The sequence below is a fragment of the Pseudomonas fulva NBRC 16637 = DSM 17717 genome (assembly GCF_000730565.1).
Lineage (GTDB): Bacteria > Pseudomonadota > Gammaproteobacteria > Pseudomonadales > Pseudomonadaceae > Aquipseudomonas > Aquipseudomonas fulva.
The window spans coordinates 1-57,671 of the sequence record NZ_BBIQ01000016.1; the positions used below are offsets into that span (position 1 = coordinate 1).

Sequence of the window (57,671 nt, forward strand, 5' to 3'; positions counted from 1 at the left end):
TCAAGATCAAGATCAAGATCAAGATCAAGATCAAGATCAAGATCAAGATCAAGATCAAGATCAAGATCAAGATCAAGATCAAGATCAAGATCAAGATCAAGATTAAGATCAAGATCAAAGGCAAGAGCGTTGGGGTGCTTCGTGGGTGCGAGTTATGAAAGATTCAGAAAGTTAATATATGAGCTCGCGTTATACCGGTTTTATATCAGGGGTATGCTGTTTGGCACAGTGCTCGCTGTTAAACACATCTCAATAAGCAGCAGCGTATCCCTAAGCAGTACGCACGCGCGTAGAAGCGGTCTTGCCGGGACGCCAGACCGGCCCCGACAATGTGGGCCGCGAAGCTAAATCCTGCAGTCCCCATCTTCCCCCAACCATTCAATCGGGCTCAAGCACCGTGTCTCTGGCCTCGCCAAGCATCGCCGGATAATCCAACGTGTAATGCAACCCCCGGCTCTCCTTGCGCTGCATCGCCGAGCGAATCATCAACTCCGCCACCTGCGCCAGATTGCGCAACTCGATCAAATCCCGACTGACCTTGTAGTTGCTGTAGAACTCGTCGATTTCATCGAGCAACAACCGCACGCGATGCTGCGCCCGCTGCAACCGCTTGCTGGTTCGCACGATCCCCACGTAATCCCACATGAAGCGCCGTAGCTCATCCCAGTTATGCGCAATGATCACATCCTCGTCCGAGTCCGTGACCTGGCTGGCATCCCACCCAGGCAAGGCCATTGGCATGCCGACATTCTCGAGGTTCGCCTGGATGTCGGCCGCCGCAGCCCGACCGTAGACGAAGCACTCCAGCAGCGAGTTGCTGGCCATGCGATTGGCGCCATGCAGCCCCGTGAAGCTGGTTTCACCAATCGCATACAGCCCCGGTACATCCGTGTGCCCCCGGTCGTCCACCATGACGCCACCACAGGTGTAGTGCGCTGCCGGCACCACAGGTATCGGCTGGCGGGTGATGTCGATGCCAAAGCCCAGGCACCGCTCGTAAACGGTAGGGAAATGGTTCTTGATGAACTCGACAGGCTTGTGCGAGATGTCCAGGTAGACGCAGTCCACCCCCAGACGCTTCATTTCATGGTCGATCGCCCGCGCCACGATGTCGCGCGGGGCAAGCTCCTCGCGTGGGTCGAAGCGGGGCATGAAGCGCTCCCCGTTGGGCAGGCGAAGCAGGGCGCCTTCGCCACGCAAGGCCTCGGTGATCAAAAAGCTCTTGGCCTGCGGGTGATAAAGGCACGTAGGGTGGAACTGGTTGAACTCAAGGTTCGCGACCCTGCAGCCAGCCCGCCAGGCCATGGCGATACCATCGCCGCACGCGCCATCTGGGTTGCTGGTGTACAAGTACACTTTCGCCGCCCCACCCGTGGCCAACACCGTGAACCGCGCGCCGAACGTGTCCACTTGGCCCGTGTTGCGGTCCAGCACGTAGGCACCCAGGCAGCGCTCGCCGTCCAGGCCCAGGCGCCGCTCGGTGATCAGGTCCACCGCCACACGCTGCTCCAGCAGCTCGATGTTCTGGCGCTGCCTGGCCTGGGCCAGCAAGGTGTTGAAGATGGCCGCGCCCGTGGCGTCGGCGGCATGGATGATGCGCCGGTGGCTATGGCCGCCTTCACGTGTCAGGTGAAATTCGAAGCCTGCGTCGACCACGCCGTTGGGCTCATCCCGGGTAAACGGCACGCCTTGCTCGATCAGCCACTCGATGGCTTCGCGGCTGTGCTCCACGGTAAAGCGAACAGCGTCTTCGTGGCACAGGCCACCGCCGGCATTGAGGGTGTCCTCCACGTGGGACTGAATCGTATCGGCGCCGTCCAGTACGGCCGCTACGCCCCCTTGGGCCCAGTAGGTCGAACCGCTGGCCAGGTCACCCTTGCTCAGCACCGCAATGCGCAGATTCGCAGGCAGGTTCAGGGCCAGGCTCAGGCCCGCTGCGCCGCTGCCGATAACCAGGACATCATGTTGGAATTGTTGGCTCATGTCAGGACACTAGTAATCTTCGGAGGGGGCACGGCACAATAGTCATGCGTCGATGGCATTGTGAAACTATCGTTTAATGGCCGGGTGGCCTTTATAGCAGCCTCGGGTGGCCCTTTTCCATGCCGCTCGCCCGGTAACGGCAGGCATTGTGGGAACTTTCCAGCGTGGCTGGAAATCCTATGAAGGCTGCCCGCACGCCAACAATTTGCCGCGGCGACGCAGGGTGGTAGCTCGACATTGGGCTCACCTGCGTATTCGTAACCTGATTATCGACGTTGTCGGCTGCTGCCGTGCCGCGTCTTCCGTGCACGCCGCTCAAGGTCTGCAGGAAACTTGCTTGGAGGGGAGAACTTTTGCGCAAAGCCCGAGTCTATGGTTGCAAGCCTGAGCGATGGCTGCTGCAACGCTCCTTCGAGATCACCGAGGAGTGTTCATGCTAACCCAGGAAGAAGATCAGCAACTGGTCGAGCGCGTACAACGCGGCGACAGGCGAGCTTTCGATCTATTGGTGCTGAAGTACCAGCACAAGATTCTCGGGTTGATCGTGCGGTTTGTCCATGACACCCACGAAGCCCAGGACGTTGCACAAGAAGCGTTCATCAAGGCGTACCGTGCGCTTGGCAATTTCCGCGGTGACAGTGCGTTTTATACGTGGCTGTACCGCATCGCCATCAACACGGCGAAGAACTACCTGGTGTCCCGTGGAAGACGGCCGCCAGACAGCGATGTGAGCTCCGAGGATGCGGAGTTTTACGACGGCGATCATGGCCTCAAGGATCTTGAGTCTCCAGAGCGCTCCTTGTTGCGGGATGAGATCGAAGGCACTGTCCATCGCACCATTCAGCAACTGCCAGAAGACTTGCGTACGGCGCTGACCCTGCGAGAGTTCGATGGCCTGAGTTACGAAGACATTGCCAGCGTCATGCAATGTCCAGTGGGTACCGTGCGCTCTCGTATCTTCCGCGCTCGGGAGGCCATTGACAAAGCCTTGCAGCCTTTGCTGCAGGAAACCTGAGACAGCGGCTACAGCCAAGAGAGGAACCGCCATGAGTCGTGAAGCTTTGCAGGAATCGCTGTCCGCGGTAATGGATAACGAAGCGGACCAACTGGAATTGCGTCGGGTGTTGAATGCCGTCGACGATGCCGAAACCCGTGCTACCTGGTCCCGTTACCAGGTAGCCCGTGCAGCCATGCACAAGGAGCTGCTGCTGCCTAACCTGGACATCGCCTCGGCGGTATCCGCAGCGCTGGCCGATGAGGCCGTGCCTGCCAAGGCCAAGCAAGGCCCATGGCGCACCGTAAGCCGCGTGGCTGTTGCCGCGTCGGTGACCCTCGCCGTACTGGCAGGTGTGCGCCTGTACAACCAGGATGATATTACCGGTGCCCAGCTTGCGGCCCAGCAGCCTGTTCAGCAGGGTGTGACCGTGCCGCAGGCCCAAGGCCCTGCCGTGCTGGCCGGCTACAGCGAAAGCAGCGATCAGCCGACTGGCCCGATGGCCAACGGTGTTTTGCAGAACCAGGCTGGCTGGGACCAGCGTCTGCCAGGTTACCTGCGCCAACATGCCCAGGAGTCCGCTCTGAAGGGTTCTGAAACCGCACTGCCTTACGCTCGCGCCGCCAGCCTGGAAAACCGCTAATTAGGGAGGCTCATGCGCGCGCTACCTCTCCTGTCGCTGCTGCTCGGCAGCTGCATGACGGTGCCAGCGTTGGCAGCCAATTCTTCGCCCGAGGCGAACGAGTGGCTGAACAAGCTGGCACAGGCCGAGGAACGACAGAGCTACCTGGGCTCCTTCGTTTACGAACGTAACGGCAGCTTTTCAACCCACGATATCTGGCACCGTGTCCAAGAGGGCAAGGTCAGCGAGCGGCTGCTGCAGCTCGATGGCGTCGCCCAGGAAATCGTGCGCGTCGATGGCAAGGTACAATGCGTCAGTGGCAAGCTTGCCGAAGGTATTTCGGCGCCGCCCGATAGCGCGCCACGCCGCCTTGACCCCCTCAAACTCATGAGTTGGTACGACCTGTCCGTGTCCGGCAAGTCTCGCGTTGCAGGCCGGGACGCGGTGGTCGTGTCACTTTCACCGCGTGATCAGCACCGTTACGGTTACGAGCTGCATCTGGACCGTGCAACGGGCTTACCGCTGCGCTCGCTGATGCTCAACGAGAAAGGTCAACTGCTTGAGCGGTTCCAGATGACCCGGCTTGAAGCACGCATGCCTACCGACGAAGACCTGCGCCCCAGTTCGGCCTGCAAGCCCGTGGTGGCAGCGGCGCCTGCCGGTGGGGCTGTCTCTGGGTGGCGCTCCGATTGGCTACCGTCAGGGTTCGAAGTGGTCAATAGCGCCATCCGCCGCGAACCTGGGCAGGGCAGCCCGGTCAGCACCTTGATGTATGACGACGGTCTGGCGCGTTTCTCTGTCTTCATCGAGCCTGTGAAGGGCGAGGCTGGCGCTGATGTGCGTACCCAGTTGGGCCCGACATCGGCAGTATCGCGGCGCCTGAGTACGCCAAAGGGCCAGATGATGGTGACCGTCGTTGGCGAGATTCCGCTAGGCACGGCCGAACGCGTTGCCTTGTCGATGCGTCCTCAAGACGCTCAGGCGGGCCAGTGAGCAAAGGCTAATGGCGAGCGGTCCCGCTCAGGGCGTGGCTTTTTGAAATGAAATTAAAGCATTGTCATTTGCAATCTGACGGCAAATTTTCTATAGGTCAGGCTTCTGGGAGCCTGGCCATTGCTGCGTTGTGCAGGGTCGTTTCTTAATTACCGCTCGTTGTGACGGGAGCCGTATGTCAATACCTCGTTTGAAACCCTATCTATCGTTCTTCGCGGCCGTGCTGATGCTCGGGCAAGTGCTGACGGTCCAGGCTGAAGAAGCCCTGCCGGATTTCACGACGCTGGTCGAGCAAGCCTCGCCGGCGGTCGTCAACATCAGTACCAAGCAGAAGCTTCCGGACCGTCGCATCGCCGCAGGTCAAATGCCGGATCTCGAAGGCCTGCCGCCAATGTTCCGCGAATTCTTCGAGCGCAACCTTCCGCAGCAACCGCGTGCACCGCGTGGTGACCGTCAGCGTGAGGCGCAGTCACTGGGCTCGGGCTTCATCATCTCCAGCGACGGCTATGTACTGACCAATAACCATGTCATCGCCGATGCCGACGAAATCATCGTGCGCTTGTCCGACCGCAGCGAGTTGCAAGCCAAGCTGGTCGGTACCGACCCGCGCACCGACGTCGCACTGCTGAAGGTGGAGGGTAAGAACCTGCCTACCGTCAAGCTGGGGGATTCTGAAAAGCTCAAGGTCGGCGAATGGGTATTGGCCATCGGCTCGCCGTTCGGCTTTGACCATTCGGTGACCAAAGGTATCGTCAGCGCCAAGGGTCGCACCCTGCCCAACGACACCTATGTGCCGTTCATCCAGACCGACGTTGCGATCAACCCGGGCAACTCGGGTGGGCCGCTGTTCAACATGAACGGCGAGGTGGTGGGGATCAACTCGCAGATCTTCACGCGCTCCGGTGGCTTCATGGGCCTGTCGTTCGCGATCCCTATCGACGTGGCCATCGATGTCTCGAATCAGCTGAAGAAGGACGGCAAGGTCAGCCGTGGCTGGCTGGGCGTCGTCATCCAGGAGGTCAACAAGGACCTGGCTGAATCCTTCGGTCTGGACAAGCCTGCCGGTGCGCTGGTCGCTCAGGTGCTGGAAAACGGCCCGGCTGCCAAAGGGGGCCTGCAGGTCGGTGATGTCATCCTGAGCATGAATGGCCAGCCGATCGTCATGTCTGCCGACCTGCCGCATCTGGTAGGTGGCTTGAAGGATGGTGCCAAGGCCAAGCTGGACATCATTCGCAACGGCAAGCGCCAGACCCTTGATGTCAGTGTTGGCGCACTGCCAGATGACGATGCCGACATCGGCGCCGGTGCCGGCGACAGCAATGTCGAGCGCAGCAGCAATCGCCTGGGCGTTTCGGTGGCCGATCTTACTGCCGAGCAGAAGAAATCCCTGGAGCTCAAGGGCGGCGTGGTCATCAAGGAAGTGCAGGATGGTCCGGCCGCGCTGATCGGCCTGCGTCCGGGTGACGTCATCAGTCACCTGAACAACCAGGCCATCGGTTCGGCCAAGGAATTCACGCAAATCGCCAAGGAGCTGCCGAAGAACCGCTCCGTGTCCATGCGCGTGTTGCGCCAGGGGCGCGCCAGCTTCATCACCTTCAAGCTCGCCGAGTAAGCGCGGCGAATACGGGAGGAGGGCAGCGACAGCTGCCCTTTTTCATGTGCAGTGACATTTCAATGCCAAGCTGCAGGTGACGGCCGGGCAGAGGAATCTCCCACATCCTGGCAGCTTCAGGTACAATTGCCGGCTATTTTTCGGCGGGCGTCCGGCTCGCAGCCTTTTCCGAGTGTTGACCCGTGAGTGATTTGAGTCATATCCGCAATTTCTCCATCATCGCCCACATCGACCATGGCAAGTCGACGCTGGCCGACCGTTTCATTCAAATGTGCGGTGGCCTGACTGCGCGCGAAATGGAAGCCCAGGTGCTCGACTCCATGGACCTGGAGCGCGAACGCGGGATCACCATCAAGGCCCACAGCGTCACGCTCAACTACAAGGCCCAGGACGGCAAGGTCTACCAGCTCAACTTCATCGATACCCCCGGCCACGTCGACTTCACCTATGAAGTCTCGCGCTCGCTGGCGGCGTGCGAAGGGGCGTTGCTGGTGGTCGATGCCGGCCAGGGTGTCGAGGCCCAGTCCGTCGCCAACTGCTACACGGCCATCGAGCAAGGCCTGGAAGTCATGCCGGTTCTGAACAAGATGGACCTGCCACAGGCCGATCCCGATCGCGTCAAGGACGAAATCGAGAAGATCATCGGCATCGATGCCACTGATGCCGTGGCCTGCAGTGCCAAGAGCGGCATGGGGGTGGACGAGGTGCTCGAACGCCTGGTGCACACCATTCCCGCACCGACCGGCGATATCGACGCGCCACTGCAAGCCCTGATCATCGACTCCTGGTTCGACAACTACCTGGGCGTGGTCTCGCTGGTGCGCGTGCGCCATGGTCGCGTCAAGAAAGGCGACAAGATCCTGGTCAAGTCCACCGGCAAGCTGCACCTGGTCGACAGCGTGGGCGTCTTCACGCCCAAGCACACCCAAACCGCCGACCTCAAAGCCGGCGAAGTGGGCTTCATCATCGCCAGCATCAAGGACATCCACGGTGCCCCGGTCGGCGATACCCTGACCCTGTCTTCCACCCCGGAAGTCGAAGTGCTGCCTGGGTTCAAGAAGATCCAGCCGCAGGTATACGCCGGTCTGTTCCCGGTCAGTTCCGATGACTTCGAAGACTTCCGCGATGCCTTGCAGAAGCTGACGCTCAACGATTCGTCCCTGCAATACATGCCCGAAAGCTCCGACGCCCTGGGCTTTGGCTTCCGCTGCGGGTTCCTGGGCATGCTGCACATGGAGATCATCCAGGAGCGCCTGGAGCGCGAGTACGACCTGGACCTGATCACCACCGCGCCCAGCGTGATCTACGAGCTGGAACTCAAGACCGGTGAAACCATCGTCGTCGACAACCCGTCGAAGCTCCCAGACGTCTCGTCGGTCACCGACTTCCGCGAGCCCATCGTGACCGCGACCATCCTGGTGCCACAAGAACACCTGGGCAACGTGATCACCTTGTGTATCGAGAAGCGTGGCGTTCAGCGCGACATGCAGTTCCTGGGCAGCCAGGTGCAAGTGCGTTACGACATGCCGATGAACGAAGTGGTACTGGACTTCTTCGACCGCTTGAAGTCCACCAGCCGTGGCTATGCTTCGCTGGACTATCACTTCGATCGTTACCAGTCGGCCAACCTGGTCAAGCTGGACGTGTTGATTAACGGTGACAAGGTCGATGCCCTGGCATTGATCGTGCACCGCGACAACGCTGCGTACAAAGGCCGCGCGTTGACCGAGAAGATGAAGGAACTGATCCCGCGGCAGATGTTCGATGTGGCGATCCAGGCAGCCATTGGTGGCCAGATCATCGCGCGTACCACTGTCAAGGCGCTCAGAAAGAACGTACTGGCCAAATGTTATGGCGGCGACGTCAGCCGTAAGAAGAAGCTGCTTGAGAAGCAGAAGGCCGGTAAGAAACGCATGAAACAGGTGGGCAACGTGGAAATTCCACAAGAAGCCTTCCTCGCCGTGCTCAGGTTGGATAGTTAGGTCCTATGTCGCTAAATTTCCCGCTGTTGCTCGTCATTGCCGTGTTCGTGTGCGGTCTGTTGGGCCTGATCGACCTTCTGTTCCTGGCGCCGCGCCGACGTGCGGCGATCGCCACTTACCAGGGCAGTGTCAGCCAGCCGGAACCGGCGGTGGTCGAGCGCCTGAACAAGGAACCCTTGCTGGTCGAATACGGCAAGTCGTTCTTCCCGGTGCTGTTCATCGTGCTGGTGCTGCGCTCGTTCCTGGTCGAACCTTTCCAGATTCCGTCGGGGTCGATGAAACCCACGCTGGAAGTGGGTGACTTCATCCTGGTGAACAAGTTCTCCTATGGCATCCGCTTGCCGGTGATCGACAAGAAGGTCATCGAGGTGGGCGACCCACAGCGCGGCGATGTGATGGTGTTCCGCTACCCCAGCGACCCGAACGTCAACTACATCAAGCGGGTCGTTGGCTTGCCCGGTGACCAGATCCGCTACACCAACGACAAGCAGTTGTTCGTCAACGGTCAGCGGGTCGCCGAGCAACTGGTGGGTACCGAGCCTGGGACGCTGGGCAGCGCCCAGCTGTACAAGGAAAAGCTCGGTGCTGCCGAGCACCTGATCCGCAAGGAGATGAGCCGTTACCGTATGCCGCCGGACCAGCAATGGACGGTGCCAGCCGGCCATTACTTCATGATGGGCGACAACCGCGACAACTCCAACGACAGCCGCTACTGGGATGACCCCAACATTCCCAAGGAACTGCACGGCATGGTTCCGGACCGCAACATCGTTGGCAAGGCTTTCGCAGTATGGATGAGCTGGCCTGAGCCAAAACTCAGCCACCTGCCCAACTTGTCGCGGGTCGGACTGATCCATTGATACCCTTCGGCGCTGTCCATACAGCGCCGAATGCTTTTCTGACATAGGCTGTGTCTCAAGGATGGGAGATTCGCCGCCCAGCGTGCGGTGACCATGGCCAAACCGTCTTTCAGGATGCTGATTTGAACAACGCGTTTAACAACGATCGGGTGGCCGCATGACTGCTTCCCTTACCCGCCTGGAGCGAAAGCTCGGTTACACCTTCAAGGACCAGGACCAGATGCTCCTGGCCCTGACCCACCGCAGCTATGCCGGGCGCAATAACGAGCGTCTGGAGTTCCTCGGTGACGCCATTCTCAACTTCGTCGCCGGCGAGGCGCTGTTCGAGCGCTTCCCCCAGGCCCGTGAAGGGCAGCTGTCACGGCTGCGTGCCCGCCTGGTCAAAGGTGAGACCCTGGCCCGTCTGGCCCGAGGGTTCGACCTGGGCGAATACCTGCGCCTGGGTTCGGGCGAGCTCAAAAGCGGGGGCTTTCGCCGCGAGTCCATTCTGGCCGATGCGCTGGAGGCCTTGATCGGGGCCATCTACCTGGACGCCGACATGGACACGGCCCGCGAGCGCGTGCTCGCCTGGCTGGCCAACGAGTTCGAAGGGCTGACCCTGGTCGATACCAACAAGGATCCTAAAACCCGCCTGCAGGAGTTCCTGCAATCGCGCAGCTGCGAGCTGCCGCGTTACGAAGTGGTGGATATCCAGGGCGAACCTCACTGCCGTACGTTCTTCGTCGAATGCGAAGTCGTGCTGCTGAACAACAAGAGCCGTGGTCAGGGTGTCAGCCGGCGTATCGCCGAGCAGGTAGCCGCTGCGTCCGCATTGATCGCCCTGGGCGTGGAGAATGGCAATGACTGAGAACACCACTACCCGTTGCGGCTACGTCGCTATCGTCGGTCGCCCGAACGTCGGCAAGTCGACCCTGTTGAACCACATCCTTGGCCAGAAACTGGCCATCACCTCGCGCAAGCCGCAGACCACGCGTCACAACATGCTCGGCATCAAGACCGAGGGCCCGGTGCAGGCCATCTATGTCGATACCCCCGGCATGCACAAGGCCAACGACAAGGCCCTGAACCGCTACATGAATCGCAACGCCTCGGCCGCCTTGAAGGACGTCGACGTGGTGATCTTCGTAGTGGACCGCACCCGGTGGACGGATGAGGACCAATTGGTGCTCGAGCGCGTTCAGTACGTGACCGGCCCGGTGATCCTGGCGGTGAACAAGACTGACCGCATGGATGAAAAGGCCGAGCTCATTCCGCACCTTCAGTGGCTGCAAGGCCAGCTGCCCAACGCCGAGATCGTGCCCATTTCCGCGCAGCAGGGCCACAACCTCGAATCGCTCGAAGCGCTGATCGCCAAGCACCTGCCGGAAAACGAGCATTTCTTCCCGGAAGACCAGATCACCGATCGCAGCAGCCGCTTTCTGGCTGCCGAGCTGGTGCGTGAAAAGATCATGCGTCAGCTGGGCGCCGAGCTGCCTTACCAGATCACGGTGGAAATCGAGGAGTTCAAGCAGCAGGGGCATGTGTTGCATATCCATGCGCTGATCCTGGTCGAACGCGACGGGCAGAAGAAAATCATCATCGGCGACAAGGGTGAGCGCATCAAGCGCATCGGTTCCGATGCGCGCAAGGACATGGAAGTGCTGTTTGACGCCAAGGTCATGCTCAACCTCTGGGTCAAGGTCAAAGGCGGCTGGTCCGATGACGAGCGCGCCCTGCGCTCGCTGGGCTACGGCGACCTCTAAGGCTTACGCAGCCTGATGCGAGAGCGCCCCGGTCGGGGCGTTCTCGACAACGTCTGCCTCACGCGGGCTGGTGAATTTCATGGAACAACCTGTCGGTCAGCCAGCCTATGTGCTGCACAGCCGCGCCTACAAGGAAACCAGCGCGCTGGTGGACTTCTTCACCCCCCAGGGGCGCGTACGTGCCGTATTGCGCCGCGCGCGGGGCAAGGGTGGCAGCCTGGTGCGCCCCTTTGTGCCACTGGAGCTTGAGCTGCGCGGGCGAGGGGAGCTGAAGAACGTTGGCAGGCTGGAAACGGTCGGCATGGCACCCTGGCTGCACGGGGACGCTGTGTTCAGCGGTTTGTACCTCAATGAGTTGCTGATGCGCCTGCTCCCGGCAGAGGCACCTTCGCCTGGGTTGTTTGATCACTATGCGCAAACCCTGCAAGCTCTTCTGGCCGGCCGTCCGCTCGAGCCGCTGTTGCGGGCCTTTGAATGGCGGCTGCTCGATGAGCTGGGTTACGCCTTCTCGCTGCACATGGATGTCAACGAGCAGCCCATTGCCGCCGAGGGGCGGTACCGCCTGCGCGTGGACGCTGGGCTGGAGCGGGTCGAACTGCCCCAGCCTGGGCTGTTCGGTGGCACCGAGTTGCTGGCCTTGGCCGAGGCAGACTGGGAAATGCCAGGTGCTTTGCTGGCGGCCAAGCGCTTGATGCGCCAGGCCCTGGCCGTTCATCTGGGTGGCAAGCCGCTGGTCAGCCGCGAACTGTTTCGCAAGCGCTGATCACGACGTATGCTGTAGGGCTCAATCCAAGGAGAGCCTTTCGTGACTCACAGCAACCGCATGCTTCTCGGCGTGAACATCGACCATGTGGCCACCCTGCGCCAGGCCCGGGGTACGCGTTACCCAGACCCTGTCAAGGCGGCGCTGGATGCTGAAGAGGCGGGTGCCGACGGCATCACCGTGCACCTGCGCGAGGATCGCCGCCACATCCAGGAGCGCGACGTGTTGCTGCTCAAGGATGTATTGCAGACGCGCATGAACTTCGAAATGGGCGTCACCGAAGAGATGATGGCCTTTGCCGAAAAGATCCACCCGGCGCACATCTGCCTGGTGCCTGAAACCCGTCAGGAACTCACCACCGAGGGTGGGTTGGATGTGGCAGGCCAGGAAGCGCGAATCAAAGCGGCGGTCGAGCGCCTGTCGCGGATCGGCGCAGAGGTGTCGTTGTTCATCGATGCCGACGAGCGCCAGATCGAGGCCTCGCACCGGGTAGGCGCGCCGGCCATCGAGCTGCACACCGGCCGTTATGCCGACGCGCAATCACCTACCGAAGTGGCTGAAGAGCTCAAGCGCATTGTCGATGGCGTGGCGTTTGGCATCGGCCAAGGCTTGATCGTCAATGCCGGCCATGGCCTGCACTACCACAACGTTGAGGCCGTGGCGGCCATCAAGGGCATCAACGAACTGAACATCGGCCACGCGCTGGTCGCCCACGCATTGTTCGTGGGCTTCAAGGCCGCCGTATCAGAAATGAAGGCGTTGATTCTCGCGGCCTCGCGTTAAGCCAACGGCTATTTGCGCGCCACCAGCGTGGCGCGACGCGGGGCAGGCAAGCCCTCGATGGTTTTGCCTGAATCGCTGGGGTCGAGGAAATCACTGAGCGACTGATAGCGCATCCATTCGGTGCTGCGCTGTTCTTCCAGGCTCGTGACACTGACATCCACGCAGCGAACATCACTGAACCCAGCCCGGCGCAGCCAGCGCTCCAGGGCTGGGACCGAGGGCAGGAACCACACGTTGCGCATCTGCGCGTAACGGTCCTCGGGCACCAGCACCTGTTGCACGTCGCCTTCGATCACCAGTGTTTCCAAAACCAGTTCGCCGCCCTTGACCAGGCAGTCCTTGAGCGCCAGCAGGTGCTCGATAGGCGAGCGACGGTGATAGAACACCCCCATCGAAAACACAGTGTCGAAGCCCTCGAGGCTGGCAGGCAGGTCTTCCAGCGCAAAAGGAAGGTGCCAGGCCGGCAGGTTCGGCAAGTACCGTTGTACCGCCTGGAACTGACAGAAGAACAACCAGTTCGGGTCGACCCCGATGACCATGTCGGCGCCAGCGCCCAGCATGCGCCACTGGTAATAGCCATTACCGCAGCCAACGTCCAGTACCCGCTTGCCCTTGAGGTCCAGGTGCGGCGCAACGCGAGCCCATTTCCAGTCCGAGCGCCATTCGGTATCGACGTGCACGCCAAACAGATCGAAGGGGCCTTTGCGCCAGGGCGACAGCCCCATCAATGCCTGGCGCATTTGCACGCGGCTGGCATCATCGCAGTCGCAGTCCAGACGCAGTCCGTTTACCAGGTCGATTTCGCTCGGCTGCAGGGCCGGTAGCGCGTGCAGCGCACCACGCCAGCGGTCCAGGTCGCCATGACCTTTTTCCAGCTTGGCATCGAGTTGCGCCTGCAGGCCTTGCGACCATTCAGCCAGGGGGGTGCCCGCCAGACGGCGCGCCAGAGGGGAAAGATCGATCATGGTAGGGCTATCAACGAGGCAAAGTTAAGGCATTGGAACCAGGGCACCACCGTCGAGAACCCTGCATCGAGCAAGCGCTGGCGGTGGGTTTCCAGGGTGTCAGGCTTCATCACGTTGTCGATGGCGCTGCGCTTCTGGGCAATTTCCAGTTCGCTGTAGCCGTTGGCGCGTTTGAAGTCCAGGTGCAGGTCATTGAGCAGCGCCTGCGCAGTGGCGTCGGCAAAGCACAGCTTTTCCGAAAGGATCAGGGCACCGCCGGGCAGCAGTGACTGGCGGATGCGGGTCAACAGCGCCAGTCGCTGCGGCGGTGCGATGAACTGCAGGGTGAAGTTCATCGCCACCACCGAGGCCGGTTCGAACGCCAGGTTGAGGATGTCCGCTTCCAGCACCTCGACAGGCAACAATTCCTGGAACATCGAGTCCTGGGCTGCGAGGTATTCGCGGCAGCGCTCGACCATGGCGGCGGAATTGTCCACGGCGATTACGCGGCAACCTTCCCCGCGCACGTGCCGGCGCAAAGCCTGCGTAACCGCACCGAGCGAGGCGCCCAGGTCATACAACGCCGTGCCGGGCATGGCGAAGCGTGCGGCCAGTACGCCCACATTCTCGACAATCGTGGGATAGCCCGGCACGGAGCGCTTGATCATGTCCGGGAACACGCGCACCACGTCCTCGTTGAAAACGAAGTCGGGTACCTGCGCCAACGGTTGGGCGAAAAGACGATCGGGATCTGTGGTCACGGCGGGCTCAAGGCTGGGTGAAACGGGGCGCGCATTTTATCGAATGGCGGGTGATCTTGCCATGCCAGCGTGGCGCCGATTGGCCTGGATCCTGCGTATGTACGGCAGATTCGCCCACGTACATCAACGCAAAGCGTCAGCGCACGACAACATTGCAATCGAAGGTTTGCACTGGCGTCACCTGCCTGGCCCAAGGCTGTTGATAGACCAGCTTCAAGGCGGCCTTGCCGCTTTGATCGGCCTGATAACGCCACGTCGAGTGGCCTTCGCTGCCGACCACATCCTCCTGATCGGGCGCGCTGTAGACCTCGGGCCCGAGGCTGACGAGCACAGGCGTAGCGGCGGCTTCCACGCGCCAGCGGTAGCCAGTGGAAGGGTTGCTGGGAAGGGTCAGGTTCAACACCTGCCCTTTTTCCAGGTAGATCGGGCACTCACTGTCAGCATCCAGGGTGACAGGCTCGGGCCCGTGCTGGGCGCAGGCGGTTAGCAGAGTCAGCCCCAACGGGGCAAGCAGGCGTGAGGTGGACATAGGGGCTCCACGGGTTGTCGAGTGCCCGAGGATAACCGATTAAGCGGCACGGTAGTCATACCGAGGGAAGGATGAACCAGGGGGCTGCAGCACAGCCCCTGCTCCTGTACTTCAGAAAAGCACTTTGGCGACGTCGGCAAAGCGTTTGGCGAAATGCACCGTCAACCCTTCACGCAGGTAGTCGGGCAGTTCCTCGAAATCGCCGCGATTAGGCTCGGGCAGGATCAACTCGTGGATCTTCTGCCGGCGCGCCGCGATGACCTTTTCACGCACCCCACCAATGGGCAGCACCTGCCCGGTCAAGGTCAGCTCGCCGGTCATGGCCACACCTTTCTTCGGTGCCTGATCCCGTGCCAAGGACAGCAGCGCGCTGGCCATGGTAATGCCGGCACTCGGACCGTCCTTGGGGGTAGCACCCTCGGGTACATGCAGGTGAATGAACGCTTCGTTGAAGAAGGCCGGGTCGCCGCCAAACTGCTTGAGGTTAGAACTGACATAGCTGTACGCGATTTCAGCCGATTCCTTCATGACATCGCCGAGCTTGCCGGTCAGCTTGAAACCGCGGTTGAGCGTGTGAATGCGCGTCGCTTCGATTGGCAGTGTGGCACCGCCCATGCTGGTCCAGGCAAGGCCCGTGATCACACCTTTGCCCGCCAGCACCTGCTCACTGCGGAACACCGGTATGCCCAATGCGCCTTCCAGATCCTTTGGTCCGATTTTGAGCTTGGCGGTGGGGTCTTCAAGCAGCTTCACCACGGCCTTGCGCACCAACTTGCCCAACTGTTTTTCCAGCTGTCGTACGCCGGCTTCCCGGGCATAGCCTTCGATCACCAGGCGCAAGGCGCTGTCGGTGATACTCAGGCTGCTTTTGGCCACACCCGCCTTGGCCAGTTGCTTGGGCCAGAGATGGCGTTTAGCGATGGCCAGTTTTTCTTCGGTGATGTACCCGGAGAGGCGGATGACCTCCATGCGGTCGAGCAGTGGACCGGGGATGGAATCCAAGGTATTGGCGGTGCAGACGAACAGCACCTTGGACAGGTCCAGGCGCAGGTCCAGATAGTGATCGAGGAAGTCGACGTTCTGCTCGGGGTCCAGGGTTTCCAGCAGCGCCGAGGCCGGGTCGCCTTGGTAGCTTTGCCCCATCTTGTCGATTTCGTCGAGCATGATGACCGGGTTCATCACTTCGACATCCTTCAGGGCTTGCACCAGCTTGCCTGGCTGGGCCCCGATGTAGGTGCGGCGATGCCCCTTGATTTCGGCTTCGTCGCGCATGCCGCCCACGCTGAAGCGATAGAATGGGCGGCCCAACGATTCGGCGATGGACTTGCCAACGCTGGTCTTGCCCACCCCTGGCGGGCCCACCAGCAACACGATCGAGCCACTGATCTCGCCTTTCCATGCCCCAACGGCCAGAAACTCGAGGATACGTTCCTTGATATCGTCCAGCCCCGCATGATGCTGGTCGAGCAGCTTGCGGGCGTGCTTGAGGTCGAGCTTGTCGTCCCCGTAGATACCCCAGGGCAGGGCTGTCGCCCACTCCAGGTAGTTTCGGGTCACGGCGTATTCGGGTGAGCCTGTCTCCAGGATCGCCAACTTGCCCATCTCCTCGTCGATGCGCTTGCGTGCCTGGTCCGGCAGGGTCTTGCCTTCGAGCCGTTGTTCGAACTGCTCGAGGTCCGCGCTGCGATCATCCTTGGTCAACCCCAGTTCCTGCTGGATGACCTTCAGTTGCTCCTTGAGGAAGAATTCGCGCTGATGCTCGCCAATCTGCCGGTTCACCTCGGCGGAAATTTCATTTTGCAGGCGAGCGACTTCAACTTCCTTGCGCAGCATGGGCAGCACTTTTTCCATGCGCTTGAGCATGGGCACGCAGTCGAGCACCTCTTGAAGCTGGCTGCCGGTCGCCGAGGTCAACGCGGCGGCGAAGTCGGTCAGCGGGGAGGGGTCGTTGGGGCTGAAGCGGTTGAGGTAATTCTTCAACTCTTCGCTGTACAGCGGGTTGAGGGGCAGCAGCTCCTTGATGGCGTTGATCAGGGCCATGCCATAGGCTTTGACCTCGTCGGTCGGGTCGGCCGGTTGGCGCGGGTAGTCGACTTCAACCAGATAGGGCGGGCGATGGTGCTTGAGCCAGGTCCGAATACGTACCCGCGTCAGGCCCTGGGCCACGAACTGCAATTTGCCGTTTTCCCGGCTGGCATGGTGCACCTTGACCAGGGTGCCGTACTCCGGAAGGGCCTTGGTGTCGAAATGGCGGTGGTCTTCAGGCGGCGTGTCCATGAAGAACAGCGCCAGGCAGTGGTCGGGAGACTTGGCCACCAAGTCCAGCGTCTCGGCCCACGGCTCTTCGTTGACGATGACCGGCAGCACCTGCGCCGGAAAGAACGGGCGGTTGTGAATGGGGATCACATAGACCTTGTCCGGCAGCTGTTGTCCAGGCAGGGCCAAGGCATGGCCGGTTATCGGCTGGCTACTGGTATGTTCGACTTCGTTGGAATCGTCGGCGTGTTCAGGGTAATCCTGCTGGTCGCTCATGGGGCACCTGCGTGAATGACTATGGTGCTTAGATGGGGCAAGGCAGGAAGGGTTTCAAGCCGCTGCCGGGCAGTGGCGTGCGCGCATGAAAAAGCGGAGCCTGCAAGGCTCCGCTTTTGGTGACACCGTGCCGGTTACTCGGCGAGTTTGTAGGCGATGATGTAGTCGCCCATCTTGGTGCCCAGCGAGCCGTGGCCACCGGCCACGATGAGCACGTACTGCTTGCCGTCCTTGCCGGTATAGGTCATTGGCGTGGCCTGGCCGCCTGCTGGCAGGCGGGCTTTCCACAATTCCTTGCCGTTGTTGACGTCATAGGCGCGCAGGTACTGGTCCAGCGTACCGCTCAGGAAGCCTACGCCGCCGGCGGTGACGATCGAGCCGCCCATGCTGGGTACCCCAACCGGCAGGCCGATTGGGACCGGCGTGCTGTCGCGGGTAGTGCCGTTCTTGTGCTTCCAGACCACCTTGTTGGTGAACAGGTCGATGGCGGCCACATAGCCCCAGGCAGGCGCCTGGCACGGCACGCCCAGCGGCGACATGAACGGGTGCATGGTGACGGCATAGGGTGCACCGGTGTTCGGTTGCACGCCGCTGGTCTCGCTCTCGCGCTTGCTACCGTCCGCAACCTGCTCACGGGGGATCATCTTGGAGACGAACGCCATGTAGTTGGGCGATGTGAACAGCAGTTGACGTACCGGATCGACCGAGACGCTGCCCCAGTTGAACACACCCACGTTGCCTGGGTAGATCAGCGAACCCTGCTCCGATGGCGGGGTGTACTGGCCTTCGTAGCGCAGCTCGCGGAACTGGATGCGGCACAGCATCTGGTCGAACGGCGTGGCGCCCCACATGGCCTGTTCGGTCAGCTCAGGGCCGAGCAGGTTGAGGTCCGAACGGGCCTGGGTCGGCGAGGTGTGATCGCCCTTGACCGCGCCTTGCGGGGTCGGGATTTCACGGATCGGCACGATCGGCGTACCGTCACGACGGTCCAGCACGTACAGGCTGCCCTGTTTGGTCGGCACGATGACCGCAGGCTTGACGCCATCGTCGGTCTTCAGGGAGACCAAGGTAGGCTGGCTGCCCACGTCCATGTCCCATAGGTCATGGTGGGTGAACTGGTAGTTCCAGCGGGCCTTGCCGGTCGCCAGGTCCAGGGCGACGACACCGGCGCTGTATTTCTCGGCGCCTGGCGTGCGGTCAGCACCCCATTGGTCCGGCGTCTGGTTGCCCAGTGGCAGGTAGATCATGCCCAGGTCTTCGTCGACGCTGGCAATCGACCACATGTTGGCCGAGTTGCGGCTGTACATCTTGCCCGGTGCCAGTGGCGCGGTGTCGTCCGGGTTGTTGCTGTCCCAGTTCCACACCAGGCGGCCGTCGTGTACGTCGTATGCGCGGATCACGCCAGACGGCTCGCTGGTCGACTCGTTGTCGGTCACGTGACCGCCAATGATCACCAGGTCGCGCGTGATGGCCACAGGCGACGTGGAGTAGTAGCCACCTGGCGTGAATGGCCCAAGGCCGGTGGTCAGGTCGACACTGCCCTGGTTGGCAAAGCCTTCGCAGACCTTGCCGTTGTCGGCATTGATGGCGATCAGGCGCGCGTCGGCAGTTGGCAGATAAAGACGGCGCGGGCAGGCCTGAGCCACGGCCTTGCCAGCATCGCTGATGGTCGGGGCAGGGCTGCCGTCACGGCTTACGTAGCGGTTTTCGTCATAGTACGAAACGCCACGGCACGTCATGTGGGCGAAACCCTTGAAGGTGCCCACCGGGCTCTTGATCTGCGGGTCATAACGCCAGATTTCAGCACCGGTGTCCGGGTCCAAGGCCAGCACGCGGCTGTGGGCGGTGCAGGCATAGAGCATGCCGTTGGCTTTGAGCGGCGTGTTTTCGTTGGTCAGTTCCACCGGGTCGTTGTCACTGGGCAAGTCGCCGGTGCGGATACGCCAGGCCTCTTCAAGGCGGTAGGCGTTTTGCGCGGTGATCTGGCGCAGCGGCGAGTAACGGTCGCCGTGCTCGGTGCGGCCGTAGGCATGCCACTCGCCGTCGGGCATGGCCGGGGCGGTGCTGGCCATTTCGCTGGTGTCGCGACCCAGTTCGCCATACACCTCACCGGGGTGGGTGAACTGACTGGCGACGGCGCAGGCACCCGATGCCACCACGGCAACGGTGAGCAGGGCCGTGTTGGCTTTGCTGGCTGGCCCGATCAACGGACGGCGCGACCAAGGCAGCAACAGCACTACACCGATGGCGAACCAGATGGCCAGACGCGGTACCAGTTGCCACCAGTCCAGGCCCACTTCGAGCAGTGCCCAGACCGTGCTGCCCAGCAACACGACGGCGTAGACACCCAGGCCGATGCGGCGCTGGGCCAGCAGGAGGGCGCCAGACACGGCAAACCCGATGCCGGCGATCAGGTAATACAGCGACCCGCCCAGCTGACTGAGCTTGATGCCACCGGCCAGCAGTGCCAGCCCCATCAACAACAGCAGGACGCCGATCAGGCGGGGTAGCCAGCGGCTTCCCTTGTTGGCACCTTCAGTGCTCATCGCATGTTCTCCGTTTGATATGTGTTTTTAGAAAGTGCTCTGGATTTTCAAGCCGCCGACCAGGGCGTTGTCGACCTGCGACACGCCGCCGGGGTGGCGGATGTATTGCAGGTTCGGTCGCACCGTGAGCCAGTCGGCCAGGTGAATGCCGTAGTACAGCTCGGCGCTGTATTCGGTGTCCTGTACTGGCAGGAAGCCAGGGTTGTCATAGTCGTAAAGCCCCGCGGCCTGGTTGGCCAGCCGGGCATTCTTGCGATAGGCCGGGTTGACATGCACACGGGCGACTGCAAGGCCGATGTCGTCCTTGGCCCGACTGTCGAACGGCCCTTTGAATACCAGTCCAGCCTGCACATAGTTGTCGATGGCATTGGTTTTCTTGTCATGCATCGTGGCGTTGGCGAATACGCTCAAGCCACGCGAGGCGTCCGATGCCAGCGCAGTCACCTGCTGCTGAGCGCCCAGCCACACGCCGTGCTTGCTTGAGCTGCTGCGGTAGGCGGCACCGCTGATCGCTGCCGACTGCCCGTCGCTGTCCTTGAGTACATCGCTTGCCTTGGCATTACTGTAGTAGTACCCGGCGCGATATTCCCCTTTCATGCCTTTGATACGCGGGCTCCACACCAGTTCGATTGGCATCACCGCGCCTTGGGTGCCGCTGCCGCTGAGCTTGAAGCCGTTGCCCGACTCCAGGTTGGACGGGTTCTGCTCGAACACGCCAACCTGCGCGAAGAGGCTGTCGCTGAGGTTGTAGCGCACGCGCAGGGCCCACTGGCTGACGGGCCAGTTGTACCAGATGCCACCTACCCAGTTGCCCACCTGAGAGCCACAGAAGGCCAGGTTTTGGAAGTCGCAGGGGAAGCTGTTGAAGTCTTCACCTTCGCCAAAGCGGCCAAACTTGACGTCCAGCGCGCCGTCGAAATATTTCTGCTTGACCCACAGCTGCGTCAGGCGCCAGGTCTGACCGCGGCCCCACACTTCCTGCGCCGAGGTGAAGCCACCGACGCGGGGGTCATTGATGCGGTCGTTGCTGATGTTCTGGCCATGGCGCTCGGTGACCGTGAGCTGGAACTCGGCGTCGCGCCAGCCGAAGATCTTTTCCAGGTCCATGTGGCTGCCGAAGGTGAACTGGTCACTGTAGCGGGCCGTGCGGTTGTGGTCGTAGCCACCGCGCAGGTTGCTGCCCATTTCGCCTGTGTAGCCCAAGGTGAAGTCATAACCTTGGTCGAGCAAGGCGGTACGGTGCCCGGCCCAATCACCGAACATCCAGGGAGAGTCACTGGCAAACGGCTCGTTGGCGTAGGCTGCGTTGGCCATGGCCGCTAGGGCGAAGCCGAGGTAGCAGGATTTTGGCAGTTGAAGCATGAGGTAGCGCTGTCTTCTGATTGTTGGAAAAACGGCAAGCGCATCGACAGGCAGGCCCTGGCAATGGGTTGACGAAGGGGGTAAATGGGTGAAGCGATTCAGCTTGGGGCGGGGAGGATATAGGGTAAAGCGTGGGAAAAAAAGACAAAATGTCGCAGTGCATTGTTACCCTTTGGGTAACAGTGCACTCAAATGGGGCGCGTGGCGCCCCATGTTACCCGTCGTGGCAGGCGGGCTACCTCAGAAGGTAGTGCGCAGGCCTACTTCCACGCTACGCCCCGGGGCCGGTGCGATATCACGCAGGATCGAGCTGGCATAACGCACCGTCTGATCCGTCAGGTTCTCACCCCGCACGAACGCCAGCCACTGGCTGTGGCCCACGTCGAACCGATAGCCCACGCTGGCGCCCAGGGTGGTATACCCATCGGTGCGGGTTTCATTGGCCGGTTTGCGGTGTTGAGCGGCGGCATGCTCAACGTCCACTCGCGCCTGCCAGCGGTCGAGCTCCCAGACCAGGCCGCTGTTCAGGCGCAGCGGGGCGATTCGTGGCAGGGGCTCGCCGGAATCGAGGTTCTTGGCCCTGGTGTAGTCACCCGACAATTCGAGCGCAAAGCTGCCATAGCGGTTCTGCGCCAGCTGCCACCGGTCTTGCGCCTCGATGCCGTAGAACCGGGCCCGAACACCTTGGTACTGGTATTCGGGAATGCCGTCGTGGTCATGGTCGTGGTCATGATCTTCGCCTTCATGATCATGATCGTGACCATCGCGCAGGTTGCCGGTGCCGATCAGGCCGATATAGTTGCGAAAATGGCTGTAGAAAACGCCCACGCTGCCTTTGTGCGTGCCGTTGTCAAAGCGCAGTGCCAGATCGCCCGAAACTGCCTTTTCCTTGTTCAGGCTGGCATCGCCCACTTCATAGGCGCCGGTAGCCACATGTGCGCCGTTGGCATAGAGCTCATAGAAGGTCGGCGCCCGCTCGGTGTAGCCCAGGTTGGCGGCGAGCGACCAGATCGGGTCCAGTTGGTACACGGCACCTGACGACAGACTGAAGGCGTTGAAGCTGCTGGCGCTGTCGGCGTCTGCGAACTGCGCGTTGCCCTTGCCGTCCGGGTCGACGCGGGTGTGCTCCATCCGTGCCCCGAGGCTCAAATCCAGCCGGTCAGTGGCGTGCCATTGCTCCAGCAGGAACAGTGCAAAGCTGTCGGTATCGGTATGCGGCACGAACGCTTCTTCGCCCAGCGCTGAGAATTCGTTCCGGCTGACCTGCGCTCCCAGCACCCCTTCCACGGGACCCAAGGGTTGGTGGCGGGCCTCGACACGGGCTTCATAGCCCTTGTTCTTGAACGTGGTATGAACTTCGCCTTCTTCGATCTCACGATGTTGGTAATCGGTATACCCGGCATCGAGCTTCACCGAGCTGAACGGGCCGTCCAGGTCGCTAAACTGCGAGGCGAAGGCATAGTGGTCCTGCTCCATGTCCAGCCGAACGCCGGGCTCAGTCACCGAACCGTAGTTGCTGTCATAACGGCTGTAGGACAGGCCGGCATAACCGTGGTCCCAGTGGTAGGCACCGCCCAGTGCGCCGCCGTCCTGGCGGCCGTCGCTGTTTTCCAGGCGATGCTTGCTGCCGGGTGCATCGGCATCGCGGACCTGGGCGCTGCGTGCAAAGCCTGGGATGCGCAAATCATTGTACTGACGGGCGTTGGCATCCACGTGCAGGGCGAAGGCACCGTTGCCGGCCTCCAGCTTGCCGGCACTGCTGCGTGTGGTGTCGGCGCCACCGTAGCGCAGCTCGCCGGCGCCCTGGATGCCGTCGATAGGGGTATCGGGAATGCGGTTGTCGAACGTGTTCACCACGCCGCCAATGGCGTTGCCGCCATAGAGCAGGGCAGCGGGGCCCCGGACGATTTCGATGCGTTCGACAGTGACGGGGTCAAGGGGCACGGCGTGGTCGTAGGACAACGACGAGGCATCCAGCGCGCCGACGCCATTGCGCAGCAGGCGGATGCGATCCCCGTCCAGGCCTCGAATGATTGGGCGGCTCGCCCCTGGCCCGAACCAGGTGGAGGCCACACCTGGCTGTCGGTTCAGGGTTTCCCCCAGGCTGCTGTGCTGTTGTTGCAGCAGGTCAGTGCCTTCCAGCACCGTGCTGGGGCTGGCCAACTGGGCGCTGCCCAGCGGGTTGGCAGTGATGACCTGAGGCGAGAGTTCAACCCCCTGGCTGTTTGAGGTAACCATGCAAAGTGCTAGTGCGAGGGGAGAAAGGCGAAGCGGTGAGTGCACCATGAGCGGTAGCGGTCCTTGGCAGAGATGTTTATTGTTACAATATAACATCTCTATTTCAGCATAGCCTTGCCGCACGCCGCCAGCCTTATTTGTCCCGTGCAGGGTGCGCGACGATGCCTGCACTGGTGTAAGGTGCGCATCTTTGTACCGGAGCCTTGGCATGAGCACTGCCCAACACAACGCGCTGCACGGCAAGACCCTCGAGCAGATCCTGACCGAGCTGGTCGCCCACTATCAATGGCAGGGGCTGGCCGAACGCATCGATGTGCGCTGCTTCAAGAGCAACCCGACGGTCAAGTCGAGCCTTACCTTCCTGCGCAAGACCCCGTGGGCCCGCGAGAAGGTCGAGCAGCTGTACATCAAGCTGCAGCGCCAGGCCTGACATGCAGCGTCACCCGTGGTTGAGCACCATGGCCATGCTGGGCTGGCTAGGCCTGAGCGTGCAGGTATACCTGGTGCTCTGGGGGCGATGGCAGGAGCAGGCGAGCCTGATAGGTGGACTGATCAACGTGTTCGGCTACTTCACGGTGCTGACCAATACGCTGGTGGCCACTGTCCTGAGCTATGCCGCATTTGGCCGGGAAGGGGCGAGCAGGCGCTTTTTCCTGTCTCCTGTGGTCAGCTCGGCGGTGGCGGCGAGCATCGTGCTGGTGGCGCTGGCGTATAGCCTGTTGTTGCGCCATCTGTGGCAGCCCGAGGGTTGGCAATGGCTGGCAGACGAGCTGTTGCATGACGTCATGCCAGCGCTTTACGCCTTGTACTGGTGGTTCGAGGTGCCCAAGGGCCGATTGCGGCTGCACCACCTGGGGCTATGGGCGTTCTATCCTGCCGCCTATTTCGCCTACGCGTTGTGGCGTGGCAGTGAGATTGGCGTCTACGCCTATCCCTTCATCGATGTTGCCACCCTGGGGTATGCCCAGGTGATGATCAATGCGCTGGGTGTGCTGGCAGGGTTCTGGGCAATCGCCGGGGTGCTGCTCATGCTTGACAGGTGGAGAGCGGGATGAGGCAGGGCGTGCCGTCAATCAGGCAAATCAGGCAGCCATCAAGTCTGCGCAGCACCCCAGGGATTTGAGCACCGCGACGGGCATTGCCAGGGCCGCCGCAGCCCCGTTGGCCTTGATTGACTGGCCTTGGCCATAGCCTTTCAGTCGTCGCTTGCTGAACCTTCGGCGCGCCAGTAGGCGGCAGCCTTGAGAGCGTCCTGCGCCACACCTTTGCTGATCAGCAATGTCTTGACCTGACGCGTCAGGTTCTTTTCCAGCGCTACCCAGGCGTACAAGGTCCCCTCGGGTAATGGCAAGGCCTCGACCGTGGCCACCAGGTCGTCCCGACCTCGTACGGACCAGGTCACGTCCACCTGAGCTTGGCTGGGCAAGGGCTGACGCTCCTGCTCATCGTGAACCTGGATGACGGCCACCACCCGTCGTCCCGCAGGCAGGGCTTCAAGACGGCGGCCAATGGCCGGCAAGGCAGTTTCGTCACCGATCAGCAGGTAGGCCTCGAAGATGTCCGGTACCACCATCGAGGCACGTGGCCCGGCGATATCCAGGGTTTGCCCCGGCGCCGCCTGCGCCGCCCAGGTCGAAGCGGGGCCATCGCCGTGCAGCACGAAGTCGATGTCCAGTTCGTTGGCTTGCAGGTCGATGCGCCGGGGGGTGTACTCACGCATGGTGGGCCGCTCGCCCCCTTCCCGATTGAGCGTGCGGGCATCAATGGCGTGCTGCTGCTCGGCAGTCTCGGCAAACAGCAGCTTGATATGGTCATCCGTGCCCAGGCTGGTGAAGCCCTGTAGCTCGGGGCCGCCCAGTGTCACGCGGCGCATGCGCGGGGTCAGGTCGGTCACACGCAGCACGTTCAGGCGGCGCTGGCGAATCTCGTGGTTGACGCGGTGGATGGCTTCACTCATCAGCGCTCTCCTGGTCAGGGGCATGGGGGCCGCCAGCGATGGCTTTGGCGGTCACGTTAAGCAAGTCGCGGACGCGCTCGATTTCCTCAGGTGTCCAGCGGCCATGGTGCATGTGCAAGGCGTGGCGCAGATTGCCCACGGCCTCGTGAATCTCAGCGGGGCGGTCGTGACCCCGCAGGGCATGCTTGCTGACTTCGATACGCACGCGTAACCCGTCCAGTGCCACGGCCTGCTCGGTCAAGGCGCTGCGGCCCGTGTCGGTGATGGTGTACAGCCGCTTGCTGCCTTGAGGCTGACCCTGGATGAGTTCGGCCTCCTCCAGGAAGTTGAGCGTGGGATAGATCACCCCTGGGCTCGGCGTATAGCTGCCATCGAAGCGTTTTTCGATTTGCCTGATCAGGTCGTAGCCGTGTCCTGGCTGTTCGCCCAAGAGTGAGAGCAGCAGCAGTTTCAGATCGCCTGGGGCGAACACCCGAGGGCCGCGTTCGCCGCGGCCGGGTTTGCGTTCGAAGTTTTCGGAATCGCGCATGCTGGAAAGTGCCTGTTCAAGATATATCTCAAGATAGTACTCAAGATGTATCTTCGGCAAACCACAAATGCTGATGATTCTTATCTACCCGTTCGATACATCCTCAGGTGAACGGGCAACTACGCTTGCCTGCTGCGGGGGGATGCATTCGTTAGGGTTGCCCGGCTGCAAGTAGGGCATGAGGATCGGCGCCATGCCCTTGAGCACCTGCACCGGCAGCGCAGAGGTGAACTTGAAGGCTTCCGCCGAGCGTCCGGGCACGAAGGCAGTCAAGGTGCCGAAGTGGTTATCGCCCAGGAAGAACACGAACGTCGCGGTGCGGTTAAGCGACCGTGAGCCTATCAGGCGGCCTCCGGCGCCGAAGCTCTCGATGCGGTTGTCGCCCGTTCCGGTCTTGCCGCCCATGACCAGAGGCGTGCCATCCTTGAGCATGAAGCTGCCGGAAATGCGCCGCGCGGTACCTGCGTCCACCACTTGCGACATGGCGCCCTTGAGCGCGCGCGCTACCTCGACCGGCAGTATCCGCACACCACGATCCGGGTCGCTGATCAGTTTGGTCTCGTACGGCGTGTCCGCTGCAAAGTGCAGGGTATCGATGCGCAGTGTCGGCAGCCGTACACCGTCGTTCTGAATGATGCCCACCAGTTCGGAAAGCGCGGCAGGCCGGTCACCGGAGCTGCCAATAGCGGTAGCCAGCGACGGGACCAGGTGATCGAAGGGATAGCCCACCCGCTTCCAGCGCTGATGAATGTCGAGAAACGCCTCGATTTCCACCATGGTCCGGATGCGGCTGTCCCGTGCGCCCTGGTGACGGCTCTTGAACAGCCAGCTGTAGACCTCCTGGCGTTCGAAGCGGCTGGCGTTGATCATTTCGCTCAAGGTCGATGCAGGGTGCTTGAGCAGGTAGCCCAGCAGCCACAGGTCCAGCGGGTGGACCTTGGCGATGAAGCCCTGGTCAGGCAGGTTATACCGCCCCGGGCCGTAGGCATCGTACATCTGTACCAGACGGTCGTCGGTCAGTTTGCTCTGGGCGAGCTTGCTGTCTTTGCTATGGGCCCGCACGAAGGCGTTGAACGTGGCCTGGCCAGCCTCAGGGAACAGGTAGCGGTGCACGGCCGCCAGGCGCTGGGGTGTCACGCGCATGCCGTCGAGGAAGGTGTCCAGGCGTTGCTGCGAGGTCTTGCGCTGGTACTTGCGCCAGAAACGCATCAGGTAGCTGGTCCCTTCCTTGTCGGCGAACTTTGCCAGGTACTCCTGCCGGCGCGGGTCAGCATCGTCCTTGAGCAGCGGCACCCTGTTCAAGGGCTGCTGATAGGTGACGTAGCGCACCACGTCGCGCATCAGGCGGATGAACGGCAGGTTGATCGATTCGCGCAGGGCGTCCTTGAGGGTAGGGTTGCGGCCGTTGTCTTCCTTGCGAAAGTTATTGAACACGTGCATGCCGCCGCCGGTGAAGAAGGATTCGCCAGTGCTGGCCGAATACTTGCGCTCAAGGGCGGCGTCGAGCATCGCGTCCAGGCTCTGGTTTCTGCTGTTTTGCATCAGCCAGTCCAGTGACCAGCGGCTGATGACGTCCAGGTCGGCGACCTCGACTTTCTTCAGCTCGGCCGCAGGCTTGCCGGCGTACTTGTCATGCAGCTCGGCGACGATTTCCAGGTAGGTGGTCAGCACCCGAAGCTTGGCGGTCGAACCCAGTTCCAGCTTGCTGCCTTCGTTGATGTCGAAGGGCTGGTCGGTGCTGTCCGTCTGGACCCGCACGCGTGAGCCATCGGCAGTGCGTTCGAACAGGGTGAAACTGTAGCTGACCTGGTCGGTGGTTTTGGCAGTCAGCAAACGCTCGCCAATCAGGCCGATCTGCGCGGCGAAGGCCGGGTCGGCCAGATGCTTGAGGTACTCGCTGACTTGCAGCTGCAGGTCAGCCTGCAAGGTGCTGGTGGCGGAAAGGTCCAGACGGTCGAGGTCGTACAGCGGGCGGTTGAGCATGGCCGAAAGACGGTTGCGGGCCAGGCTGATGCCCTTGTTGGTGACGATAGGCACGATGGTCGGCTGCGCGACCCAGTCACGGTAGACGGCCTTGCTGGCCAGCGCGGCATCGGCCAGCGCCTGAGGGATGATCTGGTTCGCTGCCAGCACACGAACGTGGGCGTCGGTCAGCTCGGCAAGTTCCACGCGCCCCTTGGAGAGGTAGTGCGATGGCCGGCGCTGGGCAATCATCAACGACAGCACCTGACGCAGCGCAAGGCCGCGGGCCGCCAGGCTCTGCGCATCCGTGGCGGTGTCATTGAGCGCGCGGTTGACGTGCTCGAAGTCTGCTCCATACCACACGCGCAGGCCTTCGGCCATGCCGTGGACTTCACCATGACCCGGCACGGCGGACAGCGGCACGCTGTTGAGGTAATCACGCACGATGCGCTGGCGCGCCTCGGTGGTGTCCGGTCCGCCCTGATAGGCGCGCACGCTGGCAGAAATCATCTGCCTGATCTTCTCGGCGCCCGACACGGTCAACCCGTCGGGTGAATGGCGGTACTTCTCCAGCTGGGTGGCCAGGGTACTGCCGCCGGCGGATTGGCCAGGCAGGGCCAGGTAGCGCGCGATCTGGCTGTAGGCAGCCTTGGCGAAACGCGGCCAGTCCACTGCCGGGTTATTGCGCGGATCACGGGTATCGAGCAGGTCGCGGTTCTCGATGAACAGCAGGCTGTTGACCACGACCGAGGGAATCGAGGCGAAGTCCGGGTACAGGTACTGGGGATACTGATACTGGTAGAGCATGTCGCCCCGGCAATCGGTAATCGCCAGACCTGCCTGGACCTTTTCGATATAGGGCGCGAACAGCCCATGATCGACGTAATTGACCAGCGCCGGCGAGAATCGCACTTGTTGGCTGATCAGGTAATCGCGCTTGAGCAGGCGCGGCAGGAACTCGCCGAGCGAGCTATAGCCCAGGCGCTTATCGAACGGTCCTTCGCCTGGGTACACGATCGCATCGCTGGGACCAGGCTGCAGCGAGTAGGTCAGGGTGCTCGCCAGCTTGCTGAACTCGCGCGATTGCAGCTCGGACGTGCGGAACTCTTCATAGGCCGCGAAGCCGACAGCGCCAGCGCCCACCAGCAGAATCAGGATGATCAGACGCCACCATAGCCGGCGCTGACGAGGGGACTTGGGTTCTGGCGTCTCGGCAGGCGTTTGTTCGGGTGCTTGCTTGGTGTTTGGTTCCGTTTGCCACAGTGCGCCCATAATCGTCTATCCAGCCAGGTATTTTCGTCTTGCTTGCCTGAAGCTTAGACGTTGCGCCGGGTATGTGAAAATTTTGTGGAAACTGCGGAATAAAGCGGGTGCGCGGCAGGGCCGCGCTCAAGCATTCAGGCGGCTACCTCGCTGTTGGGCTCAAAGCTGTCCGCTCGGGCCAGTTGCCACATGCGCGAATAGAATTGCCCATCGACCTCACCGGTCAGTAGCTCGCCCGGCTTGAGGAACACATGCATTTGCGAGAACAGCTTGATCTCGGTGGCTGAAATGCGCCGCACCAAGTGCTTGGCTTCGAGCTGCGACGGGTGTTCCAGCCCAGCTGCAGCCAGCATCTCGGCCAAGGCACGCAGGGTGTTGCGATGGAAGTTCAGCACCCGTTCGGCCTTGTCCGGCACCACCAGGGCACGTTGGCGCAGCGGATCCTGCGTGGCCACACCCGTCGGGCACTTGTTGGTGTGGCAGCTCTGGGACTGGATGCAGCCGATGGCGAACATGAACCCCCGCGCGGCGTTGGCCCAGTCCGCACCGATGGCCAGGACGCTGGCGATATCGAAGGCGCTGACGATCTTGCCGCTGGCTCCGAGCTTGATCTTGTCGCGCAGGTTCAAGCCCACCAAGGTGTTGTGCACGAACAACAGGCCTTCGCGCAGCGGCACCCCGATATGGTCGGTGAACTCCACGGGGGCGGCCCCGGTGCCGCCTTCCTTGCCATCGATCACGATGAAGTCAGGCAGGATGCCGGTTTGCAGCATGGCCTTGGCGATGCCCATGAACTCCCACGGGTGACCCAGGCAGAGTTTGAACCCCACGGGTTTGCCGCCCGACAGTTCACGCAGTTGGGCGATGAACTGCATCATTTCGATTGGCGTGGAAAACGCGCTGTGCCGCGATGGCGAGATGCAGTCCTCGCCCAGCGGGACGCCGCGGGTTTCGGCAATTTCCTGGGTGACCTTGTGTTTGGGCAGTATGCCGCCATGCCCAGGCTTGGCGCCCTGGCTCATCTTGACCTCGATCATGCGCACCTGCGGGCTGCGTGCCTGCGCGGCAAATGCCTGCGGGTCGAAACGTCCGTCCGAGGTGCGGCACCCGAAATACCCGCTGCCCAGTTCCCATACCAAATCACCGCCGTGCTCGCGATGGTAGGGGCTGATGCTGCCCTCACCGGTGTCGTGGTGAAAGTTGCCCAGTTTCGCGCCTTGGTTCAATGCGCGAATGGCGTTGGCGCTGAGCGAGCCAAAACTCATGGCGGAAATGTTGAAGATCGAAGCTGAATACGGCTGGCTGCACTGCGGGCCGCCGATGGTGATGCGAAAGCTTGCCGGGTCAGCCAACGGCGCCGGGCGCATGGAGTGGCCGATGAACTCGAAGCCGGACGCGTAGACGTCGATCAGGGTGCCGAACGGTTTGTCCGAGACCTGGTTCTTGGCCCTGGAGTAGACCAGCGAGCGTTGGGCACGGGAGAAGGGCAGGGCGTCGCTGTCTGCTTCGAGCAGATACTGGCGGATTTCCGGGCGAATGGTTTCCACCAGGTAGCGGATGTTGCCCAGGATCGGGTAGTTGCGACGCACGGCGTGGCGTTTCTGCAACAGGTCGAACAGGCCTATCAGGCTGAGCAGGCCGGTTGTCAGGGTGAAGGGCCACAGCCATTGGTGGTGGATCAATGGCAGGGTTGCCAGGGTAAACACGATGCAGATGGCGAACACCGCATAACGGCTGAGAAGTGACAGGCTCATACAGGGTCCTTGCGATGGCTCGGTCAGGCTCACGGCCTGGGTTGAGCCCCGACCATAGCCAACTTGTCCGTCCCTGCAAAGGCCGTGTCGCGCAGCAGCAACTGCCGCCACTGCGTCTGCTGCGCCGCGCAAGCCTCGACCAGGTAGTCGTAACGCTTGCCCACCCGCGCAGCCACCGGCACGCCGTCGCGGTAGAGCAGCCGGTTGCCGCTGGTGGCAGGTACCTTGGCCCCCGGCAGCAACGTGCCGATCAGGTTCAGCGGATCACTGGCGCTGACCACCACCAGTGTGCCGTCCGCCGCTTGCCGGCGAACCTGGCGCAGCATTGCCACGGCTTCGGGCAAGGCGAACTGTTCGCCGGACAATCCGGCAATGAAGCGCCCGCCCCGTATTTCCCCACGCGCCTCCAGGCGATGGTAGCAGCGCAGCAGATCACGCCAGGGCGGCAGCACATCGCTCTCACGCGCCAGCAGGCGCCAGCACATCACCCCGTAGCGCTGCAGCAGCAGGCGAGCAAGGTGTTCGATGCGCTGATCCTGATCCAGCTCGGCTTCGCTGCGCGCCAGCAGGGCCCAGCGCCCTGCATGGGCCATGCTGCTGGACAAGGGCAGGTGACCGAAGCGAGGCCGACGCGTGGTGCGCCGAGCGGCCGGGGTGATCAGGCTGCGCAGCCCGGTGAAGCTGTCGGCATTGGCCAGGCCTGCACCGACCAGCGCCTGCAAGGCCGTTTCCAGTTCGCTGGGGAGCAGGCGGGCCTCTTGGGCCAATTCGTCGAAGAACAGTGCACCCCGGGTTTTCAGGGCGTCATGCACCCGCTGGGCGCGTGGTCCCAAGGTGTCGAGACTCGGGGGTGGGGCCAGGCTTCGCCACAGCTGCAGGTGTTCGCGAGGCAGCAACACCACAGGCGTGCTGGCCACCGTGCTGGCTGACACGGTGCTTGCCAACCGGCTCCAGGCGAACTGCCCGCTGCGGCAAGCCTCGTCGAGCCAGCTGGGGCTGTAATCGCGTACGCGCGCCGGCAGCACGTCGGCTTCCCACGCCCCGGCCGCACTTGGAAATCCCTGCAGCTGGGCCAGCACAGCAGGCAGCGCCTGCGGCCCTTGCAACCGTTGCCCCGGATCAAGGTGTTGCCAGTGAAACAGGAAACGCATGAAGTCCTGCAGGCTGACGGGCTCGATCTCCCGGCGCAGGCGTTTGACGGTATAGCGGTGAATACGCGCCAGCAGGTGGCGTTCGCACCACTGTGTGGCTACTGCATCCGGGCTGAAATGGCCCCGTAGCACATGGCCTTGGGCCTCGAGCCGGGCCAAGGCCTGTTCCACCTCAGCGATGGGCTTGCCCAGCGGCGCCGCAAGCTGGGCGACGGTGACAGGCCCATGGCCGCTCAGCCGGGCACGCAGCAATTCGGGCAGCGCCAGGCCGTGGTCCACGGGCTGATCGAAGCCAGGCAGCGGTTCGACGGCAGGCACCAGAGGGCAATCGGGGTAGACGGCTTGCAACAGCGTCAGGCGCTCACGGGCCAGCCACAACGCCTGCTCAGGCAGGTAGACGGCCCGGCCCCGCTTGGCCAGCTGGTCAAGCAGCGTACGCCAGCGTGAGCCTGCCTGGGCTTCTGTCTGGCTGATGGCGCCCAGGCTCATCAGCGCTTCATGCATTTCATCAGCGTTGACCGGCTGCGGCCAAGCCTCGGCTGCCACCGCCGCGATCGCATCCGCATCCAGTGCACCCAGCTCATCGCCTGACTGCACATCCGCCCACCGGCGATTAAGGACCGCCTGGGTACGACGCTCTTCAATCGGGGCATCATCCAGAAAGGTGTAAGGCCTGGCGTTGAGAATGGCTGAGGCCAGCGGCGAGGGCGCCGGCAGGTCGCATGCCAGCAGGCGCACGGCACCGCTTTCCATGCGCCGCAGCAACACCAGCCAGCCCTTGCTATCCATGGCGTCGTGCAGGCAGTCGTCGAGGGTCTGACGAACCAGTGGGTGGTCCGGCACCTGCCGTTCACCGGGCAGATTCTCAAGGCAGGCGATCTGATCGGGGAATACCGAGGCGATCAGGTCCTCGCTTTTCATGCGCTGGATCTGCGGCGCAACTTTGCGACCACCGGCAAAACGCGGCAAGGCCATCGCCACACCCGCGTTCCAGCGCCAGCGCACACCGAACAGCGGGGCGTCGAGCACGGCCTGGATCAGCACCTGCTCGGCGCTGCGGCTGTCGAGGTAGCGCCACACTTCGTCGAGGGCGAAGCTGTGGCTGGTTGACAGCGACAGCACGATGGCATCTTCACTGGCTGCCGCTTGCAGCTCGACATTGAAGGTACGGCAGAACCGCTTGCGCAGGGCCAGCCCCCAAGCGCGGTTGATGCGGCTGCCGAACGGCGAGTGAATGATCAGCTGCGTGCCGCCTGACTCGTCGAAGAAGCGCTCCATCACCAGGGTGTCCTGGGAGGGCAGGGCGCCCAGTACCTGCCGCGTACGGGCCAGGTAGTCGAGCAACTGTTCGGCACAGCTGGCGTCCAGTTCGAAGGTGGCTTGCAGCCAGGCCAGCACGTGCGGCAGCGAGCCACCGGCGTGTTGCAGGCGGTCATCGATCTGCCCTTGCAGCCTGGCCACGGCAGCGCTGAGCTCGCGGCTGCGCCCAGGGGCTTCGCCTAGCCAGAACGGGATCGTGGGGGGCTGGCCGTGTGCGTCTTCGACCCGGACTCGCCCGGCCTCCACGCGCAGGATGCGATAGGACGCATTGCCCAGCTGGAAGATGTCGCCAGCCATGCTCTCCACGGCGAAGTCTTCGTTGACGCTGCCGATGTTCAGCGCCTGGGGGTCGAGCATGACGGCGTAGTCGGCATTGTCGGGAATCGTCCCGCCACTGGTCAAAGCGGTGAGCTGGCTGCCACGGCGCCCTCGAACCATGCCGCTGACCGCATCGCGGTGCAGGTACGCGCCGCGCACGCCCTGACGGCCGTTGTAGCCTTCGGCAAGCATGCCGAGCAAGGCGTCGTAATGTTCGTACGCCAACGTGTCGAACGGCATGGCCTGGCGCAGGCAGTCGAACAGCGCTCGCTCGTGCCAGGTCTGGTTGCTGGCCTCGGCGACGATCTGCTGGGCCAGTACATCCAGCGGCGCCTGCGGTACCTGTACTTCATCCAGCTCGCCGCGGCGCACGCAATCGAGCAGCGCCACGCACTCGATCAGGTCGTCTCGCGATGTCGCGAACAACCGTCCTTTGGGCACCCCGTCCACCTGATGCCCAGCACGCCCCACGCGCTGCAGGAACGCTGCGATCGAGCCGGGTGAAGCGACCTGGCACACCAGGTCGATGTCGCCGATGTCGATGCCAAGTTCCAGCGAGGCCGTGGCCACCAGCACCTGCAGCTCGCCGGCCTTCAGGCGCTGCTCGGCACTCAGGCGCCTCTCCTTGGACAGGCTGCCATGGTGAGCGGCCACCGCCGCCGCGCCCAGCCGATCGCTCAGGTGACGGGTGATACGCTCAGCCAGCCGCCGGGTGTTGACGAACACCAGGGTGGTGCGATGCGCACGGGCCAGTTCGGCCAAACGATCGTAGACCAGCCCCCAGGCATCCTGGTCGAGCACCGCCCCCAGTGGCACGGGTGGGATTTCGATGGCCAGGTCACGTTGACGCGCGTGCCCCACATCGACGATGGCGCAGGCCCGCCCGCTGCCCACCAGAAACTGCGCCACGCGTTCGACCGGACGCTGGGTGGCAGACAGGCCGATGCGTCGCAGCGGACGGTCGCACAACGCTTGCAGGCGTTCGAGGGTCAGCGCCAGGTGGCAACCGCGCTTGTTGCCGGCCAGGGCATGGATCTCATCGACGATGACGGTGTGCACCGTGCGCAGGCCTTCACGTCCAGAGGCCGAACCCATCAGCACGTACAGGGACTCCGGGGTCGTGACTAGAATGTGCGGCGCCTGCTTGCGCATGGCGATACGTTCTTTCTGGGGCGTATCACCGGTGCGCACCGCCGTGGTGATGGTGGGGGCTGCGTGCCCTTGCGCTTGGAGCGCGCGCTGGATGCCCTCCAGCGGTACTTGCAGGTTCAAACGGATGTCGTTGGACAGGGCTTTCAAGGGCGATACATAGACGATTTGCGTGGTGGCGTGCAATGTGCCGCCCTGCTCCAGCCCCTGGCGAAACAGCGCGTCGAGCACTGCCAGGAATGCACTGAGCGTCTTGCCTGAGCCGGTCGGCGCTGCCAGCAGCACGGATTGTCCCGCCTGGATGAGCGGCCAGGCCTGGGCCTGGGCATCGGTCACCGACGGATAATGGCCTGAGAACCAGGCCGCAACGCCTGGATGGAACAGCTCAAGTACTGGATGGTTCGCGGCAGGAAGCGTCATGAGAAGGTTATGAAGGGTACAGGCCAGGTTGGCAAGTGACCGTTCGTCCGCCTGTGTCCGAGCCTGGCAGTGGCCTTGTCACGGTCGGGGAGGCATGGGATGCTCGCCGCCCATTTTCAGGGAGATCACCCATGGCCAATATCATCCGCATTGCCGCCGCATTATTGCTGGACCCGCAAGGTCGCACCCTGCTGGTGCGCAAGCGCGGCACCCAGGCATTCATGCAGCCGGGCGGCAAGATCGATGCAGGCGAAACCCCGGTTCAGGCGCTTGCCCGGGAGCTGCTCGAGGAACTGGGCCTGCAGATCGACCCCGCCAAGGCCGTGCGCCTTGGCCAGTTCAGTGCCCCGGCCGCCAATGAGCCGGGGTTCGAGGTGCAGGCCGAGCTGTTCCGGGTGGACTGCGCGGCAGCGGTACTGCCGGCGGCCGAAATCGAGGAGATCACTTGGCTGGCCGCTGACCAGACGCCAGAAATGCCCTTGGCGCCCTTGACCCGTGATCTGATCCTGCCGCTATACCACCAGTTGCTCAGCGTACCGCGCTGACACCGTCGAGGGTGGCGAACGAAGTGTCCTTGGCCGTCAGTAGAAAATCGCGCATGTAGGGCGCATCGAGCATGTCGGTGCGCACGGCCGCGTAGAGTGTCGCGAACAGGCCTTTTTCGCCCAGGCGCTTGCCTTTGACGTAGCCGCGAGAGCTGTATTCGTGCAAGGCCCAATGGGGCATGCCGCACACGCCCCGGCCGCTGGCCACCAACTGCATCATCATGACCGTGAGCTCGGAGGTGCGTACGGCCGCAGGTTCGATGTCGGCTGGCTCCAGGAAGCGGGTGAAGATGTCCAGACGGTCGCGTTCCACCGGGTAGGTGATCAGGGTCTGGTCCGCCAGGTCCTGGGGCACCATGTAGGGTTTGCTGGCCAACGGGTGTTGGTTGGCCACTGCCAGCATGGCTTCGTAGGTGAACAGAGGAACGTAGGTGATGCCGGCCAGGTCCAGGGGATCGGAGGTCACCACCAGGTCCAGGTCGCCACGGGCCAAGGCGGGCAAGGGCGCGAACGCGAAGCCTGACGCCAAGTCCAGTTCCACTTCAGGCCAGGCATCACGGAACTGATCGATGGTGGGCATCAGCCACTGGAAACAGCTGTGGCATTCGATGGCCATGTGCAAGCGACCGGCCGTGCCCCCCGCCAGTCTGGCGATATCGCGCTCGGCGCCACGCAACAGGGGAAGCGTGGCGTCGGCCAGTTGCAGCAGGCGCAGCCCGGCGCTGGTGAAGCGAATGGGCTTGCTCTTGCGCACGAACAACGTCAGGCCCAGGCGCTCTTCCAGCTCCTTGAACTGGTGTGACAGGGCCGACTGGGTCAAGTGCAACCGCTCGGCCGCTTCGACCAGGCTGTCTGCCTCGCGCAGGGCATGAAGGGTTTTCAGGTGGCGAATCTCCAGCACAGCTGACTCCGGGGGTAAGGCTGAGGGTGAACATCATGGAGTTGAGTTTCCCTCATGTTGCCGCCGCTGTCGACCGTGCCTTGCCTATCGACTGAGACGGTGCAGCGCCTGGGTAACTCAACCAAGCCCGTATTTCTTGACCTTGTCGAACAACGTGGTCTTCGCCATGCCCAACTCCTGGCTCGCCTGGCTCAAGTTGCCGCCGGTGCGCTGCAAGGCGTCACTGAGCAGGTTGCGCTCGAAGGCCTCCACAGCTTCGGCAAAGCCCAGCCCTTGGCTGCTGGTGCCCGTAGGGCCTTTCTTGAAGGCGGGCAGACCCAGCGCATAGCGCTCGGCCACGTTACGCAATTCGCGAACGTTGCCCGGCCAGTCGTGGGCCATCAGCCGTGACAGGGTCTGGCTGTCCAGAGTGGGCGTCTCTCGGTCGAACCGCAGGGCCGATTGTTGAAGGAAGTGTTCGAACAGCTGCAGGATGTCTTCGCGGCGTTCGCGTAGCGGTGGCAGTTCGAGGGTCACCACGTTCAGACGGTAATACAGGTCGCTGCGGAACTGCCCGCTCTGACCCAGGCTGTCGAGGTCGGCCTTGGTCGCCGCAATGAGCCGGCAATCCACTGGAATGCTCTGGTTCGAGCCGAGCCGTTCCAGGGTACGCTCCTGTAACACCCGCAACAGTTTGATCTGGAGGTTGATCGGCATGCTTTCCACTTCATCGAGGAACAGCGTGCCGCCGTTGGCGTGCTCGATCTTGCCGATGCGGCGTTTGCCAGCACCGGTGAAGGCGTTGGCTTCGTGGCCGAATATCTCGCTCTCGAACAGGTTCTCTGGCAGGCCACCGCAGTTCAGTGCCACGAAGGGCTGGCCCTGGCGACGGCTGAAGTCGTGCAGGCAGCGGGCCACCAGTTCCTTGCCGGTGCCTGTTTCACCCTCGATCAGCACATTGGCAGAAGTGTCCGCCACGTTGGCGATCAGTTCGCGCAGGTGCTGCATGGCGGGCGAGCGCCCGATGATGCGCCCTTCCAGGCTGCTTTGCCCGGCAAGCTGGCGGCGCAGCGCCGACACTTCGCGGGACAGACCGCGCTGCTCGAGCGCACGGCGCACCACATCGACCAGCCGCTCGGGCGAGAAGGGCTTTTCCATGAAGTCATACGCGCCGTTGCGCATGGCGCCGACGGCCATGTCGATATCGCCGTGCCCGGTGATCAGGACGACTGGCAGGCTGCGATCGCGTGCCTTGAGACGGTTGAGCAGCTCTAGGCCATCGATACCCGGAAGGCGAATGTCACTGACCACGATGCCGGCAAAATCATCGCCAATGCGTTCGAGCGCCTGTTCGGCACTGCCCACGCCTTCGCAACCGATGTCCTCCAGCGCCAGTGCCTGCTGGCAGCCAAGAAGGACATGGGGGTCGTCTTCGACGATCAGAACGGTAAGGGGCGCTTGGGTCATGGAAAGTCTGCCGATTCGGTGGGGGTGGATGCCAAGGGCAGGATCAGCACGAAGGCTGTGCCGCCGCTGGCAGGATGCTCGACACTGAGGCTGCCCTTGGCGGCCGCAGCAAGGCTGGCCGAGAGGGTCAGGCCCAGGCCAAGGCCATCGTCGCCCGGCTTGGTGGTGAAGAACGGTTCGAAAAGATGCTTGCGTGCCTCCGGATCGATACCATGGCCGTTGTCGCGCACCTGCAAGCGGTACTTGTCACCTTGCAGTTCGCCTTCGAGCCACAAGGCCGGCTGGGGCTGGACAGCCATGGCATCCAGGGCGTTGCCGATGAGATTGACCAGAATCTGCTCCAGGCGGGTCTGGTCGATGGCCAACTGCAGGTCTTCGTAATCGCGGTGTACCTGTAGGTGGCTGCTATTGATGCGTTCTGCCAGCACCTGCAGGCTGGCTTCGACCGCCTTGGCCACTGCGGCCTGGCCGCTGTCGTCGCTGCGTCGGGCGAATGAACGCAGGCTGGCGGTGATGCGGCCCATGCGGTCGACCAGGCCATTGATGGTGCGCAGGTTGGTACTGGCGGTATCCAGAGCGCCGCGTTCGATGAACCGAACGGTATTGCCCGACAAGGTACGCAGCGCCGCCAAGGGTTGATTGAGCTCATGGGCAATACTGGTGGACATCTGCCCGATGGCCGCCAGTTTGCCAGCCTGCACCAGTTCGTCTTGGGCCTGGCGCAGGGTCTGCTCGGCATGACGGCGCTCGCGTATCTGCCCCTTGAGCCGCTCATTGCTGGCCCGCAGGTCGGCCGTACGCTCGGCGATGCGACGCTCAAGCTGGCTATTGGCTTGCTCCAGCGCCTCGCGGGCTGCCAGGCGGGTGGCGATGACTTTGCGTCGCTCGTTCCAGGCGATGCCCAGAATGGTCAGCAAGGCAAACGCCACGCCAACCAGAATACCTTGCACCATGGACTCGCGGCGCAGGTCCTGAAGCGGCGTCAGCAGCGTGAAGTGCCAAGGCGTATCGACCAGGCGACGTGTCTGGGCCAGGTAGGCCACCTCATGCGGGTTGCCCTGGGCCGTTTCGCTGTTGGCCGGGAAGGTCAGCTTTTCCACCCCGTCGGCCAGGGTCTCGCGCCCCAGCGGTTGCAGCTCGTTGAGCGGCCACCAGTAGTATTGCAGGCTGCGCGCCAGGCGCTCCTTGGTTTGCGGGGTCAGCGGACGGACTGATTTGAGGCGTCGAGCCGGATCGCTGGAAAGAATGATGATCCCGTTCTCGTCGCTGACGAACGCTTCCAGGCGGGCGCGCTGCCAACGTTCCTCCAAGGTATCGAGGCGCACCTTGATCACGGCCACGCCGATGATCTTGCCATGCTCCTCGAGCCCATGGGCCAGGTAGTAACCGGCTTCGCCCGTGGTGCTGCCGATGCCGTAGAAACGCCCCGGTTCGCCACGCACGGCGGTCTGGAAATACGCGCGAAACGACAGGTCTTCACCCAGGAAGGAGTCGGTATCGCGCCAGTTGCTGGTGGCCTGCACCCGCCCCTGGGTGTCGAGCACGAAGATCGCGCGGCTGCGGCTGCGCCGGTTGAGGCCTTCGAGGTATTCGTTGACGGTTTGCCGTGAACCTCCATCAGGGTCGGTCAGCAGGTGCGACACACTGTCTTCGAGTTCCAGCAGGCTGGGAAGGTAGGTGTACTTGCTGATCTCGCTTTCGACCGTGCGTGCATGCAATTCCAACTGGCGTTCGCCATTTTCACTGAGCACCCGTATGCCGTTGCTCTCGCTGATCAGGAACCCGGCCATGCCCAGCCCGACCATCAGCAGGACGATCAGCGGTGGTAACAGCAGTTGGCGAACAAGGCGGGCTTTCACGGCAGGCTTGGCAGGTAACAGGAGCGAGGGGTCGCATTTCATCACAGTGACCTCGTCACGACCAGCGCCCGCTGCCCGCAAGGGCGGCGGGGCCGAGCGGCTCGATGAGGCAGGATCAGTGCTGAAGGATCTTGCTCAGGAAGTGCTGGGTGCGTTCGTGACGGCCTTCGGGGTTGCCGAAGAAGTCTTCCTTCTGGCAATCCTCGATGATGTTGCCCTTGTCCATGAAGATCACGCGGTTGGCCACTTTGCGAGCAAAGCCCATTTCGTGGGTCACGCACATCATGGTCATGCCTTCGTGGGCAAGCTCGACCATCACGTCCAGCACTTCGTTGACCATCTCCGGGTCCAGGGCCGAAGTAGGCTCGTCGAACAGCATGACGATCGGGTCCATGGACAATGCGCGCGCGATGGCGACCCGTTGCTGCTGACCGCCGGACAACTGCCCGGGATGCTTCTTGGCGTGGGCACTCAAGCCGACGCGGTCGAGCAAGGCCAGGCCCTTCTTGGTGGCTTCGGCCTCACTGCGGCCCAGCACCTTGCGCTGGGCAATGGTCAGGTTTTCGGTGATGGTCAGGTGCGGGAACAGCTCGAAATGCTGGAAGACCATGCCCACGCGCGAGCGCAGCTTGGGCAGGTTGGTCTTGGCGTCGGCGATCGAAGTGCCGTCGACCACGATGTCGCCCTTCTGGAAAGGCTCCAGCGCGTTCACGCACTTGATCAGGGTGGACTTGCCCGACCCCGAGGGACCGCATACCACCACCACTTCACCTTTCTTGACCTCGGTGCTGCAGTCGGTCAGCACCTGGAAGTCCCCGTACCACTTGTTGACGTTCTTGATGGAAATCATACGGTGATCCTTTTTTGCAGGCGCTTGACCAGCCACGAAGCGGAGAAGCTGATGATGAAATACACGATGCCGGCGAAGATCAGGAACTCGTGGGAGCGCCCGATGATGTCGCCGTTGGAGCGTGCCGAGTTGAGGAAGTCGACCAGGCCTACCGTGTAGACCAAGGACGTGTCCTGGAACAGGATGATGCTCTGCTGCAGCAGCAACGGCGTCATCTTGCGGAAGGCCTGGGGCAGGATGATCAGGCGCATGGTCTGGCCATAGGTCATGCCCAACGCCTGGGCTGCGCCCATCTGGCCTTTGGATATCGACTGCACACCGGCACGCACGATTTCGCAGAAGTAGGCCGCCTCGAACATCATGAAGGCGACCACGCAGGAGGTGAAGGCCCCCACCGGCGTATCCTGCCCAGTGATCCAGCGCAGCACGAACGGCACCGCCAGGTAGAACCAGGTGATCACCAGCAGCAGCGGGATCGAACGAAAATAGTTGACGTAGGCGCCGGCCAGCCTGGACAGCAGTTTATTCGACGACAGGCGCATCAGCGCCAGCAGGGTGCCCAGCACGATGCCGCCGATGACGCCCATCACCATCAATTGCAGGGTCATGGCCATGCCATCCCAGAGGGCGGGCAGGGCGGGGATGATTTCGCTGAAATCCAGGTCCATTTACTTGCCCCCCACAGAGATCAGGCCAGGTACGGCCACTTTCTTCTCGACGATACGCATGAGCAGCATCAGGCCCATGTTGAGGGTGAAATAGATCAACGTGGCCAAGGTGAACGCTTCGAACAGGTTCGCCGAGAACTCGGCAGTCTGCTTGGTTTGCGCCAGCAGCTCCATCAGGCCGATCAACGAAGCCACCGAGGAGTTCTTGAACACGTTCAGGAATTCGGAGGTAAGTGGCGGAATGATGATGCGGTAGGCCTGTGGCAGCAGCACGTTGGTGTAGATCTGCGGCAGGCTGAAACCCATCGCTCGCGCGGCGGCTTCCTGGCCACGCGGCAGGGCCTGGATGCCGGTGCGAACCTGTTCGCACACGCGCGCGGCGGTGAACAGGCCCAGGCACACGACCACACTGATCAAGGCCGACGTGGTCGGGTTCAAGTCCTGCTTGAACCATTCCTGCAGCCCCTCTGGCAGCAGGTCCGGCACCAGGAAGTACCAGATGAACAGCTGCACCAGCAAAGGCACGTTGCGGAACAGCTCGACGTATGCGGTTGCGATACCGGAAACGAGCCGGTTAGGCACGGTTCGCATCACGCCCAGGATCGACCCCAGCAGCAAGGCGATGATCCAGGCGGAAATGGCGATGGCGATGGTCCACCCCAGGCCGGTGATGTACCAGTCCAGATAGGTTTCGCTGCCCACGCCAGTGGACTTGAAGAATACGCCCCAGTCCCAGTTGTAATTCATCGGGATTTCCCCTCAGACGATTGTTTCACAGGCACCTTCCAGCATCCGAGGGCAAACTGCCCTCGGATGAAAGGTTAGACACTAACGGGGAGCCTGCCCGTTTAATTCGCGCCTTGCAGCGCGGCAGGCTCCAGGCTGGGGGTCAGGATTTCTTCTCGTCCGCCGCCTTGTCGGTCGGCTCGGCGATCAGCTTCTTGAGCTCGTCGCTCATTGGGAACTGCAGGTTCAGGCCTTTAGGCGGGATTGGCTGCTGGAACCACTTGTCGTAGCTCTTGTTGACTTCACCGGACTTGAAGTAGCCAATGATCGCGTCATCCACGGCCTTCTTGAAGGGCTCATCACCCTTGCGCACCATGCAACCGTAGATTTCGTAGGATTGCGGCGTACCGGTGATGACCCAGTCCGACGGCTTGCGAGCCTTGGCCATTTCGCCAGCGAGCAGCGCGTCGTCCATCATGAAGGCCACAGCGCGACCGCTCTCGAGCATGTTGAAGGCTTCACCGTGGTCCTTGGCGGAGATCACGTTCATCTTCATCTGCTTGTCGGCGTTCATGGCCTTGAGGAGGCGTTCGGAGGTGGTGCCCGCGGTGGTCACCACGTTCTTGCCAGCCAGATCTGCGAAGTCCTTGTAGGCCGGCTGGCCGTCCTTGACCTTGGTCAGCAGACGGGTGCCAACCTCGAAGATACCCACCGAAAAGCTGACTTGCTGCTGGCGCTCGACGTTGTTGGTGGTGGAGCCGCACTCCAGGTCGACGGTGCCGTTCTGCACGAGCGGGATGCGGGTCTGGGAAGTGACCAGGTTGTAGCGGACCTTGATGTCGGTACCCAGTTGCTTCTTCAGGGCCTCGACGACGGCCAGCTGGATATCGTGGGAGTAGCCGACGGGCTCTGGCTTGCCGGCCAGGTAGGAAAACGGGATGGAGGAGTCGCGGTGGCCCAGGGTGATGGTGCCTGAATCCTTGATCTTCTTCAGGGTGCCGGTGAGTTCTTCGGCCATGGCCGGCGAAGCGATCACAGCAGCCGCGATGGCGGCGCCCAGCAATTGACGAACGATACGCATCAAATTTTCCTCGACGTGTTTGTTTTTTTTATGGAGCCGTTGGCGGACTCTTTCGTTCAACGGATACGGCAGCGGTTGCATCCGGTTGAATGGATATGAGCAGAAGTCGTGCCAAGGTCCGTGAAGCATGTTAGCCCCGCTGAAAGCAAGGGCGTTAGCCTTGTTCGACTAATTCGAGTTTTTCAGCAGGGTCGGAAATTCGAATTACCGTCATTTTTATGTTCGGTTATCCGAATGAGTGCTCACCATTGTGCACCTAGCCATATGTATATGTAACACCTGTCCATGACAGCTCGATGTTCTGCTGCGGCATTTCCCAGACCAGAGGAAGATCCGTGGCAGATAACGCACTACCTCACGTTTCCGTTGATGCGCTCGTGGCGAGCGCGTTGCCGGCTTGGCTGACCAGCGCCGATCCAGACCTGCTCAGCACGTTCCATCGTGCGCTCGAGCTTGAACAGTTGTCCTGCGAGGCGGTCAAGGTGCGTCTGAAAACGTTGCCTGGGCTGCAGACCTTTGCCCGCCCATTGCTTCAGGAGGCGCTGCGAGCCATGGGCTTGGGCGAGGTGAATGTGGATACCGCTCGGGTGGTGGTGCACGACAGGCTTGCGATGCCCAGTGCCGCCCCTCGGCTGCACACACCCATGAAGGTGATTTACAGCAATGAATCGCTGTTGATGGCCGCGTTACACAACTTTCATGAAAGCGAGACCCATCCCGGCCTGCACCGGCGCGCTCAATTGCAGAAGGCAGACGGCACTGTACTGCCGCTTTCCTTCGAAGCGTTTGCTCGCCTCTGCCGGCAGCTGGATCTGGGCGGGCGGTACCAGCAGCAGCTGCATACGTGCCTGTTCCCCAAGGCGCGTCCCCCGGCACCCGCCGATTTTGGGCAGCGTGCAGTGGAACAGATTTTCGAGGAGCGCCTACGCGCGGCGCTTGATGTTGCAGTCAGGATGGCCAGGCTCAAAGGGCAGCTGACCGATCAAGACTACCTCACACTTCTGCCGCTGATAGCCCGCAAGCCGACGGTACCGGCCGTGGCTCAAATGTTCCAGGCGTTCGAGCTATTCGTCTTGGGCAAGCGCGTTCAGCGTTGCCTGGTCATCGAGCTTCGCGCGGCGGCAAATGGGCCCGTGCACGGCCTGATAAGCTGGTTTTCCAATGACCCGGCCGAGCCCATCGGGCGGCATGCGAACTGGACTGGATTGTACGAACACCTCGGCATGCGGCTGCGTGAGCGTCGATATACACAGTACTTTGCCGGCTTGATTGCTCAGCGCGAGCGGCCTGCGTTTCTGGCCCAGCTGGCGCAGTTGAACAAATCCTCGACTGGTCTTACACCGCTCGCCCTCGATGGTCGGCATTTCGCAATAGAAGGCTCTGTCTTTGCCTGCCTGCGCAAGCGCTTGCTCGATGCAATGATCGATGATGCCCGGGTACTTGCCGTTCCCACAGGCGACCTGACTCAACTTGAGCGGCACGAGCGCATCGACGCCTTGAAAGGGGCAGGGCTGGATGCGCTTACCCTGGCCGCGCTGTTCGTCCCCGGCTTGGGCGAAGTTTTATTTGTTGCGGCTGCGGTGGACGTCGTGCGCGAAGTCTATGACGGTTACGAAGCTTGGCAGATAGGCGACAGGCAGCAAGCGCTGGCGCATGTGTTCAATGTGGCCCAGGTCGTGGCCACGGGCGCGCTGCTGGGTGCTGCGCAGCCATTGTTCGGCGGCGCGCTCGAGCGCATCGGTTTGGTCGACGGCCTCACGCCGGTCATGGCCGGCAACAGGGGATTGCGGCTAAAAAAGATGCCGGCGTCGGCCCACTACCTGGAGCATCCGGGGGAATTGATACGCAGCTTTGGCGCCGATCTTGAGCAAGTGTCGGACGTGGACGCCGACGCGCTGGTGCATATCACCGGCCTGACGCCCGAACACTTGCGCAGCCTGCGGGTACACGAGGAACCGGCGCCAGCGCGGTTCAGAGAAGCGCAGGCACGGCACCTGCTGTATGGGCAGGGGCCGACATCAGAGCTGTTGGTCGAGCAAGCGCTGACGCATTCAGTGGGCGAGCCAGGCGTTGGCGTGGATACGCTCACTCGCGACTTCACCGGCCTGTCAGTGCCACTTGCGCAAGAAATCGTGGAATGCGCGACCACAGAACAACTTGAAACGCTGATGAGCGGCAAGGTCCCCCTGCCGCTTGCTGAGCGGGCGCGTTGGGCAGTGCGTGAAAGCCGCATCGATCGCGCGCTGTTGGGCTTCGAGCATGAGCAGGCCACCAACCTGGACACACTGCGCCTGGCGCTGGCGCTGATCGATGAAACATCGCCATGGCCTGTGTCGATGCGTATCGAGGTGCGCCTGGGTGAGGCCCAGGGCAAGCTCGTGGCCTCCCACGGCCCAGTTGACGCACAGCGCACCGAGGTGATCGTGCAGACCAGCGGAGGATATCAGTTGCAGGCACGTTCGATTCAGGCCGTGGATCAAGGACTGCTGGCGTGTTTGCTGCAGACCCTGGATGAAACCCAGAAAACCGCCTTCGGCGGTTCATCGGTTACGGCTGTCGAATTGGCGGAAAACCTGCTGCACAGGGCGGCTGTCGATCGGGGCAAAACGGCCCAGTCACTGGGCATGGTGGCTCTGGGTGGCCGATTCAACCCGCCTCGCCGACTCCAGGATGGTCGTATTGGTTACCCCCTCAGCGGGCGAGGGGAGAGCAGCCGGCAAGCACTACGCCGGGGCATACACCGCATCTACCCGACGCTGACCGAGAGCCAGATGGACGCCTACCTGGAGCAATTGACCGAGCGCGACGTGAATTTATGGGACCACTTGAGCGATCTCGAAGGGCGACTGGCACGTTTGCGTGAGTCCCTCGCCTCCTGGGAGAGCCAACGCAATGGTTTCATCGATGGGCGCCGCCGACGCAGGGTTGCCACCCAGATCCGCCGCGCTTGGCGACGCAAGACAGTTGGGTCCGGGAACGATGAGTATGTGCTGCGTATACAGGGCGAGCAGGTGGGCACGCTACCTGACCTGCCTGACGACATCGATTTCAATCACGTGCGGCAATTGAGCCTGCGCAACTTGGCGCTTATCAACGTCAGCGACAACTTTCTCAAGCGCTTCCCGCACCTGCAGGTGCTCGATCTGCGCGGCAACCAGTTGACGCAGCTGCCGACCGGCCTCAGTGACCTGGAGCAGTTGCGGGTATTGCGGTTCGATGACAATCGAATCGTACTTCGACCTGACAGTGACACGGCACTGACCAGACTGACCCACCTTGAGTACATTAGCTTGAGCGGTAATCCGATCGGCAGAATACCGAACCTGTCTCCCCTACGTCATCTGCGTACGATTTCACTGCGCAACACAGGCCTGTTGAACATCCCGCAGCGCCATCAATTACTGTGGCGCGGCCTGATGGACATCCGGGAAAACCAGATTCGTGAGGTCAACGAGCATCTGCAGATGCTCGGAGAACACATCCAGCAAATGTCCCTGCACGACAATCCGTTGGACGAAGCCAGTCAGCAAGCACTCGCCACTGCAAACGAGGGCTCGCTCGCGCCGCGCACCCATGCCCAGGTGTCCATTGACGACGAGCTGCGAGACAGCTGGATTGGACCGGCCAAGCCAGACATTCGCCATCGATATGAAGGCATCTGGAACGCCTTGCTTGACGATGAGGGCTCTGCCGATCTCTTCCGGTTCCTTGCCGACTTTGCCGAATCTGACGATTTCCATGAACGCCCGCCATACTACCGCGCACGCATATGGCGCATTCTCGAATTGTGTGCTGAAAGTACGGATGTCCGCGAATCGGTCTACCTGCAGACCCAAGGCCCGCAGACCTGCGAAGACCGTTTGTTGCTACTGCTCAGTCAACTTGAGGTGAGAACGCTTATTGCCGTTCATACGGCTGGGGCGAGTGCCGGGCAGACTGAGCGCGAACTCCTGCGCCTTGGGCGTTCGCTGTATCGTCTGGACCAGGTGGACAGTATCGCCGCTCGGCATATCGAGCGTATGCGGCGCGATCCCTATGCGAGGGTGGATGACATCGAGGTGTACCTGGCTTACCGGGTCAATCTGGCGAACCGCTTGGGGTTACCGGCTCAACCAACTTACATGAATTACCCGGAATTCAGCGATGTCAGCAGTCGGCAGATCAGGCTGGCCGGAGAGCGGGTACTGGCGGGCGAGAGTTTGGATGTACTGGCCGCGGCACTGGCGCAACGCGAGTTCTGGCAGTCGTTTGTACGCAGTCATTACCGCGAACGTTTCGAGGCGCTGGCTGCACCGTTTCACCAACGGCTCGAAACCGCCGAGCGCACCGTCGGCGAACACGGGGAGCAGGTCTATCTTCAACAGGCTGCTGCCTTGAAGGCTGAGCTCGATGCGCACGAGCAGGCGCTTTACCACGAGCTGGCCGTCGAGGCCTACAGCCGCCTGTGAGCATGTGCTGACAGGCGGCACATCTGGGTCAGGCAGCTTGACTGCGCTGCGTTGCCTTTTCCAGGTACTGGCTAAGGGTGTTCTGTTCGGCTTCGGTGGTGAACAGCCCAAGCTTGGTACGACGCCACAGGATATCTTCAAGGCTGGTAGCCCACTCATGCTCGCGCAGGTAATCCACCTCGCGGGCAAACAGCCCTGCACCGATGGCCTGACCCAGGTCCTGCGGGCCTTCAACGCCTGCCAGAAGCGTCCAGACGCGGCTGCCATAGGTGCGTGCCCAGCGCTGGGCAATGGCCGGGGCAAGCCAGGTATGCCGAGCAAGCAAGGCTTCTTCAAGTGCCTGCGGCGTGGTCATGTCCTCACCGCCCGGCAGGGTTGATTCGGCTGTCCAACTACCGCCCATCTGGCTGAAGAACGGCTTGAGTTCGGCCATGGCCGATTCGGCCAGCTTGCGGTAAGTGGTGAGCTTGCCACCGAAGACCGAGAGCAGGGGGGCTTCACCGTGGGCGGCCGACAGTGCCAAAGTGTAGTCGCGGGTAACGGCCGATGGGTTGTCCGATTCGTCATTGCACAGAGGGCGAACGCCTGCATAGGTGCTGAAAATGTCACTGCGCTGAAGCTGATGATTGAAGTGGGCGTTGACCACGTTGAGCAGGTAGTCGGTTTCCTGATCGGTGATCGCCACCTTGGCAGGATCGCCCGTGTATTCACGGTCGGTGGTGCCGATCAGTGTGAAACGATCAAGGTACGGAATGCAGAAAACGATGCGCTGGTCTTCGTTCTGCAGAATGTAGGCGTGCTCGCCTTCATACAGCCTAGGGACGATCAGATGACTCCCCTGGATCAGACGGATCCCATAAGGGGCGTCCAGTTTCAGGTCGTTCTTGATGAACTGCGCCACCCATGGGCCGGCGGCGTTCACCAGGCCCTTGGCACGCACCGTCCGGGTGCTGCCGTCGGCGTGTTGCACTTCTACTTCCCAGAGGGCGCCGACACGTTTGGCGCCCAGGCACAGCGTCTGGGTGTGAATGTGCGCGCCATGTTCACGGGCAGCCATGGCGTTGAGGACCACCAGGCGAGCATCATCGACCCAGCAGTCGGCATATTCGAAACCACGGGTGATGGCCGGCTTGAGCGCAGAGCCAGCGCCAAATCGCAGGCTGCGCGAGGCGCCCAGCCGCTTGCGCTTGCCCAGGTGGTCGTACAGGAACAGGCCAGCACGGATCATCCAGGCAGGGCGCAAATGGGGACGATGGGGCAGCACGAAGCGCATGGGTTTGACGATGTGCGGTGCCTTGGCCAACAGGACTTCGCGTTCGGCCAGGGCCTCGCGTACCAGACGAAACTCGTAATGCTCGAGGTAGCGCAGACCTCCGTGAATCAGCTTGCTGCTGGCTGACGAGGTGTGCCTGGCCAGGTCGTCCTTTTCACACAGGAAGACTTTCAGGCCGCGGCCGGCTGCGTCGGCGGCGATGCCCACACCGTTGATGCCACCGCCTATCACCACCAGGTCATAGCAGTCGGCGACGGGAGCGCTGGTCGAATCGGGCTGGGACACAGGGAAGGCCTCCTGGAGCAGTTCGTATCGAAAGTGAACATTTATGTTCGTTTCCGAAAATACTAGCGCAAGCGCAGGCGACTCGCCAGTCCGTATTCATAGAAAATACTGATCAGGTGACAAGCAAATGAACATTAACGAAAAAGTCAGCGTGTGTCGGGCGCCTGTGCCACGCCCATGCTCACAGCGCCGGCGCCGACCTTCTAAACCACTTCGACACGTACCTTGTGGTCATTGAGCAGTTGGACCAGGGCAGGGGTCGGTGCCTGGTCAGTCACCAGGCAGTCGACCAGGCTGATGGCCCCCAGGCGCACCATGGCATTGCGCCCGAACTTGCTGGAGTCCGCAGCCAGAATCACCTGCCGAGCATTGGCGATGATCGCCTGGGACACGCGCACTTCCTGATAGTCGAAATCCAGCAGGCTCCCGTCTTCATCGATGCCGCTGATGCCGACCAGGGCGTAATCGACCTTGAACTGATTGATGAAGTCCACACTCGCCTGGCCTACGACACCGCCGTCACGGCGCACGGTGCCGCCCGCCACCAGCACCTCGAAGTCATCCTTGGCCGCCAGGATGGAGGCGACGTGCAGGTTGTTGGTAATGACCTTCAGTTGGCTGTGGTTGAGCAAAGCGCGGGCGATGGATTCGGTGGTGGTCCCGATATTGATGAACAGCGAGGCATGATCGGGCACCTGCCGCGCGACAGCCTCGGCGATGCGCTGCTTTTCATCACGCATCTGGTCGGCGCGCATGGCATAGGCGGTGTTTTCGACGCTTGAATCGTAGGCTGCGCCCCCGTGGTACCGGCGCAACAGGTCGAGCTCTGCCAGTTGGTTGATGTCGCGGCGGATCGTCTGCGGGGTAACGACGAACAGCTGCGCCATTTCCTCGATACTGACATAGCCGCGGTCGCGGACCAGTTCGAGGATTTGTTGTTGGCGTGGAGGCAAATTCATGGACGTCCTTCGGAGCAGCCTGACAAATGCTGCAATGATGCCGTAGGACGGGGATGACGACCAGCGTGGCGTCCGAAGGGTGGATCCGGCGCAGACCTGGGAGCGGACTGCGCCGTTGCCTAAAGCGATCAGGCGTCGTGATCTTCCCAATCGCGGGTGCGATCGACGGCTTTTTTCCAGCCGCCGTACAATTTCTCTTTCTGCGTTTCATCCAGTTGCGGGCTGAACTCCCGCTCGATGATCGCCTTGTTGCGCAGCTCGTCCAGACTGCTCCAGAAACCGCAAGCCAGGCCCGCCAGGTAGGCTGCACCCAGCGCCGTGGTTTCACGCATCTTGGGGCGCTCGACACACGTGCCGAGGATATCGGCCTGGAACTGCATGAGGAAATTGTTGGCCACGGCGCCGCCGTCGACGCGCAGTTCGGACAGGCGCTGGCCGCAGTCCTGCTGCATGGCATCGAGCACGTCGCGGGTCTGGTAGGCGATGGACTCCAATGCTGCGCGGATGATGTGATCCACCTTGACGCCACGGGTCAGGCCAAATAGCGCACCGCGGGCATAAGGGTCCCAGTAGGGGGCGCCGAGGCCGGTGAAGGCAGGCACCAGGTAGACGCCATTGCTGTCCTTTACCTTGCTGGCGAAGTACTCGGTATCCAACGCGTCATTGACGATCTTCAGCTCATCACGCAGCCACTGGACCGTCGAGCCACCGTTGAACACGGCCCCTTCCAGGGCATAGGCCACTTCACCGCGCGGGCCACAGGCAATGGTGGTCAGCAGGCCATGGGATGACGTGACGGCCTTGTCGCCCGTGTTCATCAACAGGAAGCAACCGGTGCCGTAGGTGTTCTTCGCCTGCCCCGGTTCCACGCACATCTGCCCGAACAGCGCCGATTGCTGGTCCCCGGCAATGCCGGCGATGGCGATGCCACTTTTGGTGTGCCCATAGACCTCGGAGGAGGAGCGCACTTCTGGCAGCATTTGCGCAGGAATGCCCAGGATGTCGAGCAGTTTTTCATCCCACTGCAGCGTGTGGATGTTGAACATGAGGGTTCGCGAGGCATTGGTGTAGTCGGTGACATGCACCTTGCCGCCGGAAAACTTCCAGATCAGCCAGGTATCGACGGTGCCGAACAGCAGCTCGCCACGTTCGGCGCGTTCCCGGGCGCCGTCGACATTGTCCAGGATCCACTTGAGCTTGGTACCGGAAAAGTACGGGTCGGTGACCAGGCCCGTGGTTTCACGAATGTAGTCCTCAAAGCCGTCGCGCTTGAGCTGGGCGCAGATTTCGGTGCTGCGCCGGCATTGCCAGACGATGGCATTGTACACCGGGCGGCCTGTTTCCTTGTCCCAGACGACGGTCGTCTCGCGCTGGTTGGTGATACCCAGGGCCGCGACCTGGGCATGGCTGATGCCAGCCTGGGCCAGTGCCTCGACCATGGTCGCACTCTGGGTGGCAAAGATTTCCATGGGGTCGTGCTCGACCCAGCCTGCCTGCGGATAATGCTGCACGAACTCACGCTGTGAGGTGCCGACCACATTGGCGTCACGGTCGAAGATGATCGCACGCGAACTGGTGGTGCCCTGGTCCAGGGCGATGATGTATTGCTTGTCCTGAGTGTCTGTCATGGTGTTGGCCTTGCAAAATAGGGGTCGTGGCGGGTCTGGCTGCCGTGCTCAACTGATTTGCGTATCGCCTTGGCGACCGTCGCCTGTCGCGGGCGTGGGCGCTGATGCAGGCAGGTTGCGGGCAATCAAGCCACGATAAGTGGCAGCACCCAGGCAGGCGCCGATGATAGGGCCGAATATCGGCACCAGGAAGTAAGGCACATCCCGGCCGCCGGTAAAGGCGATTTCGCCCCAGCCTGCCAGGAACGTCATGATTTTCGGGCCCAGATCGCGTGCCGGGTTCATGGCAAAGCCGGTCAACGGCCCCATGGCACTGCCAATCACCGCGATCAGCAGGCCGATCAGCAGCGGCGCCATCGCGCCGCGTGGCAGGCCGTTGTTGTCGTCGGTCAGGGCCATGATGACGGCCATGAGGATCGCCGTGATGACCACCTCAACCAGCAGCGCTTGCGCCGTGGACAGGGAGGGGTGTGGGTAGGTCGAGAACACCGCCGCCAGTTCCAGGCTGGATTCACTACCGCGCAGCAGGGTGTGCGCTTGTTCGAAATCGAAGAACAGGCTGCTGTAGAGGGTGTAGACCAGTGCCGCGCCGCAGAAGGCACCGCACACTTGGGCTAGTATGTAGAAAGGCAGCTTGCGCCGCTCAAAGCCGGCGAACAGGGTCAGCGCGATGCTGACGGCAGGGTTCAGGTGGGCACCGGAGATCCCTGCGGTGAGGTAGATACTCATGCTGACCCCCACCCCCCAAATGATGCTGATTTCCCAGAGTCCGAAGCTTGCGCCTGCGACCTTGAGCGCGGCGACGCAGCCGGTACCGAAGAAGATCAGCAGCGCAGTACCGAGAAATTCGGCCAGGCACTGGCTGGACAGCGTGGGTTGGCCTTGGGCAATTGTCATGTATGACCTCGTTGTTTTTGTTGTGAGTCGCGCGGGGCTCGACAGCAAGGCCCGGACCTTCCGGATGGTCCTGGGCGGGTATGAGATGCACCGTGAAGGTGCACCCCCGGTATTCAGAAACGAAAAAATATAGACAAGAAACGCTGATGTCAAAGGTCGAAAGTGAACGGTCAGTCACGTTTTGGGCAACCGCCGCTAGCGTGACGCCCCTTTGTAGAGCGGGGCGCTTGGGCTTATTGGCTGGGATGTAGGAATTGACCTAAAGTAGCTGCCGATCTGTTTTACACCGGAACTTCGTATGACACCCGCTCTGGATCTGTTGAAAAAGCATCACGCGCACTATCACGTTCACAGCTACGAGCATGATCCCAAGACAGCGTCCTATGGGTTGGAAGCTGCAGATAAGCTCGGCCTGGACCCAAAGCAGGTGTTCAAGACGCTGCTGGCCTGTAGCGAAAAAGGAGAGCTGCTGGTGGCGGTGGTGCCTGTGGTGGGTACGCTCGATCTCAAGGCCTTGGCGCATGCGGCGGGCGTCAAAAAGTGCGAGATGGCCGATCCGGTCAAGGCGCAGCGAGCAACGGGTTACCTGGTAGGTGGGATCAGCCCCTTAGGGCAGAAGAAGCGTCTGCGCACCTTCATCGACGAGGCGGCGCAGCGTTTTGCGACCATCCATGTGAGTGCTGGACGACGTGGGCTGGAGGTAGAACTGGCGGCAACGACTTTGGCCGAGCATACTCAGGGCACCTTTGCCAGTATCGGCAGAACGTGATGCCAGCGCCCATTCACCCTCGCTACCCGCTCGGATCGAGCCGGTAGCGCGTCCGCTCAAGACGGAGCCCGGGCCTGGTCAGTTTGGCCCGCTGTGGCGACGAACCCCTGTTGCCTGCTGCACCGTCTGGGTAGCGATGCTACCTGGCACCGGGAACACCACCAGGTGGTCGGCTTTTACCGCAATGCCCACCTCTTCGCCTGGCTGACGATCCACATGGCTGGTGAAGATCGCTTCGAGCTGGCTGCCGGTGGGGAGTTGCAGGCGATACAGCGTTGAGGCGCCTAGAAAGCTCTTGGCCACGATGACAGCGCGCAACGGGCTTTCGGGAGCGTGCACGATATCATCCGGGCGCAGCAACACATCCACCGAGCTGCCCTGCGCCATGCGATAGGCACGGTTGCCTCGCAGCTCGCCCAGTTCGGTGCTGACGGCTTCCACGCTGGTCATCTGGCCACGGATGAAATAGCCCTGGCCGATGAAACTGGCCACGAAAGGTGTCTGCGGCTCGTGGTACAGGTTGTAGGGCGTATCCCACTGCTCAAGCCGGCCCTCCTTGAACACCCCAACCTGGTCGCTGACAGCGAACGCTTCTTCCTGGTCATGGGTGACCAGAATGGCGCTGGTGCCGCGCTGCTTGAGGATGTCCCGCACCTCATGGCTGAGCCTGCGACGAAGCTCCACGTCAAGATTGGAAAACGGCTCGTCCAAAAGCAGCAATTGCGGCTCTGGGGCCAACGCCCGTGCCAGTGCGACCCGCTGCTGCTGGCCGCCGGACAACTCGTGGGGGTAACGGCCACCCAACCCACCCAACTTGACCAGGTCGAGCATCTCGTCGATGACCGCAGCTTGGCGTGGGTGCTTGGCGATACCGAAGGCGATGTTCTGCGCCACCGTCAGATGGGGGAACAGGGCGTAGTCCTGGAACACCATGCCGATGCGACGCTTCTCCGGCGCCAGGGTAAACCCCGCCTTGGAAATGACGTTGCCGGCCAGTTGGATTTCGCCTTCGTGCACCGACTCGAAACCCGCGATGGCGCGCAAGGTCGTGGTCTTGCCGCAGCCGGACGAGCCAAGCAGGCAGCCAATGTCGCCTGCATTCAGATGCAGATTCAGGTTCTGGACGATGCGCTGGTCGCCGTAGCCGCAGGCAAGGTTGCGCAGGTTGAGCAGTAGAGGTTGACTCATGCGTGGTGGTAAGCCGGTTCGACGAGAAATTCGAGAAGTGCCTTTTGTGCATGCAGACGGTTCTCAGCTTGATCCCAGGCGACCGAACGGGGGTCATCGAGCAGATCATGGCTGATTTCCTCGCCGCGGTGGGCGGGCAGGCAATGCATGAACAAGACGTCAGGTGCTGCCAGGTCGAGCATGTCGCGGGTGACCTGGTACGGCGCGAAATGCGCCAGGCGACGAGCAGTTTCCTCTTCCTGACCCATGGAAGTCCAGACATCGGTGGTCACCAGGTGGGCGCCTTTTACCGCTTCGCGGGGATCGCGCACGATCTGCACGTGCTCAGCGCCGATGGCCATGAACCGGGGATCGGGCTCATACCCCTCGGGGCAGGCGATGCGCAGCTGGAAACCGAACTGCCGGGCCGCTTCGATGTAGGAGTTGCACATGTTGAAGCCATCGCCAATCCAGGCGACGGTCTTGCCCTCGATCGCCCCCCGGTGCTCGAGAAACGTCTGCATGTCGGCCAGAAGCTGACACGGGTGCGACTCGTCCGACAGGGCATTGATCACCGGTACGCGGGACTTGGCGGCAAAGTCGGTCAGGGTGCTGTGGGCGTGGGTCCGTATCATCACCACGTCGAGCATGCTCGACAAGACGATGGCGCTGTCGCCGATTGGCTCGCCTCGCCCCAGCTGGGTGTCGCGTGGGGACAGGAAGATGGCCTGGCCGCCAAGCTGGATCATCCCGGCTTCGAAGGACACGCGGGTGCGGGTCGACGATTTTTCGAAGATCATGCCCAGCACACGGCTTTTGAGCGGCTCGAACAGCACGCCGCGCTTGCGCAGGTCCTTCAGCTCGATGCCGCGGCGGATCACCCCGAGCAATTCGTCGGTGGTGAAGTCCAGCAGGGAGAGAAAGTGCCTAGCGCTCATGATTGACTACCTTATCTGCAACAGTATGCAGGCCGACCGTGCGGTTTTTTTTGACAACGGCGGTGACCTGCGGCGTAAGCCGCACGGGGCGGACGAATAGGGAAAGGCGCAATACTATAATTAAATGTCGCCTGAAACCAAGGGGTGAAACCACTTGGCGCCCCCGGCGCTGTTGCAAGGGGTTTCGCAGGGCACTGTATTGCTGTGTTTTATTTGCTACGGCTGTTTGTACACGGCTTGAGGGTGCATTGGCAAACGGGCTGGGTCTGCCGTGTGGGTGATAAAGGCCAATTCATACCACGAAGCACGCTGGCCCCTGCGCAGGGCACAGTTCATAGTCGAGCCATCAAGACAACGAGGCATGCGGCCATGACCCCCACCCTGCACCACCGCGCCTGTCACCTGTGTGAAGCCATTTGTGGTTTGAACATCGTGGTGAGCCACGCGCCTGGCGAACCTGCCCGGATCGAGTCCATCAAGGGCGACCCTCAGGACCCTTTCAGCCGGGGGCATGTCTGCCCCAAGGCGGTGGCGCTGCAGGATATCCAGAATGATCCTGATCGGCTGCGCCAACCCCACCGGCGCGTGGGCGAGCAGTGGCAGGCGATTGGGTGGGAGGAGGCATTTGACCTCGCCGCCGAGCGCCTGTGGGACGTGCAGCAGGCCCACGGCAACAATGCGGTTGCCGTGTATCAAGGCAACCCGAGTGTGCACAACTATGGGTTGATGACCCATGGCAACTACTTTTTAGGGCTGTTGAAAACCCGCAATCGCTTTTCTGCCACGTCTGTGGACCAACTGCCTCAGCACCTGATCAGCCACCTGATGTATGGCCATGGGCTGCTCCTGCCGATTCCGGACATCGATCACACGGACTTCATGCTGGTGCTGGGCGGCAACCCGTTGGCCTCCAACGGCAGCATCATGACTGTCCCCGATGTGGAGAAACGCCTCAAGGCCTTGCAAGCCAGGGGTGGACGTCTGGTGGTGATCGACCCGCGGCGCAGTGAAACTGCGGCGATCGCAGACAGTCATCTATTCATTCGCCCCGGCGGCGACGCGGCCTTGTTGTGCGGGCTGCTCAACACGTTGTTCGAAGAAGGCCTGACGCGCGGCTCGCATCTGCCGATTACAGGGCTGACCGATGTCCGCGCCGCCCTGGCTCCCATGACAGCCGAGGCCATGAGCAGCCTGTGCGGCATCCCGGCGCAGGACATTCGTCAGTTGGCGCGTGATTTCGCCGCGGCGGACAAGGCGGTCTGTTACGGCCGCATGGGGGTATCGACCCAGGTGTTCGGCACCCTCTGTCACTGGCTGGTACAGATGATCAACCTGGTCACCGGTAACCTTGATCGCAAGGGCGGGGCACTGTGTACCGAACCTGCGGTGGACGTGGTGGCGAGCACGTCGGGTGGTCACTTCAACGTCTGGCAGAGTCGGGTGTCCGGCCTGCCCGAATATGCCGGGGAACTGCCGGTAGTGGCGCTTGCCGAGGAGATGCTGACCCCGGGTGAGGGGCAGGTCCGGGCTTTGGTCACGGTCGCGGGCAATCCCGTGCTGTCCACGCCCAACGGGCGGCAATTGGACAGCGCACTGTCGGGGCTCGATTTCATGCTCAGCATCGACCTGTACATCAACGAAACCACGCGCCATGCCGATCTGATCCTGCCATCGACTTCAGCCCTGGAAAACGATCACTACGACACCACCTTCAACTTGCTGGCAGTTCGCAATGTGAGCCGGTTCAACCGAGCGATTCTGCCCAGGCCCGATGGCGCCCTGCACGACTGGGAAATCTTCGTCGGCCTGGCCAAGGCGTATGCGCGACGCGCCGGGCGTGAACTGTCGCCGACCGTAGCGCCAGCGCAGATGATCGACAAAGCCTTGCGCAGCGGGCGTTATGGGCAGGCGACGCCCTGGCAGCTGTCACTCCAGACCCTCGATGCACACCCGCACGGGTTGGACCTGGGCCCCTTGCAGGCCAACCTTGCACATCGCCTGGGCACTGCGAGCAAAACCGTCGAGGCAGCGCCGCGCCTGCTGCTTGATGATCTACAGCGTCTGGCCCGGCAGGCGCCGCCAGAAACCGGGCAACTGCTGCTCATCGGGCGGCGGCACGTACGCAGCAACAATTCCTGGATGCACAATTATCACAGGCTGGT

General features: G+C 62.1%; 42 protein-coding genes (1 of these 42 running past the window's edge). 16 read left to right on the forward strand and 26 right to left on the reverse strand.

From position 1 onward, the window contains the following. Positions 1-378: 378 nt before the first annotated feature. A complete protein-coding gene (gene nadB, locus PFU01S_RS15775; RefSeq protein WP_028687579.1) occupies positions 379-1,983 on the reverse strand; it encodes an L-aspartate oxidase in 1,605 nt (534 codons plus the stop codon). Positions 1,984-2,416: 433 nt separating this feature from the next. Between nadB and rpoE the strand changes: the two genes are divergently transcribed. From rpoE to pdxJ, 10 genes are all read left to right on the forward strand, one after another. Then, positions 2,417-2,998 (forward strand): RNA polymerase sigma factor RpoE/AlgU, encoded by a 582-nt coding sequence (gene rpoE / locus PFU01S_RS15780; protein ID WP_003252049.1) that lies wholly within the window; start codon positions 2,417-2,419, stop codon positions 2,996-2,998. 31 nt (positions 2,999-3,029) lie between these two features. Continuing rightward, a complete protein-coding gene (locus PFU01S_RS15785; RefSeq protein ID WP_023535291.1) occupies positions 3,030-3,620 on the forward strand; it encodes a sigma-E factor negative regulatory protein in 591 nt (196 codons plus the stop codon). 12 nt (positions 3,621-3,632) lie between these two features. Continuing rightward, positions 3,633-4,592, forward strand: a complete 960-nt coding sequence (locus PFU01S_RS15790; protein WP_028687580.1) for a MucB/RseB C-terminal domain-containing protein — start codon at positions 3,633-3,635, stop codon at positions 4,590-4,592. Between the two features lie 226 nt (positions 4,593-4,818). Next, entirely contained in the window at positions 4,819-6,204 is a 1,386-nt protein-coding gene (locus tag PFU01S_RS15795) for a DegQ family serine endoprotease (RefSeq protein ID WP_371259679.1), read from the forward strand. Positions 6,205-6,386: 182 nt separating this feature from the next. Continuing rightward, the gene (gene lepA, locus PFU01S_RS15800) at positions 6,387-8,186 is read left to right on the forward strand and encodes a translation elongation factor 4 (RefSeq protein WP_023535281.1); all 1,800 of its coding nucleotides are present in this window, start codon (positions 6,387-6,389) and stop codon (positions 8,184-8,186) included. Between the two features lie 5 nt (positions 8,187-8,191). Next, entirely contained in the window at positions 8,192-9,046 is an 855-nt protein-coding gene (gene lepB, locus PFU01S_RS15805) for a signal peptidase I (protein WP_023535203.1), read from the forward strand. A gap of 157 nt (positions 9,047-9,203) precedes the next feature. Continuing rightward, entirely contained in the window at positions 9,204-9,893 is a 690-nt protein-coding gene (gene rnc / locus PFU01S_RS15810; protein WP_023535270.1) for a ribonuclease III, read from the forward strand. Beyond that, positions 9,886-10,788, forward strand: a complete 903-nt coding sequence (gene era, locus PFU01S_RS15815) for a GTPase Era (RefSeq protein ID WP_023535257.1) — start codon at positions 9,886-9,888, stop codon at positions 10,786-10,788. The genes rnc and era overlap by 8 nt, the downstream gene beginning before the upstream one ends. A 79-nt stretch (positions 10,789-10,867) precedes the next feature. Beyond that, positions 10,868-11,551, forward strand: a complete 684-nt coding sequence (gene recO, locus PFU01S_RS15820) for a DNA repair protein RecO (RefSeq protein ID WP_027915379.1) — start codon at positions 10,868-10,870, stop codon at positions 11,549-11,551. 60 nt (positions 11,552-11,611) lie between these two features. Beyond that, positions 11,612-12,334, forward strand: a complete 723-nt coding sequence (pdxJ, locus tag PFU01S_RS15825) for a pyridoxine 5'-phosphate synthase (RefSeq protein WP_420835089.1) — start codon at positions 11,612-11,614, stop codon at positions 12,332-12,334. An 8-nt stretch (positions 12,335-12,342) separates the two neighbouring features. Here pdxJ and cmoB read toward each other — a convergent pair whose 3' ends face one another. The 7 genes from cmoB to PFU01S_RS15860 form a co-directional block, all read right to left on the reverse strand. Further along, positions 12,343-13,299, reverse strand: coding sequence for a tRNA 5-methoxyuridine(34)/uridine 5-oxyacetic acid(34) synthase CmoB (gene cmoB, locus PFU01S_RS15830; RefSeq protein WP_027915378.1), 957 nt, complete (start codon positions 13,297-13,299; stop codon positions 12,343-12,345). After that, entirely contained in the window at positions 13,296-14,039 is a 744-nt protein-coding gene (cmoA, locus tag PFU01S_RS15835; RefSeq protein WP_027915377.1) for a carboxy-S-adenosyl-L-methionine synthase CmoA, read from the reverse strand. Before cmoA ends, cmoB begins: the two co-directional genes overlap by 4 nt. Before the next feature lie 136 nt (positions 14,040-14,175). Then, positions 14,176-14,568, reverse strand: coding sequence for a protease inhibitor I42 family protein (locus PFU01S_RS15840; protein WP_028687582.1), 393 nt, complete (start codon positions 14,566-14,568; stop codon positions 14,176-14,178). A gap of 111 nt (positions 14,569-14,679) precedes the next feature. Further along, positions 14,680-17,100: an endopeptidase La gene (gene lon / locus PFU01S_RS15845; RefSeq protein WP_027915375.1), complete on the reverse strand. Its 2,421-nt coding sequence runs from the start codon at positions 17,098-17,100 to the stop codon at positions 14,680-14,682. Positions 17,101-17,234: 134 nt separating this feature from the next. After that, on the reverse strand, positions 17,235-19,646 hold the full coding sequence (locus tag PFU01S_RS15850) for a glucose/quinate/shikimate family membrane-bound PQQ-dependent dehydrogenase (RefSeq protein WP_028687583.1): 2,412 nt from the start codon (positions 19,644-19,646) through the stop codon (positions 17,235-17,237). Between the two features lie 27 nt (positions 19,647-19,673). Further along, positions 19,674-21,008: a carbohydrate porin gene (locus PFU01S_RS15855; protein WP_028687584.1), complete on the reverse strand. Its 1,335-nt coding sequence runs from the start codon at positions 21,006-21,008 to the stop codon at positions 19,674-19,676. A gap of 240 nt (positions 21,009-21,248) precedes the next feature. Beyond that, on the reverse strand, positions 21,249-23,294 hold the full coding sequence (locus PFU01S_RS15860; RefSeq protein ID WP_028687585.1) for a TonB-dependent receptor: 2,046 nt from the start codon (positions 23,292-23,294) through the stop codon (positions 21,249-21,251). Positions 23,295-23,454: 160 nt separating this feature from the next. On the opposite strand from PFU01S_RS15860, the gene PFU01S_RS15865 reads away from it, so the two are divergent. Both PFU01S_RS15865 and PFU01S_RS15870 read left to right on the forward strand, forming a co-directional pair. Further along, the gene (locus PFU01S_RS15865; RefSeq protein WP_027915371.1) at positions 23,455-23,676 is read left to right on the forward strand and encodes a VF530 family protein; all 222 of its coding nucleotides are present in this window, start codon (positions 23,455-23,457) and stop codon (positions 23,674-23,676) included. A gap of 1 nt (position 23,677) precedes the next feature. After that, positions 23,678-24,301, forward strand: a complete 624-nt coding sequence (locus PFU01S_RS15870; protein WP_027915370.1) for a Pr6Pr family membrane protein — start codon at positions 23,678-23,680, stop codon at positions 24,299-24,301. 140 nt (positions 24,302-24,441) lie between these two features. On the opposite strand, the gene PFU01S_RS15875 is transcribed toward PFU01S_RS15870, so the two are convergent. The 5 genes from PFU01S_RS15875 to PFU01S_RS15895 all read right to left on the reverse strand — a co-directional run bounded on the left by PFU01S_RS15875 (position 24,442) and on the right by PFU01S_RS15895 (position 35,069). Then, positions 24,442-25,203 carry a siderophore-interacting protein gene (locus tag PFU01S_RS15875; protein WP_027915369.1) on the reverse strand — a complete coding sequence of 254 codons (762 nt, stop codon included), beginning with the start codon at positions 25,201-25,203 and terminating at the stop codon, positions 24,442-24,444. Continuing rightward, positions 25,196-25,732, reverse strand: a complete 537-nt coding sequence (locus PFU01S_RS15880; protein ID WP_027915368.1) for a PadR family transcriptional regulator — start codon at positions 25,730-25,732, stop codon at positions 25,196-25,198. Before PFU01S_RS15880 ends, PFU01S_RS15875 begins: the two co-directional genes overlap by 8 nt. An 84-nt stretch (positions 25,733-25,816) precedes the next feature. Then, positions 25,817-28,966 (reverse strand): transglycosylase domain-containing protein, encoded by a 3,150-nt coding sequence (locus tag PFU01S_RS15885; RefSeq protein WP_027915367.1) that lies wholly within the window; start codon positions 28,964-28,966, stop codon positions 25,817-25,819. Positions 28,967-29,091: 125 nt separating this feature from the next. Further along, positions 29,092-30,711, reverse strand: coding sequence for an FMN-binding glutamate synthase family protein (locus PFU01S_RS15890; RefSeq protein WP_027915366.1), 1,620 nt, complete (start codon positions 30,709-30,711; stop codon positions 29,092-29,094). Between the two features lie 29 nt (positions 30,712-30,740). Beyond that, entirely contained in the window at positions 30,741-35,069 is a 4,329-nt protein-coding gene (locus tag PFU01S_RS15895) for a DEAD/DEAH box helicase (protein WP_042139670.1), read from the reverse strand. Positions 35,070-35,200: 131 nt separating this feature from the next. On the opposite strand from PFU01S_RS15895, the gene PFU01S_RS15900 reads away from it, so the two are divergent. After that, positions 35,201-35,614: an NUDIX hydrolase gene (locus tag PFU01S_RS15900; protein ID WP_028687586.1), complete on the forward strand. Its 414-nt coding sequence runs from the start codon at positions 35,201-35,203 to the stop codon at positions 35,612-35,614. On the opposite strand, the gene metR is transcribed toward PFU01S_RS15900, so the two are convergent. The 7 genes from metR to PFU01S_RS15935 all read right to left on the reverse strand — a co-directional run bounded on the left by metR (position 35,598) and on the right by PFU01S_RS15935 (position 43,145). Next, positions 35,598-36,515: a transcriptional regulator MetR gene (metR, locus tag PFU01S_RS15905; RefSeq protein WP_023535218.1), complete on the reverse strand. Its 918-nt coding sequence runs from the start codon at positions 36,513-36,515 to the stop codon at positions 35,598-35,600. The genes PFU01S_RS15900 and metR overlap by 17 nt on opposite strands. Before the next feature lie 117 nt (positions 36,516-36,632). Continuing rightward, positions 36,633-37,961 carry a two-component response regulator AauR gene (gene aauR, locus PFU01S_RS15910; RefSeq protein ID WP_027915364.1) on the reverse strand — a complete coding sequence of 443 codons (1,329 nt, stop codon included), beginning with the start codon at positions 37,959-37,961 and terminating at the stop codon, positions 36,633-36,635. Next, entirely contained in the window at positions 37,958-39,862 is a 1,905-nt protein-coding gene (gene aauS / locus PFU01S_RS15915) for a two-component sensor histidine kinase AauS (RefSeq protein WP_028687587.1), read from the reverse strand. The genes aauR and aauS overlap by 4 nt, the downstream gene beginning before the upstream one ends. A 73-nt stretch (positions 39,863-39,935) precedes the next feature. After that, positions 39,936-40,670 carry an amino acid ABC transporter ATP-binding protein gene (locus tag PFU01S_RS15920; protein ID WP_027915362.1) on the reverse strand — a complete coding sequence of 245 codons (735 nt, stop codon included), beginning with the start codon at positions 40,668-40,670 and terminating at the stop codon, positions 39,936-39,938. After that, on the reverse strand, positions 40,667-41,338 hold the full coding sequence (locus tag PFU01S_RS15925) for an amino acid ABC transporter permease (RefSeq protein ID WP_027915361.1): 672 nt from the start codon (positions 41,336-41,338) through the stop codon (positions 40,667-40,669). Before PFU01S_RS15925 ends, PFU01S_RS15920 begins: the two co-directional genes overlap by 4 nt. After that, positions 41,339-42,085 (reverse strand): amino acid ABC transporter permease, encoded by a 747-nt coding sequence (locus tag PFU01S_RS15930; RefSeq protein WP_023535216.1) that lies wholly within the window; start codon positions 42,083-42,085, stop codon positions 41,339-41,341. A 142-nt stretch (positions 42,086-42,227) separates the two neighbouring features. Next, positions 42,228-43,145 carry a glutamate/aspartate ABC transporter substrate-binding protein gene (locus PFU01S_RS15935; protein ID WP_027915360.1) on the reverse strand — a complete coding sequence of 306 codons (918 nt, stop codon included), beginning with the start codon at positions 43,143-43,145 and terminating at the stop codon, positions 42,228-42,230. Between the two features lie 335 nt (positions 43,146-43,480). Between PFU01S_RS15935 and PFU01S_RS15940 the strand changes: the two genes are divergently transcribed. Beyond that, positions 43,481-47,593, forward strand: coding sequence for an NEL-type E3 ubiquitin ligase domain-containing protein (locus PFU01S_RS15940; RefSeq protein WP_028687588.1), 4,113 nt, complete (start codon positions 43,481-43,483; stop codon positions 47,591-47,593). 28 nt (positions 47,594-47,621) lie between these two features. Here PFU01S_RS15940 and glpD read toward each other — a convergent pair whose 3' ends face one another. The 4 genes from glpD to PFU01S_RS15960 all read right to left on the reverse strand — a co-directional run bounded on the left by glpD (position 47,622) and on the right by PFU01S_RS15960 (position 52,635). Next, complete coding sequence (gene glpD / locus PFU01S_RS15945) at positions 47,622-49,151, reverse strand: glycerol-3-phosphate dehydrogenase (protein WP_028687589.1); 1,530 nt, start codon at positions 49,149-49,151, stop codon at positions 47,622-47,624. A gap of 203 nt (positions 49,152-49,354) precedes the next feature. Beyond that, positions 49,355-50,110, reverse strand: a complete 756-nt coding sequence (locus PFU01S_RS15950; RefSeq protein WP_027915357.1) for a DeoR/GlpR family transcriptional regulator — start codon at positions 50,108-50,110, stop codon at positions 49,355-49,357. 128 nt (positions 50,111-50,238) lie between these two features. Continuing rightward, entirely contained in the window at positions 50,239-51,738 is a 1,500-nt protein-coding gene (gene glpK / locus PFU01S_RS15955) for a glycerol kinase GlpK (RefSeq protein ID WP_027915356.1), read from the reverse strand. A 48-nt stretch (positions 51,739-51,786) separates the two neighbouring features. Continuing rightward, positions 51,787-52,635, reverse strand: coding sequence for an MIP/aquaporin family protein (locus PFU01S_RS15960; RefSeq protein ID WP_028687590.1), 849 nt, complete (start codon positions 52,633-52,635; stop codon positions 51,787-51,789). Between the two features lie 298 nt (positions 52,636-52,933). Between PFU01S_RS15960 and ybaK the strand changes: the two genes are divergently transcribed. Continuing rightward, positions 52,934-53,404, forward strand: a complete 471-nt coding sequence (gene ybaK / locus PFU01S_RS15965) for a Cys-tRNA(Pro) deacylase (protein WP_027915354.1) — start codon at positions 52,934-52,936, stop codon at positions 53,402-53,404. A gap of 78 nt (positions 53,405-53,482) precedes the next feature. Here the strand turns inward: ybaK and PFU01S_RS15970 are convergent, their stop codons facing one another. Continuing rightward, a complete protein-coding gene (locus tag PFU01S_RS15970) occupies positions 53,483-54,592 on the reverse strand; it encodes an ABC transporter ATP-binding protein (protein WP_027915353.1) in 1,110 nt (369 codons plus the stop codon). Beyond that, positions 54,589-55,509 carry an ornithine carbamoyltransferase gene (gene argF / locus PFU01S_RS15975; RefSeq protein ID WP_023535282.1) on the reverse strand — a complete coding sequence of 307 codons (921 nt, stop codon included), beginning with the start codon at positions 55,507-55,509 and terminating at the stop codon, positions 54,589-54,591. The genes PFU01S_RS15970 and argF overlap by 4 nt, the downstream gene beginning before the upstream one ends. A gap of 369 nt (positions 55,510-55,878) precedes the next feature. Between argF and PFU01S_RS15980 the strand changes: the two genes are divergently transcribed. Next, positions 55,879-57,671, forward strand: partial view of a molybdopterin-dependent oxidoreductase gene (locus PFU01S_RS15980; protein ID WP_028687591.1) — the 5' portion only. It continues 316 nt past the right edge of the window; 1,793 of the gene's 2,109 nt are visible here — the first part of the coding sequence; its start codon is at positions 55,879-55,881; the stop codon falls past the right edge of the window.

Bases quoted from the DNA above. Each gene is read 5' to 3' on its own strand.
- nadB (WP_028687579.1), bottom strand. From the start codon at position 1,983: ATGAGCCAACAATTCCAACATGATGTCCTGGTTATCGGCAGCGGCGCA.
- rpoE (WP_003252049.1), top strand. From the start codon at position 2,417: ATGCTAACCCAGGAAGAAGATCAGCAACTGGTCGAGCGCGTACAACGC.
- PFU01S_RS15785 (WP_023535291.1), top strand. From the start codon at position 3,030: ATGAGTCGTGAAGCTTTGCAGGAATCGCTGTCCGCGGTAATGGATAAC.
- PFU01S_RS15790 (WP_028687580.1), top strand. From the start codon at position 3,633: ATGCGCGCGCTACCTCTCCTGTCGCTGCTGCTCGGCAGCTGCATGACG.
- PFU01S_RS15795 (WP_371259679.1), top strand. From the start codon at position 4,819: ATGCTCGGGCAAGTGCTGACGGTCCAGGCTGAAGAAGCCCTGCCGGAT.
- lepB (WP_023535203.1), top strand. From the start codon at position 8,192: ATGTCGCTAAATTTCCCGCTGTTGCTCGTCATTGCCGTGTTCGTGTGC.
- rnc (WP_023535270.1), top strand. From the start codon at position 9,204: ATGACTGCTTCCCTTACCCGCCTGGAGCGAAAGCTCGGTTACACCTTC.
- era (WP_023535257.1), top strand. From the start codon at position 9,886: ATGACTGAGAACACCACTACCCGTTGCGGCTACGTCGCTATCGTCGGT.
- recO (WP_027915379.1), top strand. From the start codon at position 10,868: ATGGAACAACCTGTCGGTCAGCCAGCCTATGTGCTGCACAGCCGCGCC.
- pdxJ (WP_420835089.1), top strand. From the start codon at position 11,612: ATGCTTCTCGGCGTGAACATCGACCATGTGGCCACCCTGCGCCAGGCC.
- cmoB (WP_027915378.1), bottom strand. From the start codon at position 13,299: ATGATCGATCTTTCCCCTCTGGCGCGCCGTCTGGCGGGCACCCCCCTG.
- PFU01S_RS15840 (WP_028687582.1), bottom strand. From the start codon at position 14,568: ATGTCCACCTCACGCCTGCTTGCCCCGTTGGGGCTGACTCTGCTAACC.
- lon (WP_027915375.1), bottom strand. From the start codon at position 17,100: ATGAGCGACCAGCAGGATTACCCTGAACACGCCGACGATTCCAACGAA.
- PFU01S_RS15850 (WP_028687583.1), bottom strand. From the start codon at position 19,646: ATGAGCACTGAAGGTGCCAACAAGGGAAGCCGCTGGCTACCCCGCCTG.
- PFU01S_RS15855 (WP_028687584.1), bottom strand. From the start codon at position 21,008: ATGCTTCAACTGCCAAAATCCTGCTACCTCGGCTTCGCCCTAGCGGCC.
- PFU01S_RS15860 (WP_028687585.1), bottom strand. From the start codon at position 23,294: ATGGTGCACTCACCGCTTCGCCTTTCTCCCCTCGCACTAGCACTTTGC.
- PFU01S_RS15865 (WP_027915371.1), top strand. From the start codon at position 23,455: ATGAGCACTGCCCAACACAACGCGCTGCACGGCAAGACCCTCGAGCAG.
- PFU01S_RS15870 (WP_027915370.1), top strand. From the start codon at position 23,678: ATGCAGCGTCACCCGTGGTTGAGCACCATGGCCATGCTGGGCTGGCTA.
- PFU01S_RS15875 (WP_027915369.1), bottom strand. From the start codon at position 25,203: ATGAGTGAAGCCATCCACCGCGTCAACCACGAGATTCGCCAGCGCCGC.
- PFU01S_RS15880 (WP_027915368.1), bottom strand. From the start codon at position 25,732: ATGCGCGATTCCGAAAACTTCGAACGCAAACCCGGCCGCGGCGAACGC.
- PFU01S_RS15885 (WP_027915367.1), bottom strand. From the start codon at position 28,966: ATGGGCGCACTGTGGCAAACGGAACCAAACACCAAGCAAGCACCCGAA.
- PFU01S_RS15890 (WP_027915366.1), bottom strand. From the start codon at position 30,711: ATGAGCCTGTCACTTCTCAGCCGTTATGCGGTGTTCGCCATCTGCATC.
- PFU01S_RS15895 (WP_042139670.1), bottom strand. From the start codon at position 35,069: ATGACGCTTCCTGCCGCGAACCATCCAGTACTTGAGCTGTTCCATCCA.
- PFU01S_RS15900 (WP_028687586.1), top strand. From the start codon at position 35,201: ATGGCCAATATCATCCGCATTGCCGCCGCATTATTGCTGGACCCGCAA.
- aauR (WP_027915364.1), bottom strand. From the start codon at position 37,961: ATGACCCAAGCGCCCCTTACCGTTCTGATCGTCGAAGACGACCCCCAT.
- aauS (WP_028687587.1), bottom strand. From the start codon at position 39,862: ATGAAATGCGACCCCTCGCTCCTGTTACCTGCCAAGCCTGCCGTGAAA.
- PFU01S_RS15920 (WP_027915362.1), bottom strand. From the start codon at position 40,670: ATGATTTCCATCAAGAACGTCAACAAGTGGTACGGGGACTTCCAGGTG.
- PFU01S_RS15925 (WP_027915361.1), bottom strand. From the start codon at position 41,338: ATGGACCTGGATTTCAGCGAAATCATCCCCGCCCTGCCCGCCCTCTGG.
- PFU01S_RS15930 (WP_023535216.1), bottom strand. From the start codon at position 42,085: ATGAATTACAACTGGGACTGGGGCGTATTCTTCAAGTCCACTGGCGTG.
- PFU01S_RS15935 (WP_027915360.1), bottom strand. From the start codon at position 43,145: ATGCGTATCGTTCGTCAATTGCTGGGCGCCGCCATCGCGGCTGCTGTG.
- PFU01S_RS15950 (WP_027915357.1), bottom strand. From the start codon at position 50,110: ATGAATTTGCCTCCACGCCAACAACAAATCCTCGAACTGGTCCGCGAC.
- glpK (WP_027915356.1), bottom strand. From the start codon at position 51,738: ATGACAGACACTCAGGACAAGCAATACATCATCGCCCTGGACCAGGGC.
- PFU01S_RS15960 (WP_028687590.1), bottom strand. From the start codon at position 52,635: ATGACAATTGCCCAAGGCCAACCCACGCTGTCCAGCCAGTGCCTGGCC.
- ybaK (WP_027915354.1), top strand. From the start codon at position 52,934: ATGACACCCGCTCTGGATCTGTTGAAAAAGCATCACGCGCACTATCAC.
- PFU01S_RS15970 (WP_027915353.1), bottom strand. From the start codon at position 54,592: ATGAGTCAACCTCTACTGCTCAACCTGCGCAACCTTGCCTGCGGCTAC.
- argF (WP_023535282.1), bottom strand. From the start codon at position 55,509: ATGAGCGCTAGGCACTTTCTCTCCCTGCTGGACTTCACCACCGACGAA.